The 57671-nt window shown below is 44.3% G+C and carries 43 protein-coding genes, 1 tRNA gene and 2 pseudogenes (2 of these 46 cut by a window edge); 20 read left to right on the forward strand and 26 right to left on the reverse strand.

Annotated elements, in window-relative coordinates:
• Window positions 1-172, forward strand: the 3' portion of a protein-coding gene (gene tmaR / locus NXS97_RS21160) for a PTS system regulator TmaR (RefSeq protein WP_013026330.1). The gene continues 155 nt to the left of window position 1, outside the view; only the last 172 of its 327 coding nucleotides appear in the window; its start codon lies off the left edge, out of view; its stop codon occupies window positions 170-172.
• A 98-nt stretch (window positions 173-270) separates the two neighbouring features.
• Here tmaR and NXS97_RS21165 read toward each other — a convergent pair whose 3' ends face one another.
• Entirely contained in the window at window positions 271-1329 is a 1059-nt protein-coding gene (locus NXS97_RS21165) for a LacI family DNA-binding transcriptional regulator (protein ID WP_014594044.1), read from the reverse strand.
• Window positions 1330-1421: 92 nt separating this feature from the next.
• Window positions 1422-2336, reverse strand: coding sequence for a ketopantoate reductase family protein (locus tag NXS97_RS21170; protein ID WP_072136934.1), 915 nt, complete (start codon window positions 2334-2336; stop codon window positions 1422-1424).
• Window positions 2337-2605: 269 nt separating this feature from the next.
• Here NXS97_RS21170 and NXS97_RS21175 point away from each other — a divergent pair, with 269 nt between their 5' ends.
• From NXS97_RS21175 to NXS97_RS21195, 5 genes are all read left to right on the forward strand, one after another.
• On the forward strand, window positions 2606-3628 hold the full coding sequence (locus NXS97_RS21175; protein WP_014594042.1) for an LLM class flavin-dependent oxidoreductase: 1023 nt from the start codon (window positions 2606-2608) through the stop codon (window positions 3626-3628).
• A gap of 480 nt (window positions 3629-4108) precedes the next feature.
• Window positions 4109-4591 (forward strand): type VI secretion system tube protein Hcp, encoded by a 483-nt coding sequence (locus NXS97_RS21180; RefSeq protein ID WP_013026326.1) that lies wholly within the window; start codon window positions 4109-4111, stop codon window positions 4589-4591.
• 30 nt (window positions 4592-4621) lie between these two features.
• Window positions 4622-5104, forward strand: a complete 483-nt coding sequence (locus tag NXS97_RS21185; RefSeq protein WP_013026325.1) for a type VI secretion system tube protein Hcp — start codon at window positions 4622-4624, stop codon at window positions 5102-5104.
• Window positions 5105-5139: 35 nt separating this feature from the next.
• Window positions 5140-5970 carry a hypothetical protein gene (locus tag NXS97_RS21190; RefSeq protein WP_013026324.1) on the forward strand — a complete coding sequence of 277 codons (831 nt, stop codon included), beginning with the start codon at window positions 5140-5142 and terminating at the stop codon, window positions 5968-5970.
• 302 nt (window positions 5971-6272) lie between these two features.
• Complete coding sequence (locus tag NXS97_RS21195) at window positions 6273-6494, forward strand: SymE family type I addiction module toxin (protein WP_116219918.1); 222 nt, start codon at window positions 6273-6275, stop codon at window positions 6492-6494.
• 220 nt (window positions 6495-6714) lie between these two features.
• Here NXS97_RS21195 and aldA read toward each other — a convergent pair whose 3' ends face one another.
• Window positions 6715-8148, reverse strand: a complete 1434-nt coding sequence (aldA, locus tag NXS97_RS21200; protein WP_014605480.1) for an aldehyde dehydrogenase — start codon at window positions 8146-8148, stop codon at window positions 6715-6717.
• A gap of 830 nt (window positions 8149-8978) precedes the next feature.
• Between aldA and rhaT the strand changes: the two genes are divergently transcribed.
• Entirely contained in the window at window positions 8979-10013 is a 1035-nt protein-coding gene (rhaT, locus tag NXS97_RS21205; RefSeq protein ID WP_116219920.1) for an L-rhamnose/proton symporter RhaT, read from the forward strand.
• Window positions 10014-10049: 36 nt separating this feature from the next.
• On the opposite strand, the gene rhaR is transcribed toward rhaT, so the two are convergent.
• Together rhaR and rhaS are read right to left on the reverse strand one after the other, a co-directional pair.
• On the reverse strand, window positions 10050-10916 hold the full coding sequence (gene rhaR / locus NXS97_RS21210; RefSeq protein ID WP_064374012.1) for an HTH-type transcriptional activator RhaR: 867 nt from the start codon (window positions 10914-10916) through the stop codon (window positions 10050-10052).
• Between the two features lie 14 nt (window positions 10917-10930).
• Window positions 10931-11752: an HTH-type transcriptional activator RhaS gene (gene rhaS / locus NXS97_RS21215; RefSeq protein ID WP_014594038.1), complete on the reverse strand. Its 822-nt coding sequence runs from the start codon at window positions 11750-11752 to the stop codon at window positions 10931-10933.
• 288 nt (window positions 11753-12040) lie between these two features.
• Here rhaS and rhaB point away from each other — a divergent pair, with 288 nt between their 5' ends.
• Genes rhaB through rhaM form a run of 4 tightly spaced genes read left to right on the forward strand, consistent with a single transcriptional unit; the run spans window position 12041 to window position 15919 of the window.
• On the forward strand, window positions 12041-13522 hold the full coding sequence (gene rhaB / locus NXS97_RS21220; RefSeq protein ID WP_014605483.1) for a rhamnulokinase: 1482 nt from the start codon (window positions 12041-12043) through the stop codon (window positions 13520-13522).
• Window positions 13506-14762 (forward strand): L-rhamnose isomerase, encoded by a 1257-nt coding sequence (locus NXS97_RS21225; protein WP_116219921.1) that lies wholly within the window; start codon window positions 13506-13508, stop codon window positions 14760-14762. Before rhaB ends, NXS97_RS21225 begins: the two co-directional genes overlap by 17 nt.
• A gap of 10 nt (window positions 14763-14772) precedes the next feature.
• Window positions 14773-15615, forward strand: coding sequence for a rhamnulose-1-phosphate aldolase (rhaD, locus tag NXS97_RS21230; RefSeq protein ID WP_014594035.1), 843 nt, complete (start codon window positions 14773-14775; stop codon window positions 15613-15615).
• Window positions 15605-15919, forward strand: coding sequence for an L-rhamnose mutarotase (gene rhaM, locus NXS97_RS21235; RefSeq protein ID WP_015699977.1), 315 nt, complete (start codon window positions 15605-15607; stop codon window positions 15917-15919). The genes rhaD and rhaM overlap by 11 nt, the downstream gene beginning before the upstream one ends.
• 393 nt (window positions 15920-16312) lie before the next feature.
• Here rhaM and NXS97_RS21240 read toward each other — a convergent pair whose 3' ends face one another.
• The 3 genes from NXS97_RS21240 to NXS97_RS21250 all read right to left on the reverse strand — a co-directional run bounded on the left by NXS97_RS21240 (window position 16313) and on the right by NXS97_RS21250 (window position 21940).
• Complete coding sequence (locus NXS97_RS21240; RefSeq protein ID WP_116219922.1) at window positions 16313-19645, reverse strand: AIDA repeat-containing protein; 3333 nt, start codon at window positions 19643-19645, stop codon at window positions 16313-16315.
• A 55-nt stretch (window positions 19646-19700) separates the two neighbouring features.
• Window positions 19701-20879, reverse strand: a complete 1179-nt coding sequence (locus NXS97_RS21245) for an autotransporter strand-loop-strand O-heptosyltransferase (RefSeq protein ID WP_105077014.1) — start codon at window positions 20877-20879, stop codon at window positions 19701-19703.
• Between the two features lie 985 nt (window positions 20880-21864).
• Window positions 21865-21940: transfer RNA gene (locus NXS97_RS21250), tRNA-Asn, on the reverse strand.
• 317 nt (window positions 21941-22257) lie between these two features.
• On the opposite strand from NXS97_RS21250, the gene NXS97_RS21255 reads away from it, so the two are divergent.
• Entirely contained in the window at window positions 22258-23379 is a 1122-nt protein-coding gene (locus tag NXS97_RS21255) for a Gfo/Idh/MocA family protein (protein WP_116219923.1), read from the forward strand.
• A gap of 72 nt (window positions 23380-23451) precedes the next feature.
• On the opposite strand, the gene NXS97_RS21260 is transcribed toward NXS97_RS21255, so the two are convergent.
• From NXS97_RS21260 to NXS97_RS21270, 3 genes are all read right to left on the reverse strand, one after another.
• Complete coding sequence (locus NXS97_RS21260) at window positions 23452-24282, reverse strand: glycosyltransferase family 8 protein (protein ID WP_112900170.1); 831 nt, start codon at window positions 24280-24282, stop codon at window positions 23452-23454.
• Window positions 24283-24299: 17 nt separating this feature from the next.
• Entirely contained in the window at window positions 24300-25682 is a 1383-nt protein-coding gene (locus NXS97_RS21265) for a D-arabinono-1,4-lactone oxidase (RefSeq protein ID WP_042676366.1), read from the reverse strand.
• A gap of 67 nt (window positions 25683-25749) precedes the next feature.
• Window positions 25750-26391 carry a TetR family transcriptional regulator gene (locus tag NXS97_RS21270; RefSeq protein ID WP_112900171.1) on the reverse strand — a complete coding sequence of 214 codons (642 nt, stop codon included), beginning with the start codon at window positions 26389-26391 and terminating at the stop codon, window positions 25750-25752.
• Window positions 26392-26819: 428 nt separating this feature from the next.
• Between NXS97_RS21270 and NXS97_RS21275 the strand changes: the two genes are divergently transcribed.
• Entirely contained in the window at window positions 26820-27191 is a 372-nt protein-coding gene (locus NXS97_RS21275; RefSeq protein WP_116219924.1) for a CesT family type III secretion system chaperone, read from the forward strand.
• Window positions 27192-27863: 672 nt separating this feature from the next.
• On the opposite strand, the gene NXS97_RS21280 is transcribed toward NXS97_RS21275, so the two are convergent.
• On the reverse strand, window positions 27864-28094 hold the full coding sequence (locus NXS97_RS21280; RefSeq protein ID WP_042676491.1) for a hypothetical protein: 231 nt from the start codon (window positions 28092-28094) through the stop codon (window positions 27864-27866).
• Between the two features lie 527 nt (window positions 28095-28621).
• On the opposite strand from NXS97_RS21280, the pseudogene NXS97_RS21285 reads away from it, so the two are divergent.
• A pseudogene (locus tag NXS97_RS21285) lies at window positions 28622-29595 on the forward strand (integrase core domain-containing protein).
• A 365-nt stretch (window positions 29596-29960) separates the two neighbouring features.
• Window positions 29961-31244 carry a cellulase family glycosylhydrolase gene (locus NXS97_RS21290; RefSeq protein WP_181134481.1) on the forward strand — a complete coding sequence of 428 codons (1284 nt, stop codon included), beginning with the start codon at window positions 29961-29963 and terminating at the stop codon, window positions 31242-31244.
• A gap of 282 nt (window positions 31245-31526) precedes the next feature.
• Here NXS97_RS21290 and NXS97_RS21295 read toward each other — a convergent pair whose 3' ends face one another.
• The 9 genes from NXS97_RS21295 to NXS97_RS21335 all read right to left on the reverse strand — a co-directional run bounded on the left by NXS97_RS21295 (window position 31527) and on the right by NXS97_RS21335 (window position 44275).
• Entirely contained in the window at window positions 31527-31913 is a 387-nt protein-coding gene (locus NXS97_RS21295; protein WP_042676492.1) for a hypothetical protein, read from the reverse strand.
• Window positions 31914-31931: 18 nt separating this feature from the next.
• Window positions 31932-34043, reverse strand: coding sequence for a hypothetical protein (locus NXS97_RS21300; RefSeq protein WP_116219925.1), 2112 nt, complete (start codon window positions 34041-34043; stop codon window positions 31932-31934).
• Between the two features lie 202 nt (window positions 34044-34245).
• Entirely contained in the window at window positions 34246-34764 is a 519-nt protein-coding gene (locus NXS97_RS21305) for a CDP-archaeol synthase (protein WP_042676495.1), read from the reverse strand.
• Between the two features lie 3 nt (window positions 34765-34767).
• Complete coding sequence (locus tag NXS97_RS21310; protein WP_042676496.1) at window positions 34768-35373, reverse strand: phosphatidylcholine/phosphatidylserine synthase; 606 nt, start codon at window positions 35371-35373, stop codon at window positions 34768-34770.
• Entirely contained in the window at window positions 35370-36947 is a 1578-nt protein-coding gene (locus NXS97_RS21315) for an AMP-binding protein (protein WP_181134482.1), read from the reverse strand. Before NXS97_RS21315 ends, NXS97_RS21310 begins: the two co-directional genes overlap by 4 nt.
• Window positions 36934-37989, reverse strand: a complete 1056-nt coding sequence (locus NXS97_RS21320; RefSeq protein ID WP_105076829.1) for a hypothetical protein — start codon at window positions 37987-37989, stop codon at window positions 36934-36936. The genes NXS97_RS21315 and NXS97_RS21320 overlap by 14 nt, the downstream gene beginning before the upstream one ends.
• On the reverse strand, window positions 37982-40687 hold the full coding sequence (locus NXS97_RS21325) for a phosphoenolpyruvate synthase (RefSeq protein ID WP_105076830.1): 2706 nt from the start codon (window positions 40685-40687) through the stop codon (window positions 37982-37984). The genes NXS97_RS21320 and NXS97_RS21325 overlap by 8 nt, the downstream gene beginning before the upstream one ends.
• Before the next feature lie 21 nt (window positions 40688-40708).
• Window positions 40709-43339 carry a phosphotransferase gene (locus NXS97_RS21330; protein ID WP_105076831.1) on the reverse strand — a complete coding sequence of 877 codons (2631 nt, stop codon included), beginning with the start codon at window positions 43337-43339 and terminating at the stop codon, window positions 40709-40711.
• An 18-nt stretch (window positions 43340-43357) separates the two neighbouring features.
• Window positions 43358-44275, reverse strand: a complete 918-nt coding sequence (locus tag NXS97_RS21335) for a UbiA family prenyltransferase (protein ID WP_042677595.1) — start codon at window positions 44273-44275, stop codon at window positions 43358-43360.
• Window positions 44276-44879: 604 nt separating this feature from the next.
• On the opposite strand from NXS97_RS21335, the pseudogene NXS97_RS21340 reads away from it, so the two are divergent.
• A pseudogene (locus tag NXS97_RS21340) lies at window positions 44880-46302 on the forward strand (IS3 family transposase).
• Window positions 46303-46383: 81 nt separating this feature from the next.
• On the opposite strand, the gene NXS97_RS23250 reads toward NXS97_RS21340, so the two are convergent.
• On the reverse strand, window positions 46384-47436 hold the full coding sequence (locus tag NXS97_RS23250) for an AvrPphF family type III effector (protein WP_308736890.1): 1053 nt from the start codon (window positions 47434-47436) through the stop codon (window positions 46384-46386).
• A 562-nt stretch (window positions 47437-47998) separates the two neighbouring features.
• Between NXS97_RS23250 and NXS97_RS21350 the strand changes: the two genes are divergently transcribed.
• Window positions 47999-49087, forward strand: a complete 1089-nt coding sequence (locus tag NXS97_RS21350) for a cellulase family glycosylhydrolase (RefSeq protein ID WP_181134483.1) — start codon at window positions 47999-48001, stop codon at window positions 49085-49087.
• 109 nt (window positions 49088-49196) lie between these two features.
• Here the strand turns inward: NXS97_RS21350 and NXS97_RS21355 are convergent, their stop codons facing one another.
• The 4 genes from NXS97_RS21355 to NXS97_RS21370 form a co-directional block, all read right to left on the reverse strand.
• The gene (locus tag NXS97_RS21355) at window positions 49197-50387 is read right to left on the reverse strand and encodes a hypothetical protein (RefSeq protein WP_146742115.1); all 1191 of its coding nucleotides are present in this window, start codon (window positions 50385-50387) and stop codon (window positions 49197-49199) included.
• 210 nt (window positions 50388-50597) lie between these two features.
• Entirely contained in the window at window positions 50598-51236 is a 639-nt protein-coding gene (locus NXS97_RS21360) for a response regulator transcription factor (RefSeq protein ID WP_042677713.1), read from the reverse strand.
• Between the two features lie 5 nt (window positions 51237-51241).
• Window positions 51242-52618, reverse strand: a complete 1377-nt coding sequence (locus tag NXS97_RS21365; RefSeq protein WP_181901426.1) for a PAS domain S-box protein — start codon at window positions 52616-52618, stop codon at window positions 51242-51244.
• 244 nt (window positions 52619-52862) lie between these two features.
• Window positions 52863-53426: an RNA polymerase sigma factor gene (locus tag NXS97_RS21370; RefSeq protein ID WP_234033858.1), complete on the reverse strand. Its 564-nt coding sequence runs from the start codon at window positions 53424-53426 to the stop codon at window positions 52863-52865.
• Window positions 53427-53697: 271 nt separating this feature from the next.
• On the opposite strand from NXS97_RS21370, the gene NXS97_RS21375 reads away from it, so the two are divergent.
• The 3 genes in view from NXS97_RS21375 to NXS97_RS21385 are tightly spaced (at most 52 nt apart) and all read left to right on the forward strand, a layout consistent with a single transcriptional unit that may run on beyond the window.
• The gene (locus NXS97_RS21375) at window positions 53698-55038 is read left to right on the forward strand and encodes an HrpJ domain-containing protein (protein ID WP_116219927.1); all 1341 of its coding nucleotides are present in this window, start codon (window positions 53698-53700) and stop codon (window positions 55036-55038) included.
• Window positions 55039-55090: 52 nt separating this feature from the next.
• Complete coding sequence (gene sctV, locus NXS97_RS21380) at window positions 55091-57199, forward strand: type III secretion system export apparatus subunit SctV (RefSeq protein WP_042677711.1); 2109 nt, start codon at window positions 55091-55093, stop codon at window positions 57197-57199.
• Window positions 57200-57209: 10 nt separating this feature from the next.
• Window positions 57210-57671 carry the beginning of an FHA domain-containing protein gene (locus NXS97_RS21385; RefSeq protein WP_112900181.1) on the forward strand. The gene runs 465 nt beyond the window's last position, so only the first 462 of its 927 coding nucleotides appear in the window; its start codon is at window positions 57210-57212; the stop codon falls past the right edge of the window.

Here is a 57671-nt window from a genome sequence, read left to right on the forward strand (position 1 = left end):
TAAACCCGGCATGAGCGTGGAAGCGATACAGGAAATCATCGCCAGCATGCGTGCGGACTATGAAGATCGCGTGGATGAATACATCATCAAAAACGCCGACCTCTCGAAAGAGCGCCGTGAGCTGTCTAAAAAGCTCAAGACCATGGGCGTGGGTGAAACCAAAGCGCCGTAAGGGTGCGCGAATAACGACCCTTCGCTGCTGATAACCGGCCCGCGCAACCTTCAGGTTGGGCGGGCTTTTTTTTATGGCTGAGAGACGTCGGTGAAGACTTAGCGGGTCAGCTTACGTGCAATCTGCTGGAGTTGACGCGCCAGATCCGATAAGTCCAGGTTTTGGCTGGCGGGTGCTGCGGTGGTTTCTCTGATCACCAGCATCGGCTCCAGGGTACGTGACGCCACCGCTTCACCCCGCAGTTCGGCCAGCACCTGATCCACGCTGTGGGTGCCGAGCTGCTGAAGATCCTGGCGAATGGTGGTCAGTGGCGGCTGGTACCAGGCGCTTTCTGCCGTGTCATCGTAGCCGACAAGAGAAATATCGCCCGGAATCGCCACGCCGTGCTGATGTAGCGCCCGCATCGCGCCCAGCGCCATCTCATCATTCGCCACTAAAAGCGCCTGGGGCAGGGCATTCGGGAGTTGCGCCAGCATCGCCTGATAGCCGGATTTGGCGCTCCAGTCGCCGCGCAGGACGCAGCAGGGAGATAACTGATGCTCTGCCAGCGCCTGACGCCAGACCGCTTCGCGCTGACGAGCCGACACTGAGCGCACCGGGCCATTCAGCAGGCCAATTTGCCGGTGCCCGAGCGCAATCAGATGTGCAACGGCGGCACGCGCCCCTTGTTCGTTTGAATACTGGCAATGAGATACGAGAGCATGGGGATCGGCATCCAGAAACAGTACCGGCTTTTTACCGCACATCACGCGGATTTTTTCCGCCTCGGCCGCCTCTAACGGCATATTGATCAGCACCGCATCCACGCGCTGGGCCATCAGTTCATTCACTGTCGCTTCCGCATTATCCTCACTGTCCATCGCGATCACCAGGTGATAACCGGCGCTGGCGGCGCGCTGCTGAATGGCCGAAGCAATCTGCGCCGGGGCCATCAGGGCCAGGTTACTGGTTGCAAGGCCTAAGGTTCGGGTCGCTTTTCCCGCCAGCTGCTGTGCGACCCGATTGGGCACATAGTTAAGCTGCTGCATCGCCGCTTCAACTTTTTCACGGGTGCGGGGGGAAACCTGCTCAGAGCGGTTAAGCACGCGAGAAACCGTTTGATAGGAAACGCCAGCCAGTTGGGCAACATCATCAAGGGTCACAGAGCGGGACGTCATTATTCCTCCAAAAGATGAGGCAGCGAGTGTAACAAAATTCCGTTACTCGCGCGCCCTGCGACGGCGCGGCTGCTTTCCCATCACATCCGTGTTTAACGGTTCTGTTGATAGATTTGCAGGTTAACATTTACCGCATTCAACAGTGGCACAGTCATACCATGACGACTGGCTCGTAGCAGCAGGTCGCCAATGATCGTATCGGCTTCAATAGCAAAACCCTGGGTCAAATCACGATACATGGAGGAGGTCATAGGCGTCGACGGGTCGTTCAGCAATTCATAAATTTTTGCGGTAACGGCAGGGCGGGGCTGATAGCCCTCCGCGCAGATAACCTGAAGCACCTCACTGTAAATGCCCTGAAGCAGCATCTCGCCACCGGCCTGGGTCAGTATCTGTTGCGTATTCCCCCGCGCCAGACAACACACCGCGCCGAGCGTGCTTAACAGCAGCCATTTTTCCCATAACTCACCGATAATATTGTCGGAAAAAAACGTTTCCACGGCACTACCACGTAGCGCGGCATCGACCTGCTGCAGTCGGTCATCGTTGTTGCCATCCAGTGCGCCGTAATAGATCTGGTGTAAGGGCGTCAACTGCACCACATGGCCTTTATCGTTCAACGTGGCGTTGATTTTGCACAAGCCACCGATCACCCGATCGGCACCGAAGTGGGTGAGCAAGGTGTCAATATGCCGCATGCCATTCAGAATCGGCATGATCAGGGTTTGTGGCCCAACAGCCGGCTGGATGTCGTGAATCGCCTGCGCCAGGCCGGTACTTTTAACCGTTAAGATGATTAAGTCGTAATGCGCGTCAAGCCTGGCGGCGGTGACCAACTGGGGTTCAAGCGTTTCCTGCCCTGAGCGGGTTTGCAACACCAGGCCGGTTTGTTGTAACTGATTAAAACGGCCTTCACGGACCAGGAAGGTCACATTCTGCCCGGCCTGTATCAGCCGTGCGCCAAAATAGCCGCCGGTTGCCCCCGCACCTACAATCAAAATACGCATCCCTTCTTCCTCCATTGAACGCATCTGCCCAGATGCAGGGCAGTGATTTACGTTATGCGTTAAAACCCAATCTGCCCGCAAGCATTATTACAATCTGCACCCACACAGAATAGTGCACTGACCGCAGTCAGGTCAGCGCAAGCTATGTCAAAATTCTTGAATGTAGCGCTTAAGGATATTCACTATCCGTCACGGCGCGGCTGGCGTAACCTTATTTCATTGAGGTTTATCACGCGAAAGCATTGTTCTTTCGTCAGGAGACGTAACAGATGAAAAAGATTGGTTTTCTCTCATTCGGCCACTGGACGCCATCATCGCAGTCCGCCACGCGTTCTGCTCAGGACGTGTTGCTGCAGTCTATAGATTTAGCGGTAGCGGCAGAAGAACTCGGGGCCGATGGTGCCTATTTCCGTGTGCATCACTTCGCCCGCCAACTTAGCTCGCCGTTTCCACTGCTGGCAGCGGTCGGCGCTCGCACCAAAAAAATTGAAATAGGTACTGGCGTTATCGATATGCGCTATGAAAATCCGCTCTATATGGTGGAGGATGCCAGCGCTGCCGATCTGATTTCCAACGGTCGCCTGCAGTTGGGCCTGAGCCGCGGCTCGCCAGAGCAGGTGATTGAGGGCTGGCGGTACTTTGGTTATGCGCCGCAGGAAGGCGAGACGGATGCGGACATGGGCCGTCGCCACACAGAAGTTTTCCTGGATGCGCTGCGTGGCGAAGGTTTTGCCAAACCGAATCCACAGCCGATGTTCCCGAATCCACCGGGCCTGCTGCGTCTTGAGCCGCTGTCTGAAGGCCTGCGCGATCGCATCTGGTGGGGTTCGGGCTCCAACGCCACGTCAGTATGGGCGGCGAAGATGGGCATGAACCTGCAAAGCTCGACGCTCAAAGATGATGAAACCGGCGAGCCGTTCCACATCCAGCAGGCAAAACAGATCCGCGCCTACCGTGAAGCATGGAAAGCGGCGGGGCACTCGCGTAAGCCACGGGTTTCCGTCAGTCGCAGTATTTTTGCGCTGGTGAACGATATGGATCGGGCTTACTTTGGCCGCAGTGGACAGGATCAGGATTCAGTCGGTTTTCTGGATGAGAAAACCCGCGCCATCTTTGGTCGCAGCTATGCCGCCGAGCCGGAAAAACTGATCAAACTGTTGGCAGAGGATGAGGCGATTGCTGAAGCGGATACACTGCTGCTCACTGTACCGAATCAGTTGGGCGTGGACTACAACGCACACGTCATTGAATCGATTCTGAAGTACGTGGCGCCGGAGCTGGGCTGGCGTTAAGCCTGCTTGATCTTGCCAGATTAATAACCCCACACAGTCCTCGCTGCGTGGGGTTTTTACTAAAATAATAATGCCTCTTCTACTGTAATATTTCTCACATTCCCCGCCGATAATATTGCTGGCCAGTGCAGCGAGATGTTTAGCGTTATTAACCTCTGAAACTATCAGCCGCTGAAAACATCAGCTTTCAGATTTATCTCAATAATACATTGTTAGTTGTAAATAAATTGACATGAAGTTGTGTTAATTTTATTAATGTATAAAGGCCTTCAAGGTTAACTGTATTCTGGTTACCTGACATATTCACATTTACTGAGAAAACTCTCAGGCGTTACTATTTCTGTTAGCACGATGCAACAGCATTGATATGCTGCTGCCTGTTTCTTAATGCAAATGGCTCTAAATTCTGTCTGAACCTGCCGAATATAACGGATTGCAACACCCGTTTCATCATTATCACAGCGTAATCGGAAAAAATTAATGGCGATTGATATTTATTTGAAAGTTGAAGGGACTACTGGAGAATCACAGGACAGCAATCATAAAGGATGGACCGACGTGCTCTCATTTAACTGGGGGGCTTCGCAACCCGGTAATATGGCGGTAGGTGGCGGTGGCGGCTCAGGAAAAGTGAATTTCAACGATCTGCGTGTTAAAGCGTTAATCGACAAATCCACTGCTGCCATTCTTAAATACTGCTCCAGCGGAAAGCATGTTTCAAAGGTAGAACTGTCGGTTTGCAAAGCCGGTGGCAACCAAATTGAGTACACGAAGATTGTGCTGGAAGATGTACTGGTTACGGCAACGGATTTTAACGGAGTAGGGCAAGGTGACACCATTGTGGTGGACTACGCCTTTCAGGCATCCAAAGTGTCTACCAGCTACTGGGAACAAAGTGCCAGCGGTACCAAAGGGGCGGAAAGCAAAGCCGGTTGGGATATTAAACAAAATAAAGAGAGCTGAGTTAATCCGCCCTTAAAATAAAGGTGAAAAATGGCTATTGATATCTTTTTGAAAATAGATGGAATTGAAGGTGAGTCGCAAAATGCAAACCATAAAAAATGGATAGATGTTCTGTCATTTAACTGGGGCGCGCAGCAACCAGGTAATATGTCCGTTGGCGGTGGTGGCGGTGCGGGAAAAGTGAATTATCGCGATTTAAGTGTTGAGGCATTGATCGATAAGGCCACACCGGCGTTAGTGAAATATTGTGCCAGTGGTAAACATCTGCCAAAAATTCAGCTGTCTGTTTGCAAGGCAGGCGGGCAGGAAGTGGAATATACTCGCATCACGCTTGAAGATGTGCTGGTTACGCAGACTGACTTTACCGGCATTGGTCACGCGTCCACGCTGGGTATGCAGTATTCCTTTCAAGCCAGCAAGGTTGCGCTGGAATACTGGGAACAGGCTTCTCAGGGAACGAAAGCCGCTTCTGTGCAGATGGGTTGGGATATCAAGCAAAATAAAGAAAGCTAATCAAAGGAACTGTTACATCTTAAAAAGAGGTTATTATGGCATTTCCAGGCATACATGTGATTGAGGGACTCACGACGAATCCCAGTTTAAATTCTGATACTTCAGGCAGCTTTTTACCCTCTGAAATTCTCAAAGAATCATTGATTCTGATGAGTTCGCTTGAGCCGATGGAAATTGCCAGTCTTTCTAAAAGGGAAACCAGTGTTATTGCCAGTGCGTTGAACGATTATAAAAATAACAGTAACAGTCGTTTTAAAAATCCTCCCACAGAGCAGGCTACTGGGCGGCGGCCGAATGGTGAGATAAAGCATATTAACAATCGCATACTCGGCATTCCTGTACAGCATTATAATACCACTTCAATGGGAGCCGTTGCGTTAAGTTCAGCCACCTTATTGGCAATCTTTTGGACCTCAACTGCAGGTTTATTTAGCATCGTTGGACGAAGTATCGTCCCTGCTGTGGCGAGTCTTGGCGGAATTGGTTTATCGTACCATTCAAATAACCGCACCCTGTCAATTAATCAATTAGCTGCGCATTTGAAAAATCTGGCAGACAATTTTAACAGCGCGCATGATGCGCTCGTTGCTTTTTCTCAGAAGGCAAAGTTGAAAAAACATAATTTTAAACCCTCCAAAGACACAGAGCCGACTTTTGCAGGGGAGGTCATATCTAAAAACCCTATTCCAGCAGCACACCGTGAAAGAATGTCGTATATTTTAAATCAATTTACTTTTACAGAGTATCAGCGCGTTGAGCTCATTGGTGATAGTGCGAATTTTGTGAAGCTGTTTTTTAATCAGAATGAGCAATTGACTTTAACAAAGATTGAATATGGCTACCTGACTGCGATGGACATTCCCTAATTCCGCGCCCGTCAATCTAAACCTCCAGATGGTGCATTTTAACGCTTCGGCAACCCGGATGAATGATCCTTGATAAAAGCGGCATAAGTCAAATTGTGCGAGCCGGGTTCCAGCACCTGGCTTGTTATCATCTACTTTAGGCGCTATGTTTTATCTGCTTTGTAAAAGCAGATAACGGGACGCTAAAAACGCTACTGGCCAGACAGCCAGCATAAATTTTTAACAGATATGCTTTTAATTTTTTACAGCCATGGCTGGCGCATTGTGTAAATACACCATCATCAAATAAGGGAGATTATTCAATGTCTGTTACCACGCTTAATCTTGTTCAGAAACCGTCTTCCGCGATTTCAAAAACTCAGCGCCGGTACAAAGTCGGCTACGTACCTAATTTTGGCGACACCAGCACGCCTGCGCTGAATATCAGCGGCAAATGGTTGCGTGAAGCCGGATTTGATACCGGCACGCGGGTCTCGGCAGAAATTAGCGAAGGATGCATTGTGCTGCGGGTCTATAAGTCATAAAACGGAAAGGTGTGATTGATTGCTCACTTCTCAAAGGCAGCGTTGCGGGTTGCCCCTTGAATTCAGGTCAGGTGAGCATAAAACCGCCTGGCCTACTTTATTGGCAGAACAAACAGATAACGCGGTTTCCTTCACCGCGTGAATTCAGTTGCCAATAAGGAAATGCCATCCGTTTTAACCTCCTCAGGGTGCGACCCGGCAGGGCCGCAAACCGCCGTCGTTAACACTGCAAATACACAACATGCGTTTGCAGATACTCCTCGAGCCCATGACGACCATCAGCACCGCCGATGCCGGATTTGCGCCAGCCGGCATGGAATCCCTGCATGGCTTCAAAATTCTCGCGGTTAACGTAGGTTTCACCAAACTTCAGCTGACGCAGGGCGGTCATCGTGGTGGTCAGGTTCTGAGTGTAGATTGAGGAAGTCAGGCCGTACTCACAGTCATTGGCCAGTGCGATAGCTTCTTCGAGCGTTTTAAAGGTCATCACAGGAAGCACCGGGCCAAAAATTTCCTCACGCATAATCTCCATCTCTTGGCGTACGCCGGTAATAATCGTGGGCTCGAAGTAAAAGCCCTCGCGCCCCGCCCGTTTACCGCCCAACACAACCCTGCCGCCTTCTTCTACTGCCCTGGCAACTTTTTGCTCAACCCGCGCCAGCGCGGCGGCGGTGATCAGTGGCCCCATATCGATATCGTTTTTTTCAGCCGGATTGCCAAACGTCACGTGTTGCATCGCCTCTGTCAGTGCGCTGATAAAGCGGTCATAAATCCCTTCCTGTACATAAACCCGCTCTGCGCAGTTGCAGACCTGACCTGTATTAATGACGCGAGAGCTGACAATGGCCTTTACTGCCAGATCGAGGTCGGCATCATCCATTACAATGGCCGGCGCTTTACCCCCCAGCTCCAGAGAGACTTTGGTAACGTTTTTTGCTGCCGCTTCCATGGCGGCAATCCCGGCATTAACGCTGCCCGTCAGGCTTACCAACCCCACTTTTTCGTTGCCAGCCAGCTCCTGACCGATCTCAGGTCCGTAGCCGTAAACAACATTGAACACACCTTTTGGCAGGCCGATATCCGCAACGATCTGTGCAAACAGGGCCGCGTTATTGGGCGTCAACTCACTCGGTTTTATCGCAATCGTATTGCCGGTAATCAGTGCCGGCGCCGCTTTACGCGCAATCAAAAAAAACGGGAAGTTCCACGGTAAGATGCCGGTAGTAACGCCAATCGCTTTTTTAAAGACGAAAATATTTTCATTAGGACGATCGCTGTTCACAATCTCACCTTCGTAGCGTCGCGCCCATTCGGACATGTAGTCCAGGTAATCAGCAGTAAAAAGCACTTCGGTTTTTGCCAGCCCCTGGGTTTTACCGCCTTCTGCCACGATAGTGGCGCTGAGTTCGGGTTCACGCTGACGAATGGCTGTGGCAATTTTACGCAGCCAGCTGCCGCGCTCCACGGCCGGTAAGGCTTCCCAGCCCGGCTGCGCGGCATCGGCAGCGGCGATAGCGTCTGCGGCGTCCTGACGCGTGCCTTGAGGAATGCGTGACAGTAGCGCTTCGGTAGCAGGATTAATCACTTCAATCCACTTATCGCTGTGATTAGGCACAAAAACACCATTAATGAAATGTTGATGATGTGTTGTCATATGCAGGGCTCCGCTTTTAACTCGTTAACGTTATGTGAAAACAGAGTGAAACAGATTACGACGATACACCTTTTTATCTTTGCCAAAGCCACACTGCAGATGGCAGGGAAGGGAAGAAAGACACGACGAAGCCAGCATTTCCACGGCGTGTTTTGTTATCTGAGCGGTCAGCGTCTTATAAAAAGGGTCGACGGGCTGAAACCCTGTATTCTCCAGCAAATGCCGGAACGCCTGGGATGGCGATAAGCCCGTGCCTGCCCGCGCAGTCAATGACGAAGCGGTAGGCTTTTGACGGGAGGCATCCCCGGCCAATTGTCCTTTCGGTTTGCCCTGCCACGCAAACGTCTCATTGCGTGACTGCAGTTAATAACATGCGCAGCGACTACTGCGCTGAATCGTAGAGTGCTTATCCAACATCATGCGATCTCCCGCTGATCACAGTATCCCCACTAGCCTTGAGTCATATCACAAACCTTTTCTGCCGACCGTTTTCCCTCTTCGTCCGCCAAACCATCTTTGCAGCGAACCCGCAGCTCAACTTTATGTCATTGCCACGTTAATAAGCGTGCTGGCAGTAAGATTAAAACTGTGCCGATCAACACAACAAACAACAAAAATATCTCGAATAATAAGCGGTTTAGGTAAAACGTACGGTTACTGTCCTTAAATGTGAATTTGTGATCTTTATGTTGAAAATTCACCGGATTTTGCCAGCGGCCTGTGTTTTCCGGCAGCCATTCAAAGGCTGAGTGAAAGCAGCTCCCTCTAGACTGCTGCTTATCAGGAAACGTCGGTTTCCTGTTTGGCCTCAACCTTGCGAAGGAATAACAATGAACAGTGCCATTATTGCCGGTATTTTCTGGCATCTGGTGGGTGCCGCCAGTGCCGCATGTTTTTATGCGCCGTTTAAACAGGTCAAAAAATGGTCATGGGAAACCATGTGGGCAGTAGGTGGCTTGATGTCGTGGCTGATTTTGCCATGGGCAGTCAGTGCCGTACTGCTGCCGAATTTCTGGGCGTACTACAGTAGTTTCAGTCTGTCACAGCTGCTACCTGTGTTTTTGTTTGGTGCAATGTGGGGCATCGGCAATATTAACTACGGCCTGACCATGCGCTATCTCGGCATGTCGTTAGGCATCGGTATTGCTATCGGCATTACGTTAGTCGTCGGGACACTCATGACGCCGTTGCTGCAGGGCCGTTTTGTCGCGCTCTTTAGCTCGGCTGGTGGCCGTATGACGCTGCTTGGCGTTCTGGTCGCGCTGATTGGCGTGGCAATTGTATCGCGTGCCGGTTTGCTGAAAGAGCGCGCGCTGGGCATTAACGCCGAAGAATTCAATCTGAAGAAAGGGCTTGTACTGGCGGTTATCTGCGGTATTTTCTCGGCCGGCATGTCCTTCGCTATGGATGCCGCAAAGCCGATGCATGTTGCGGCAGCTAATCTGGGTATTAATCCGCTGTACGTGGCGCTACCCAGCTATGTGGTGATTATGGGCGGTGGTGCGCTGATTAACCTGGCGTACTGCTTTATCCGCCTGGCGGTTAAGCCGGAGCTCTCCCTCCGCCGGGACTTCTCCGTGGCAAAACCGCTGTTAATTGCCAATATCGCTTTCGCTATTCTTGGCGGCACCATGTGGTATCTGCAGTTCTTTTTCTATGCATGGGGCCATGCCAAAATTCCACCGCAATATGACTTTGTCAGTTGGATGCTGCACATGAGTCTGTATGTGCTGTGTGGTGGTCTGGTCGGACTGATGCTGAAAGAGTGGAAATCTGTCGGGCGTCGTCCGGTTAGCGTCCTGTCGATTGGCTGCATAGTCATTATCATCGCTGCCAATATTGTCGGGCTTGGCATGGCTGCCTGACTCCGCAGAGATAAAAGCCTGATGCGTTAACGCGTATCAGGCTTTTGCGTTATCAGTTAGCGTGGCGCATTGCGGTACAAAACGTTGCCGCCAGGCACTGGGCGTCATGCCGGTTTCACGCGTAAACACCACCGAAAAATAGTTACTGTCATCAAAGCCGCAGCGTGAAGCAATCTCGCTGATTAAACTTTCCTGGGTGCGTAGTAAGTATTTTGCCTGACAGAGTTGAAGCTGACGCAAATAGTGGCCAATTGTCATGCCGGTTTGCTGGCGAAACAGCTGTTTAAGCGCTCGCTCGCTGAGTTGGTGCTGCTCGCAAAAGTGGGCGAGGTCAAACGGACGGCTGATATCGGCCAGCAGCGACGACATCAGCAGATCAAGCTGTTCGCCTTCCGGTAGCGCCCAGGAACGATCGGCCGCGTAACCGTGGCGGCGCAGAATCAGCGCCAGCTGTAAAAACAAGGCTTCAGAAAGCTGAATGGACAAGGGATCGTTTTTGCGGCTTTCCCGCTCCAGTTGGCTGATGACGCCACGTGCCAGCGCCATACCCTGGGTGGTTAATCGCCAACCGGACTGAGCATTCTCTTCCTGAGGCGGTATAAGCTGGCTCCAGTCAAGATCGAGCCGAAAGCGATCGCGGCAATAAAGAATGTTGTCGAGCGCCAGGTCATGGACGCTGTCATAGCTATGGCAGTCGCTGTCGCGAATATAAAACACATCGCCGCAGGTAATCAGCCAGGGGCGATCGTTGAGGATGTGCAGCCCGTTGCCGCGCCAGACAATCACAATCTCGCTAAACCTGTGTTGATGAGGCGGGAAAGAGGGTTGTGGCATACGTTCGGCCACTGCGATGGGCAGGTTTCTGGCTGGAAAGTAGTCTTCGCGCGACAGAATTAGCGACATATTAAAAGCTCCAGTTACCACATCTGTTGACGCTCCATGCGGGGCGCGTAGCCAAATTCACGCCGGAACAGCGTGGAGAAGTGGTTGCTGTCACCAAATCCACACTGATAGGCGATGTCCGTTATACGCATATCGCTGTGGCGTAGCAGATGACGCGCCTGCAATAAACGCAGCCGATTCAAATAACGCTGTGGCGTACTGCCTGTCTGCTGCTTCATCTGGCGGTGCAGCGTACGCAGCGACAGTGAAAAGCTGTCGGCCAGCGCCTCCCATACGATCTCTTCACTGTAATGCTCATTCAGCCAGTCAAGCAATCGGTGCAGTCTGGCTTCCTGGTCCTGCGCGTTGTCATTGCGAGCGGCCTCACGTAGCAACACCAGCATTTGCAGAAAGAGTTGCTCCTGATGTGCCTGACGTTCGAGTGACCACAGAGGTTGCTGCTTCATCTGTGTCACCAACTGCAAAGCGTGCCCCATCACTTTTTGATTAATGCGCCAGTGCGACGCGTACCGGCCGTCCTCTTCACGCGGCAATAGTGCCTGCAGCCCGGAAAGAAAGCGGAACGCCCCCGGGCTTCGGTACAGCACATTGGTCAGGCAAAGGTTGTCGGTTTTTTCATACAGATGGCGATCGTGGTCGCGTACAAAGCACACGCAACCGGCACTCAACGCCTGCGGCTGACCATTAAACACATGAATACCTGATCCCTGTTCAACCAGCACAATTTCATGGAAATCATGGTGATGCTCTGGAAAAGCCTGCTGTGGCACGCGTGGCTCGATGGCAATGGCGTAATTTCCGGCGGGAAAGAAATCCGCGCTATGCAGAACGGTCATGGCTTGCTCTCCGTTAACAATGTTGCAACTGAGTCTACGCAGGCGCTGCGGACATCACCTTGAATTTTGAACGGGGCGGCGCAAGAAAATGGCGAATTATTTAAGATCGCCTAAGTGATTGATAGAAATGCGGCAAAGCTCACAACTCTATCGTCACGCGGTTCTGTGAGCTATCTCACGAACACCTTTGCAAACCTGCCAGCGAAGATCCTCTGCTGGCACTGCGCCTAAGGTGGCAGGCCTGCAGGCTTTTTATTCTGTAGCCATGTCATTTCAGGAAAACATGCCATGAATATGCGTAACATCGTTGCCATTGATTTAGGCGCATCCAGCGGGCGCGTCATGCTTGCGCAGTGGACGTCGGACAGCCAGAAAATCGCCCTTCGTGAAGTCCGTCGTTTCGCGAATCAGCGGGTTCAGCGCGGCGGCTATGACTGCTGGGATCTGGATCGTCTGGAGCAGGACATTCGCGCCGGACTGCAGCAACTGGATGATGAAGGCATCGTGCCGGACAGCATGGGTATTGATACCTGGGGCGTTGATTTGGTACTGCTGGATGCAGACGGACATCGCGTTGGCGAAGCCGTGAGCTACCGTGACAAACGCACCGAGGGCCTGATGGCCCAGGCGATTGACGATCTCGGCCAGCAGGCGATATACCAGCGCACCGGCATTCAGTTTCTGCCATTTAACACCCTATATCAGCTGCGCGCGCTACATCTGCAGCAGCCGGACTGGCAGTCGCAGGTGAAACATGCGCTGATGATTCCGGACTATCTACACTATCGTCTCACCGGCGAAATGAACTGGGAATACACCAACGCCACCACCACGCAGTTACTGAATATTCAAAGTGGTGAGTGGGATCGTGACTTGCTGGACTGGGCTGGCGTCGACTCCGCCTGGTTCGGCACACCGCATGCACCGGGCAATAACGTGGGTTACTGGGCCAGCGCCAGCGGCAAGCGGATCCCGGTGATTGCCGTAGCCACGCACGATACGGCCAGCGCGGTGCTGGCCACGCCACTGATGCACGACGATGCAGCCTATCTCAGTTCAGGTACCTGGTCGTTAATGGGGATTGAAAGTCTCCAACCCTATGTGAATGCGACTGCTTTACAGGCCAACATAACCAATGAAGGCGGCGCGGAAGGTTACCGGGTGCTAAAAAACATTATGGGGCTGTGGCTTTTACAGCGCGTCTGTAGCGAACTGAACATCCGCGACTTGCCCCTGCTTATTGCGGATGCCGCAAAACAGCCAGCCTGCCGCTCGCTCATAGATCCTAACCACCCTCGCTTTATTAACCCAGACAACATGGTGCAGGCAATCCAACATGCCTGTGCTGAACAGGCGATGCCGATACCGCACACTGCGGCCGAACTGGCACGCACCCTCTTTGACAGTCTGGCGCTCTTATATCGTCAGACAATCCTGGAACTCGGCCAGCTACGCGGCACACCGCTACGGCAGCTGCATATCGTGGGCGGCGGTAGCCAGAATCCTTTACTCAACCAGCTGTGTGCCGATGCCTGTCAACTGCCGGTGATTGCCGGTCCGGTAGAAGCCTCCACGCTGGGAAATGTGGGTTGCCAGCTCATCGCGCTAGGTGAACTGCGTGACGTCGCGGATTTGCGCCGCTGCATCAGCCGTAATTTCCCGTCAGACATCTTTGAACCGCTCGACAACAGCGCGTTTGCGGCCCATCAGGCGCGCTTCACCGCGCTGCTCCAACCTGCTAAGGAACTTGCATATGACAAAGCTGATTGAACAGGCCTTTGACCTGGCGAAACAACGTTATGCTGAGAATGGCGTTGATGTGGACCTTGTGATGGCGCAACTGGATGAGATCCCGGTCTCGATGCACTGTTGGCAGGGTGATGACGTGCGCGGTTTTGAAAATCCCAACGGGCAACTCACCGGCGGTATTCAGGCCACCGGCAACTATCCGGGACGGGCACGCAACGCCGACGAATTGCGCGCCGACATTGAAAAAGCCATATCGCTGATTCCGGGCGCCTTACGTCTGAATCTGCACGCGATCTATCTTGAAAGCAGCCAAGCCGTTGAGCGCGATGCCATCGAGCCGAAACACTTCAGCAACTGGGTAGCGTGGGCAAAAAGCAACAGGCTGGGGCTGGATTTCAATCCAACCTGCTTTTCACATGCAAAGAGTGCCGATGGCTTTACGCTGTCGCACGCCGATTCAGGTATTCGCCAGTTTTGGATCGACCACTGTAAAGCCAGTCGCCATATTTCGGCTTACTTTGGTGAACAGCTCGGTACGCCTTCCGTGATGAACATTTGGGTGCCGGACGGCATGAAAGATCTCACCATCGACCGCTTTGCGCCGCGCCAGCGCCTTGCCAGCGCGCTTGACGCGATCATCAGTGAGCAACTCAACCCGCAACACCATATTGATGCTGTGGAAAGCAAACTATTCGGGATTGGTGCGGAAAGCTACACCGTGGGTTCCAACGAATTCTGCCTTGGCTACGCCAGCAGCCGGCAGATTGCGCTGACGCTGGACGCCGGGCATTTCCACCCGACTGAAGTCATCTCCGACAAAATCTCTACCGCGATGCTGTACGTGCCGCGCCTGCTGCTGCATGTGAGCCGTCCGGTACGTTGGGACAGCGATCATGTAGTGCTGCTCGATGATGAAACCCAGGCGATTGCCCATGAGATCGCCCGCCAGAAACTCTTCGATAAGGTGCATATCGGCCTCGACTTTTTTGATGCCTCAATCAACCGCATTGCCGCCTGGGTCATTGGTACGCGTAACGCCAAAAAAGCGTTGCTGCGGGCGCTGCTGGAGCCCAGCGATCGGCTGCGTAGGCTGGAGAGTGAAGGGGATTTCACCGCACGGTTGGCCCTGCTGGAAGAGCAAAAGTCGCTGCCGTGGCAGGCGGTGTGGGAAGCATGGTGCCTGCGCCATGACGTTCCTGCCGATGCCAGCTGGCTGAGCGACGTCCATCATTACGAACAACATACTTTGCGTCAACGCTAAGGGATAAACCATGCAAAACATTCTGACATCCTGGTTCGTACAGGGGATGGTAAAAGCCACCAGCGATATGTGGTTGAAAGGCTGGGATGAGCGTAACGGCGGTAACGTTAGCCTGCGCCTGCTTCCCGAAGAAGTGCAGGACTTCGCCAGCGACTTTTATGCCGAACCGCGCTGCATTGAACTGAGTAAACCGGCACCGGCGTTAGCTAACGACTGGTTTTTAGTGACCGGGTCTGGCAAGTTTTTTCGTAACGTGCAGCTCGACCCGGCAGACAGTCTGGTGCTGCTGCAGGTGGATGACCAGGGGTTGTCGTATAAAATTCACTGGGGATTAAGCAACGGTGGGCTGCCGACCTCTGAACTGGCGGCGCATTTCCAGTCGCACAGCGTACGCAAGCAGGTGACTCATGGAAGCGATCGGGTGATTATGCACTGCCATGCTACTCACTTTATGGCGCTGAGCTACGTTGTAAATCTGGATTCGGCACGCTTCACGCGCCTGCTTTGGGAAGGCAGCACAGAGTGTCTGGTGGTGTTCCCGGACGGGGTGGGCATTTTGCCATGGATGGTGCCGGGCACTGACGGTATCGGCCAGGCTACGGCTGATGAGATGGCGATCCACAGCCTGGTCATGTGGCCCTTCCACGGCATCTTTGGCGCGGGTCCTAATCTTGATGAGACCTTTGGCCTGATCGACACCGCTGAAAAATCATCGGAGGTTGTCGTAAAAGCCCTATCTATGGGCGGTATTCGTCAGAGCATCACCACCGCGCAGCTGATCGCGCTGGGTGAACGCTTTAACGTTAAACCTTGGCAGGCAGCACTGGATGCGGAGCGCAGCGATGTTACGTAAAGCTTTTGTCATGCAGGTGCATGCTCACTGCCACGATGAATACCTGCGTCGTCATTCACCCATCTGGCCGGAACTGGAACAGACGCTAAAAGCGCATGGTGCCCATCACTATGCTATCTGGCTGGATGCCGATCGTAACCTGCTGTTCGCCAGCGTTGAGATTGAATCAGAAGCCCGCTGGCTCGCGGTGGCGCAAACCGAGGTTTGCCAGCGCTGGTGGGCATCGATGAAAGATTTAATGCCGTCTAATGCGGATAACAGCCCGATAAGTGCAGAGCTTAAACCGATGTTTTTTCTGCCTTAGAGAGCTGATGAAGCAAAGGACAGAAGCCCTGATGTGGCGGGCCTGGTTTGTATTGTGTTGCAACCCTGCATCATGACTTGCAGGTGCGCCACACTCTTGCCGTACCTGCGATGGAACCGGCTGGACGATCCAGAACCGCGTAAAGTCGAACCCGCCAGCATGTAAGTGATCTTATCCCTGAAACTGTGACCTTCACCCCAAAAGTGCGTGAAACTAAAGCTGGTATACTTATATAAAGACTACTTGCTCAAGCATCTTTACTGGCGTGTGTTAAGAACAACATTAAATTAAACGTATTAACGTTCATTTTTTCTAAAATTTCTGACAGCGTCTAAAGTAGTAAGCATCTAAGATATAAAGAACACTGGAGAGTCGCGCCGGTGTTCTTTGCTGCTAATGGAATGAAATGACCAGATTTACAAGAGCATAATAGCCACTGGATTCTCCTCCATGAAGTGATTCAGACCATCCGCTTTGCAAGTTCAGCGTCAAATTATTTCGAATGTGAGCTGCAAGGCCGGTGTTAAGGTTAATGCTGCTACCTGTGAGTTTACTTCGAAAAGTTGTCTGTGAATCGTCTACTTCCGGTATTGAGGCTGTCATCTCACTCTGGCCTCCATAAGACTCTACCAACGAAGGTGTTAACCACCATTCAAACTTCGCTTCATTATCACGTACTGAGCCAATTTTTAATCCCGTACGCACTGATTGTCGATAAGGCTTATGCCAGTTGATGGAGGCAGCTTCGTCCTGCCCTTGATTGATGCTGAGCCCCTGTATCGTATACTGAACTTGCGGCTCAATAGCCAGTCTTGAGGTTATAGTAAATGCCTGCCCGATTTCAGCAGAGCTCAACCAACCAATCCCCGCAGTTGAGAGTCTGGTAGCGTCGTTTGAGGACGTCGACAAGCTGTGATAACTGGTTTGAAGTAGTCCGTCAATATGCAAGCCAGAATGCATTAGCCCTGAAATATATCCACCGCCAGCATATATAGTGTCACGCGCCGTGCCTGCTGCACGATTTCCGCTATCGCGCCAAACATCATTGCGCATAATGCCTGTTGCGCCGTAAATACCTGCACGCCAGTCTGTATTTTCACCATCGAGTTGCCATAAATCTCCACCGATTTGTACGAAGCTGTAAGCACTATTACTCTCAGGTTGGTTGCCCTTCATAAGATTGCCGCTATTAGGTTGACGAAGATATCCGGCAGCCAGTCGCCCCCATATTCTGCTGGAAGGTGCATAGTGAAACCGAGAGTCGGCTGTACCCGCCACGAGGCGGTCATAATCGAGTGTTAGTGCAGGCATTGCGGCATATACCCAAACAGCATCGCGATAGTTTGGGAATTGCGTCACTGCGCTAACAGGTTGAAAGGAGCTATCGGGGCTTCCCGACGTATTGCCATCGTTAACAGTGTTAATAGATCGCACTTGTTGCGAAGTTAAATACCAACTTTGATCTGCGTTACGGTAAACATTGTAGGAGTAAGCGCCTGCATTGAGAGGTTGCTTCATGCTGAATGCGTTTACATCCGTTGTTGCACCGTTAATTGCTTTTATAAGGGTGATGCCATTGCCTGTTGTTTGAGCACCGAGACCTCCGTGATTTACTATCAGGAGTTCAGTATTACCAGAGGCGCGTCCACCATCAATAATCACATGGTCAACTGGAGAATTCGTGTCACCTGCAACAGTGTTAAGCGTGAGGAAACCACCATTGCCAATGAGATTGGTTACTGTCAACGTGTGGGGTGTAAGACCTCCTGAAGTTGGTACAAAGACAACTTTACCTGCATTTGTCAAAGTGCTTACCAGAGAGTCACCCGTTATATTCCATGTGCTACTCTGGTCAATGTTAACATCTGTCGGATCTATAATGCCGTTCAGGATCGTGTTGTTTAATAGTGATAGCGATGTGCCGGATTGCGCAACAATTGTCGTCGTGGCCTCCAGCCCATCCATAACCAATGAACCTGCATTAAGATTAATCTGGGACTGGTTCAGGTTACCTCCTAAACGAAGGCCACCAATGCCATTTTTGGTAACTTGTCCACTGCCTGTCAAATTCCCATTCCAGACACTTGTGTTTTGAAGGACAAAATTCATATTTCCATTATTAATGATGCTATTACTTAATAAAATAGCTCCATCATTAAGGGTGGTTGTGCCACTCAGGACTCCACCACTCGAAACACTTAATGTTCCACCTGAATTCACCAACGTTTCTAAACCCAGAGCGCCGCCAGACAGGACCTCAAATCCACCTGAATTTATAAGTGTTGATGTGGCTGTACCACCTCTCAATACCGTTATGAGGCCGCCAGAATTCACTACAGAGGATGTAACTAAGCCGCCATTATTAACGTACTGGCTACCGGTAGAATTTACTATAGTCAATATTGCAGAACCGCCGCTGCTGACGTATTGACCTGCGTATGAATTCAATGTGGTAAATGTTGCGCTTCCCCCAGACTGAATCGTCTGCGTGCCTGTATTTATTGTGGTGCCAGTAGCTGATCCCCTGTCTCTCAGGGTCTGTGTTCCATTGTTCAATATCGTACCCGTCGCCACTCCACTGTTGAAAACAGTCTGGGAGCCGCCCGAGGTAACAATAGTCGATGTAACTGATCCTCCATCTTCAACCGTCTGCATGCCGCCACTGACTACTGTGCTCGTTGCCTGTCCGCCAGCTAAAACAGTCTGAAAACCGCCTGCGTTTAATTCCGTGGATATGGCTGAGCCACCGCTACTGATGTACTGAGAACCGCCGGAGTTGATCAGGGTAGATGTAGCTGAACCACCACTACTTATGTATTGCCCTCCACTGGCATTCACTGTGGTGGTTGTCACTCTGCCACCATTCTGAATGGTCTGCGTACCAGAATTAACAAGAATGTTGCTTGCTGAGCCGCCGTTCATGATGGTTTGTGTGCCGCCATTTACCAGTGTACTTGTTGCTAAAGCTCCGCTCATAACGGTCTGAAAACCGCCAGCGTTAACGGTAGCTGATGTAACTGTGGCACCATCTTGTATGAACTGTGTTCCGCCGTTGACGAGAACGTCCGTAACCATCCCCCCGCCAAGTACGTTTTGAATTCCCCCTGAATTCACGGTTGTGAACGCAGCTGAACCTCCGCTGCTAACATACTGTAAACCGCCTGAATTCAAAATAGTCGATGTTGCAGTACCGCCGCTGCTGATGTATTGCCCCCCACTTGAATTCACGGTAGTGGCTGTTACCTTCCCTCCGTCCTGAACAGTCTGCGTACCAGAATTTACAAGAATACTACTCGCCGAGCCCCCATTCCTGATGGTTTGTGTGCCGCCATTCACAATCGTATCTGTTGCCATTCCATTGCTTAAAATAGTTTGAAACCCGCCAGAGGTGATCAGAGATGATGTTGCAAAGCCTCCACTACTAACATACTGCACGCCGCCTAAATTTACGGTTGTGGACGTAGCTAGACCACCACTGCTGATGAACTGATTACCACCGTTGTTAATCGTTGATGCAGTTGCGATATCCCCGTTCAGGATATTTTGTGACTGTGTGTCTCCTATCGTTTCATTGCTATGGTTTACGGCAGCGGCATTCTCAGATACAAAAGACAGCATTAACGTTGCGGCCAATAGCGGAATACTGCCACCATAGCCCGCTTGTTCTGAAGTGACGATCCAAGCCTGGCGCGCAACACTCCAAATTACTCGGTAAACTTTGTTCATCTGCTCGCCTCTTTGGCATTTTTTTGCAAGCCGCTATTAGCACATTTATTTTTTTTCATACGCTATTTTCTCGCGTAAGTTGATCGCGCAGCCGCTCTATCACTCCGATTACTTGTTTTCCCGTAATCAATCGAGTGCATTCATACTGACGCTCGGTTCCTTTGTGTCTTGGGCACCAAAAGAAGTCTTGGTGATCAAAATTTTCATGAGGACTGTCCCAGCAACCATTGCAACCATGACTACTGAATACTCTCCATGGCGTGTAAAATTCAGCACCCGGCAGACTAAATCCGCTTATAAGCACCACTGGAATTTTTGCAGCCCAAGCCAGCCAGGATAATCCACTCGCCAGGCCGATAAAAAAGCTGGCGTGCCTGAGCAGGTCTACACGCGACTGCAGCGGCAGGTTGCCAGTAAAATCTTCGGCACCATAAGGAATATGATTCCAGACAAACCCACTGCCTGTTATTGACTCCCGATCAATGCAAAGTACCCTGTAACCTTGAGCTTTAAGATGCGCAACGACTTCGGCCCAACCCTGTCCGTTGTTCCAAAATTTAGCCTGGCAAGTTGACTGGACAGCGATACAAACATAAGGCTCAGTGATTGTGCGTGAGGCATTCAAGTTAAGACGCGGTGCTTCTTCTCTGTGATCTACCGCCAGAATGTGTCCAGCGATACGGTGAAAGCCGGTCTGGCGAAAGTCCAGAGGTTGGTGCGTATCGTTGCCCCCAAAGAACAATCCAACCCGGTAGGTGGCATATGGAGATAACTGCCTCATGGCGTCGGGCGTGGAAAAGTGAATATCAGGATACTGTGCTTCTAGTAACGTAATGATATTCTGAGACATATTACATTCAAGATGGCAATTATGTTGTTGACGGAAGCGTTCTGCGTAATGGAACCAGCCAATGAGGTCGCCAAGCGTGCCGGTTGGGAAAGATATGAGTACATGACGCCCCTTAAGATCCAAGGCTATATCAAGTAAAGGGTCGGCGTCGTCTTCACACCAGATTCGAATACGGAAACGGACAAAATATTTTTTAGATGAAGTAACCCAACCAGCACCGGATTCGCACTGAAAAAGAACATTCCCTGAGTCGTCATCAAGAAGAGTGACACGCCAACGCCCTTCAGGTAAGAGTATTCTGGCTCCATCGTTAAAATCGTAAAAGATGCCAGCAGGTCCTGACTCTGAAGGGATAGGCGGTGGCAATATGAAAGAAAACGCCATATTGTTAGACACCCTTTTTTGAGCACATATCATATTGCCTGATGTGGAGATCTGTTCTTTCACAAACTCCCCCTGCTGATAAAATTGATGTAATAACAAGATTTCTGGTTAAAAGGGCAGCCGGTTGCTTTTCTGGCGTCAGCTTGCCGCCGGAGATTTTATTGCGTTCTGGTCACTTTAAAGCGACATGATGAGTGCGTAGCTACCATCAACCATCTTTCCTGCGTTCATTAGTAAAGGGATACTCTTTTACTGCGCGTACTGTAAGCCACATTTAAATCTGCTTGTTAGAGCAACCGCGCAGAGTATAACCGTCATCTGAGCGGTAAAGCGCTGCAAAAAAGTAAGTGATAAAAACGGTTCAAGGACCATCTAAACCTCTCACTCTCAAAAAACTGCACGTAAGAAAATTTTGCTGTTATGGAAAATAATCTGAAATTAATATCGGCAGGAAGGTAAAAAATTTTAGAACTGTTGTAAAAAAAATGACATGATATTGAAATGTAATAACAATTTTCGGCGGGTGGTTTTTTTAAGTCTGGCTACGCTCATAGGCAGTATAAGCGCTTTTTTACACAAATATTAATGACCCATAAGGACAATCGAAGTAATCAAGAAAGAAGTTAAGCTGTAAAGAGAAGGAAATCATTTTTTTCAATGAGCTAGATGATAATTAGCGACTGTTCTACATCACTCTACTTATGTTAAATTTTTTTGAAATTGAGAATTAATATAAGCGTGTTTAATTAAGGTTACAATGTATTGTTAAGTACATATAAAAAAGTGCCCATGTAATCCTTACGTCTCTTACACCTATGAGAAGCTGGTAGCCATTGGATCGTTTTTAAGAGTTAATGTCGACGATGGTCAGGACAAGAAGAATTCTATGCTTCACGATAGCATAGCCGCTCAGAGCGATTTTTATTATGTTTAGCTTCGATGAAAAAAGCCCGCTCAGCGAAAGCTGGGCGGGCTTATCTAAATCTGGCTCCTCTGACTGGACTCGAACCAGTGACATACGGATTAACAGTCCGCCGTTCTACCGACTGAACTACAGAGGAATCGTTCGAACGGGGCGCATATTATCGACGTCGCGCAGGCTTGTCAAAGCTCTTTTTCACAAAAGTGTCTGATTGCTGAAATACTCACCAACTCTGTCCTCTGCGTCGTATCGCTTAGGTCAGCGACCACGTTTGCCATGTGTATGAGGCTTTTTAGTCTGTTCATTGACACCGCATGTCAGCTTAAAACATGGCATCGCGTTAAACGCCTACGATTGTTCTTTATGTTCGTCACATTTATTTCATTTTTAGTTTGAAATGCCTATAAATGGAATTTATATTTCATTTCAACTTTTCTCTGTCCGCCCGGAGTTGAAATGAATAAAGTCAGAATCGGCATGATAGGCAGTGGGTATATTGGCCGCTGCCACGCAATCGCCTATGCCCAGGCCCCTGCAGTGTTTGCGTTAAAAGGGGAGATCGTTCGTGAAATGCTGGCAGAGGTGAATCCCGAACTGGCGGCAAAGCAGGCTGCCACCTTTGGGTTTGCCCGCGCCACGGGCGACTGGCGCGAGCTGGTGCGCGATCCCAATATTGATGTGGTCGACATCTGTGCCCCCAATTTCCTTCACAAGGAAATGGCGCTGGCCGCAATCGCTAATGGTAAACATGTCTATTCTGAAAAACCGCTTTCACTGAACGTTGCGGATGCTAAGGAAATGGTTGAGGCTGCAACAAAAGCCGGGGTGAAAACGCTGGTGGGCTTTAACTACATGAAAAACCCCACCAGCCAACTGGCGAAAGAGATCATTGCGCGAGGCGAAATTGGCGATGTGGTGCATTTTTACGGCACGCACAACGAGGACTATCTGGCGAAACCTGACACGCCGCTCGACTGGCACTGCCAAAAAGCGTTGGCCGGACTGGGTGCTCTGGGCGATCTGGCTGCGCATATCGTTAATATGGCGCATTATCTGATTGGCAACATTGCGGAAGTCAGCGGTGATATGATGACGGTCATCCGGTCGCGTCCCGATCCGAACGATCTCAACCGCCAGTTGCCGGTCGAGAATGAAGATCAGGCCAGCGCACTTTTGCGTTTCCAGAACGGGGCGCACGGCGTTATTGAAACCTCGCGCATCGCCTGCGGGGCCAAAATGGGTCTGACCTATGTCGTGACGGGAACGAAAGGGACACTGCGTTATACGCAAGAGCGGATGGCAGAGCTTGAACTCTATCTCCACGATGAACCTGCAGAACGTCAGGGCTTCAAAACGATTCTGACCGGGCCCGCCCATCCGGACTATGCCAGTTTTTGTGTATCAGCAGGGCACGGTATTGGCTTCAACGATCAAAAGACAGTAGAAATTCGCGATCTGATCAATGGTATCGCCGCAGGCGACCGCATGTGGCCAGATTTTGCCGAAGGTCTGCAGGTACAAAAGGTACTGGAGGCGATCGCGCAGTCAGCAACGGAACGGTGCTGGAAGGAAGTCTAGGTCATTCGTTATAGCAGACTTAACGCCGATCAACCGGATGCGCGCCTGCTGAAGGCCAGGCGCGCCGCGTCATCAGCGGTCAGAAACTTTGTCCCACCACAGCTTATCCATCGCGTAGTAGCGGTCACGCTGACTTACCGGCTGTGACAAATCCCGCTGCCAGGGTTTAGCCAGAATATAGTGCAGGTTCTTCACCTCTTCACATTGCCACAAGGTCTCATGCTGAAAGCGCAGGGTTTTCAAGGCGTTGTAAATGTAAGACAGCGGTAGCCACTTATCTTTAAAGGCTTCGTTGAGTAAGTCCTGCTCTGAAAAGGTGTACGCGCGCAAATCATCGATGGCGGCAATACGCGATTCAAGGTCCTGAAAGAGGGCCTCATCCGGTTCCAGCACCAGGAACCCGGCATTCAGATAGTCATCAACGTGTTCCGGCGGTGCCTGCTCCCACTCCTGCCAGGTATAATGGCAGAACTTGGGCTCCCAACTGTCAGGATAGGACGCAATCTGATTAGGATTACAGCGACAGGCATGGCAGGCGGCAAGGGTGAACTCACCCAGATCCAGTGTAAACAGCTCATCCATATTTTTTAAGATGAGCATGTCAGCATCCAGAAACACCACGCGACGATAATCGGTCAACTGCCAGGCGCGCAGTTTTGTCCAGACCTCACCAAAGCGTTCAGAGGCGTAATGCTGGTTCAGATCGCTGTGCGGATAAAGCGGGTCAACCCGACGGATAAGGCAACCCTCATCCTTAAGGGTTTCACAGTCGTCATGGCTTATCGCATCGGTCACCATCACAAGCAAAGGCCAGCGCGTTTGGGTTTGTTGCAGTGAACGGTGCAGCGCTTTTACGCCCACCAGGTAGTCCGGTTGCGTCAGTAACGTTACCCAGGCAAACATAGCATTCCTTCTCTGAATTATTTAAACAGCGCAGCGGTATAGTCGTTGCTGAAGCGATTGCTGGGATCAAGCCGTTCACGCAGGGCGCGGAAGCGATCCCAGTGCGGATAAAGATCCCGCCAGTGGTAGAGTGAGGCATCGTAATATTTGCCCCAGTGCGGGCGGCCACCTTCTTCAGCCAGCAGTTTCTCAACTTCGCTCAGGAAGTGCAGGCCTGCCTCAGAAAGCGATCCATCATCAGCGTAATACACGACAAAACCAAAGAAGCAGGTCGGTTGGTCGAAAGCGGGGCTCAGCCAGGCGGAGGAGGCACCGGTGCAGCGCAGGATGATGGGATAGTGCATGTGTGGCCGGTTCTCGGCATACCAGCGTTTGATTTTGCTGATAATCGCCGGGGTACGTTCCAGGGGAACGCCGATCTCTACGTTGATCTGCGGTACGGCAATACCGCGACAGAACAGTTGATAGATATCCCCGGTAACGTCAGTAAAATCGCGGAAACGCGTGACGGTACTAAATTGTTTACCGCCTTTACCGTGAATCTGTGTATCGCGATGCATATGCTCCAGCGTCTGTTCAATCGTCTCGTTCAGGCTGTCATCACCTTCATCGGCATGCTCCACCACTTCGCGTCCCTGTTGCTCGTAACGCTGGATCTCGTCGTCGCTGGCCTGATGCGCATTCCAGACATGCATGATGTTGTCGTCGACAAACCACCAGACTTTACTGAGTGCGTAGTCTTCATTCCAGCGCAGCAGATCGCTTTCCAGAGTGTCTGCGGAGACCGCATTCTTGTGGCAGGTGAAGATGCGGAAAGGCTGGGTACGCAACGTCACTTCGGTCACAATACCCAGCGAGCCCAACGACACCAGCGCCGCGGCAAAATCGTCATCACCGCGCGACAGTTCCCGCACACATCCATCGCTCAGCACCAGTCGAATCTGCTCAGCTTCATCCGCGATGGAACTTTGCTGCAGGCCCTGACCGTGCGTACCGGTTGCCATCGCGCCTGCCAGCGTCTGCACGGCGATCACCCCCGGCGACGAGGCCAGCATCCGGTCCATGTCTGTCAGGGTGCGGTAGATGTGTTCAAGCGGCGTGGCGCCTGCAAAGGTGACACTGTGAGCATCGCTGCGGATCAGGCCCGTAAAGGCACTGAGATCCAGCAGCAGATCGTCGGGATGCACAGCCAGCATTTTGCCGGGCGAGTAGGTTTTACCCATCACGCGCACTTTGTTGCGGGCCTCGCGCAGCAACTGCTGCAGGGCAGCCTCATCGGTGGGGCGGTTTACCTGTTGTTGCGTACCTATTGGCGCATTCTGGGCCCAGTTCCAGAGTGTATTGTCGTGAGGATCACGTTGTGTCTGGCGAAGCGGATAAAGGCTGGTGTCTCTTCTCAAGCGGCTTTCCTTACTTAAGTTATATTATTAATACTTATTAAGCTTAGACTATCGCGTTGAGCGCTTCTCACGCCTGCTGTGAGCCAATGTAACGCAGGGTTGCCGTGACGGCGAGCTGACGATTACGACGGATGATGGCGTCTTCATTCTCATCCCGACTAAACAGCGTGTTAAAGGTGAAGCGGTTGGACACCTGATGGACACAGATACTGCTGATCAGGCGATGCACGTCCAGTGTCTCAATCTCTTTGATGAACAGCCCCTGTTGTTGTCCCCGACTCAGAATATCATCGAGTAAATCCAGTGCGCTGCGGTTCAGTTGACTCAGGCGGGCAGACTGCGAGATGTAGCGGCCGCGAGACAGATTTTCCATGCAGATGAGGCGCACGAAATCCGGGTGGGAAACATGGTAATCGAAGCTGGATTCAACCAGTTTGATAATGGCCTGCTCAGGGGCAAGGGAAGCCAGATTCAGGCCGGTTTCATGTTCCCTGATCTGCTGATAAACCTGTTCCAGTGCATCAATATAGAGCTGCTCTTTATTGCCAAAATGGTAAACAACCATCCGTTTGGTGGTCTGAGCGTTTTCAGCAATGTGCTCCAGACGGGCTCCTTGCATGCCAAACTCGGCGAAGGTGGTCAGTGCGCTCGCAAGAATGCGTTTTTTAAGCCCCTCAGGGTCGTTTTTGCGTTTCATAGTGTCCGACATAATGCTTAACAGGGCGCCCGATAACGATAAAGTGAGACGAGAACATTAACATAGCGTAAAAAAATGTTAGTTACACTTAAACAAAATGAAGATTAATAAGTCAGGTCTGGGACAACAAGATATATCATGTGCTGGACATATTAAGCTTCTGGACATATTAAAATTTCACATATTAGCTGTTATATTGAGGGGGGTGAATCACTGTGAAATTAGAAATGCAAGCTAGAGACTGAAATTAAACGAGCTGATTTACAAACTCAAGTCTGGCGCTATGATGCTAAAAATGACGCCCAGCTAATATGTCTGGGTTTATTTTATAAAAATATAAGTACTGGCTACTACCATGTGCGAAAAAAAAACACAAAAAAATGGAACCTTATCAAGAGAGAAGACACACAAAAAGTATACTTAAAGTTAAGTGAAAAAAAATGATTGATGAAGTACTGAGAGAGCTTGGTGTGGATGTAAACACTATTGAACCCTGTCAAGGCGAGGTGTATGCATTAACAATGAATGATGGAAATGAAATAAACTTACATATTGATGATAAAAATTGGTTACATGCAATGTCTGAGTTTTCATGTAGCGTTGACGAAAAAGGGAATATGTATAAACAGTTAGCATGGTTCAATGACTTCAATGTGTCACATCCACAACTTATCATGGGTGTGAACAGAGATAACGAAAAGATAGTTCTTCACAGCCGCTTTCACTGTGAAAATACGAACAGAGTTAAAGTCATTGAATTTTTCGAGGTATTCACTCTGAAGTTAAATGAGATTAAAAATTTCTTTAATTGATAATCTGTCTGAAATTATAATACTGTATTTATCTTGCATTATTAAGTGCAGTTTTTATAAAGTAAGTATTAAAATATGTTTAGATAAAGTGAAGTGTGATGATTTATCAGGAATGAAGAACATTGAGTGCATCCTGATTAGTTGTTACAAATGTATGTATATGCAAAAAAGATGAATTAACGAATGGGTACTGTTGACGATTTATCAAAAAAAATAGACTGTCTGATCGGTGGTATTGCTTGTGAGAGATTAAAAAAAGGGTTTGAAGTTAACCTTGCCGACGTTATTAGCGACCTCTATATACTAAGTCAGGCAACAGATAACTGGCGTGAACGGTCTAGGTGTAGATTGGCAATAAGAATTTTATTAAACAGACTGAATTAATATTCGTAACGAAAAAAATTGGATGCCAGAAAGGAGTGGCTGAATGCTTTTAGATAGAAATATGAATTTTAGTATGTAATAACTCGCATTTGATTGAAAAATTACATACGTCATTTTATAGCATAAACCTTAAGCCAGAGAAGTGGAATGAGGTTTATGCTAATTTTCAAAATATCTTTTTTAATTTTATAGAAAATAAAAGTCAGAAAGGAAATACGCTATCTTTGATAAGAAAATAAAGTGCGATTAGTGTCATTAAAGATAAGTTATTATATCTTCCGAGGTTTATTATCGTGAGTGAAGTTTGTAATATGGATGTTTATCAGCAAATAATAGAAGAAGCTCATATTCAGCCTGAGAAAGCAAACTTTTTGTTTCTTTAGCTTCTCTTAACTGCCATGAGCGAAGACTAAAACCAAATCTTTCAGAAGCCTGAGCTTGTGTTAAATTCGCAGCGATCCTCAACTCTTTAATGTTCGTTTGAACAGGAATAAATGACATATAAGCGTTTCTATTCATAATTCATCCTTTTAAATTATATCTTTTTTAAAGGGTAATCCCTGATGCTGGAAAATTTTAAAACTAAATAGGGTAAGTTCTTTTATAATGTTAGTCATTAATAATGCAATAGGTCAATATCTCAAAAGGTAAAGAATAATAGAGTGATTTTAATATGAAGAAAAAATGCAAGTAATTGCACATTGGAAATAATTAAAAAACAAGCATAAAAATTTAACATGCTGTTTTTAAAAGGTTAAATTTTAAAAAGAAGAAGATGGAACAGTGGTTGATTAAAAAAACTAATTATTCAGATAGAAAATTTTCAAGACGTAGACTAGTACATGAAAATCTTTATAAAATGATTTTTTCAAGAGAAAAACTTCAAAAAATTATGATGAATTTATATAAAAAGTATGAATCTCAGAGCAAAAATGCAGGTAATTAGCAGATTCTTAACGTTGATTAACGCACCGTCATGTTTGTCATGTCTTTGTCTGTCATATGAATAAACCACTGCGAAGAAGCGTGTTTCCGACGAACACAACGTGAGTATTTGCTATGAAGCGGAAACTGGAGTTCTTGTCCGTAAACTTTGCAGTAACCACATCATTTCAGTTACCCGGTTATACACACAGCGTAATCAGTATGGCGGTGCCTGATGCCTCCCGAGGGAGAGAACAGCAGACTTAGTATGCTGCTGCTCAAGCCATGCCGAACAAGGAGGCATCCTTTGAGAATGCAGTGCCGACAGAGCTGCACCAGAAGCCGTGGAAGTTGTGCGCGAGGTTAATGGGACGTTCCTACGTCGTATCTGCAGGCTGACTGGTTTTTCCCTTAAAGCCTATCGAAATTAGCTCAGCGTCCTGCTGCTGCGGTGCAACTGTCTCTACCATCAATGTATTGGCACCTGAATGCCACAGTTTTGCTTACCGGCGTTTCTGGCAGCTTCGTTAACCACAAGTAGGACTACCGCATTTCTCAACGTAATGGGCTGAAAAATACAGAGGATGTCTTGCAGAACTGGCAAAAGAAGGTATGCCGCAGCGCTGCGCGATGGTGCAAAGTCTGAGTGGGTCAATGAATTTTGTCATGGACGCACTGGCCATCGGTAACAGATGAGTGGATGACTTCACAAAAGAATGCCTGACGTTCAATGCTGCTTTCAGGATTTCAGGGAGGGAGAGCACGCGTATTCTGGACATCATTGCACTTTGTAGAAACTAACCGAATACGATAAGCACTGATCAAGAACCGGCGTATAAATCAGTAGAGTAAACAGTGTGCAAATCTGCATGGCGTAGACCTGTACTTGATTCAGCCAGTCAAGACAGCGCAGAACGAATTTATCAAGCGTTTTAACGGACGTTTTTGCGATCAACGCCTGAATAAGGACGGGTTAAGCATTGGTTTTCACAATAACAAAGTGATGAATAACGGGTGTCAGGATTATAACAAATGCCGCCCAAACTCGGCGCTAACTTACCAGACACGATATGAATATGAAGCGGACTGGGATTAGTAGGTGATCAAACCAATACTGCTAGCTTTTCGTTACATCCAAGCTTAGGTCAAGATTTATTATAATAAACGCAACCTAAACATCCAGAAAATGAAATAAATTTCGCTCTAGTATTAAAATTCAATAGGAAAAAATTTCACTTCCATCGGAACAAAAAAACATCACTTATCCACAAATACATAGATGTAAAGCTGTAAAAATGAAATGATCGGATTCAGTGATAACAGTCATTTAAAAAGGATTTTAATAGTTATAGTGTCGTCACTATCATTTAAAGATATTGTTAGTAAATGAGAAATGAATAAATTTATAGAAGAAGTGGTTTTATAAACTTACTTTAACTTAAAGTGATTTAGGAGAAAAATATGTGTGTTAATAATATCTATAGCTCATCTTTACCAGTAAATAGCATCGATGAAGGTAGAAGAGCTATTGGTGAAGGCAATCTAAAAATTGATTTGAAGATTGACAGTACTAATAACGCACCTTCAAATGTACAGTGGGGAGAAAGTATAAAGAGCTCGACGTCATTAAATGATAAGGTGGAAAATCAAAAAGGTGAAGTGGCAAGTGATAATTTGGGTAATGAAACGTTATTTAATGAACTTCGCTCACTGATAGATCAAGCACTTAAGATGTTATCACAAATTATGCAAGGTTCAAAAAATAACCAAGATGAAAATTTTATACAAGAGCAAGATGATGATCGGTTTAATAATGATGTTAGTCAGAGTACAGATGATATAACAGATGACGATATTAATCAGAATGTAAATTCATATGAAAAAGGCAACGTAGACTCTTTTGCTAAGAAAGATTCGAGTGGAATAAAAGGTGGGGCAAATACAGTACCAGACAGAATTTCATCTCCGCAAGCTGCAACACAAATGGTGCGTGATGTCAAAAGTGCTGGAGGGCAAACGTTACGCATTCAAATGACACATGACCAAATCAATTCACCGCAGCAAATGGATAAGCTAAAAGCATTAGTCAGTGAAGGTGACAAACAAGGAGTAAAGATTCAATTTACATTTAGGGATAATGCTAATGGCGGCGGAGGAAATATTCTCAAAGATGATAAATTGCAACAAGCCGCATCGGATATTAAAAATGTTGTAAAATCGCTGGGGCATCATCCCAGTTTTGTTCTAGATACTTTTAATGAAGGTGGACGTTCTGCAACTAAAGATTGGGCTGATATGCAGAGCACGCTAATCAAGTCTGCTAGAGACGCAGGTTATAAAGGTCAGATAGTAGTGGAGGACAGTAACTGGGGAGGCGGCCTAACTGAAGGTGGTGAAAGTGGACTCATGAAATATGCAGAACAACTAAAGCATGCGAATGGCAATAACCCAGATTTAATTGGTAGTATTCACGAGTATGGCGCTGGATCAGATGCGACAAGTAGGCTAACCAAAGAAATTACAGGTCTAAAAGAAGCAGGCTTTAAACCACAAATTGGGGAAGTTGGAAATGCTAACTGGGTTGGAGGAGATAAGTTTGAAGAAAGAGATGGAGCCATCAATGCAGTTAAAGGAAATATAGATCTCCTTAAAGAGGCCGGTGCCACTGTGCTTCCATGGATGGATCAATTTAGGAACGGGAAAATAGAACATAAGGTAGGTTTTTCAAAAGAAGATCAATTTTGAAATGAAATATTAAATAAAATTTATTTATGTGTCGATTATAAAACTAACCACATATAACTTATGTGGTTAGTTGTTGTAAACAAATTTGGTAAAACATACGCAAAGGAAATCTTATTCGTTCTGTCGAAAAAATTGATTTTATATTGTGGCACTATAAAACATTTTTAAATCACATTAAATCAGTTAAAAAAAGGACGTATGATGATGTTCTCTCTGGCACCTGCGTTTTCAAACAGTACTGCACAGAGGAAAGGCAATTATTATCAGTTATTCAAAGCAGTTTTAGTCCAACCGACTGGCGGTGTCGAAGATAGCTGAGGTAAATCGATTAGCAAGGAGGGATAACTCGTCGTCTGATAGTTTCATAAGAGAAAACTTGGTCCATAAGATAACATCCATTTCTACATTTAAACTATAAGTAATAACGGGATGCGTATTTTCGAAAGTATTTTTTTGCAAGAAATAAATCAACACATCTTCTCGTAAATATTTTTTTTTATTTTTTAAACGAGATGCCAGCATAGCATCTCCGTTATTGGACAGTGTCAAGTAAAAGAAAAAACCGTCTGTTTCTAGTTCATAGTTCAAGGCAGGAGTGATAGTTGTTATCGATATGTTCAGCGCCTCAAAAAAAGGCTTAAGTACTGACAGCATCATTTGTTCATTCATATTCTATCCTGTTAATTATTAATCTCCGAGGCTCAACCAAAAATCCGCACTTTGTAACTCATCTGGCAAAGAACCGTAAGGAGAAAGGCTCGAAAAAAAAGGTTCACTCTGAAGAGGAAGGGAGTGATTGAGTTTAGGTGTAATATAGTTTAAAAGTTGATCTACAGGAGTATTAATTAACTCTTCAAGTGTTAAAGAGTCGAAACTTACCCCATCTGGTATGCTATGAAATTTTGTAGGATCAGAGTGCTCTTCAGCACTTGAATAACCTCCGTGCTGCAATATACCTGATGTATATGAAGAGAATGTGCCGATATCATTGTTTGCTTGTTGGATTATATTCGAGTTTGTTATTGATGTTGAGGATGATAAAGGATATTCCGATTTGTCAATCAGCATCATTTTTCCTGATGTATTCGACGAAAGATTATCAAAATTTACGTCACTGCCATTATGTGATTTTATCATTTTTAAAAGATCACTGTCGATTGAGCTCAAACCAGAATTAAGCATTTTTTCGAAAGCTTCGGGTGTCATGTTAGCAATACTTTCTATTTGATCATGTAAGGCGCTATAAGGCTGACTGAATGCTTTATCATCATAAGGCGTTGAGGACAGATTCATATCATGCTTAGAATAGAAAGTCGATGTTTCATCAGGATTATGCAACAGTTCGGAGAACTTAACGATTTCATCATTACTAATGTTTTTCAACATATCATCGAGGAAAAGCGAAAATTCGGCGGATGACATTTTAGACAAAATATTTTCGAATTCAGATAAAGAAGTACTCGCTGAGGCATTATTAATCGAGGTGCTATCGAGAGAAGAAGTAAATTGATAAACGTTATTATTAACTGTATCCTGTTGAACATGTGCCGTATTATGCAAGTGGTCTATGAATGGTAATAAATTGAAATGTGTGCCATATAACCCATTTATTGATGTAATGGGATTAGGTAAGTTTGTGATGTTCTCTGTATTTAAATTATAATCGATTTGAGTTGGGGAAACCGTATTTTCCTCAAATTTACTTGAGTTGATATTAGAAGAAGAAATATTAACATCACTCGAAAAGTTTTGTGACATTTCGTCAGCTAATGTATTAGTAGTACTGTAATTACTATCATGTATATCCACAGGTTTAGCAATAAATTGTTTAGGGAATAATATTTGTGGTCTGAAGAGACCATTTATCACTGAGTTAAGATCGGACTTTTCTAATATATCTTTATTCATTTTCTCAGGAAGGTAGCGGCACCTTTCTATGATTGAAAAAGCGAGGCCCGGTAAAATATGATCCCCGTGAAAAAAAGAATTAAGCGTATTCAAGCCATTCACATGTTCATTTAGATGCTTCATTACAGTGTTTTGATCATTTTCATCAAGACACTCGAAACCTTTTAACCATTTAGGTGGATATGGAAATGCCTTTGTTATAGGATCAAAAAGATGCATTAGTGCATTTTTAGATGAAGAAACGTTTTCCAGTGGAAACGAAAACTTATAACGGCCAAAGCGACTGTGTACTTTACCTTTCTGTCCCGACTCTTCAATTGAAAAAAAAACATGATCATCTGTTGCCAACTGTTTAAGGTCAGCTTCTTGAGTGTTTGCCAAAGGAAACGCTATGCCTTTATTAAGTAATTTTTGGCGTGAAAACAATTTTGCATGACCACTTTCATCTAAAATATTTTGATTAGTTGTGTGAGTGAGTAAAAAGTTAGTTCCGAAAAATCTTTTTAAGAATACTATTTCATAGTGACTAAGCTTCCCGATTTTTTTATATAAATTACGCAGGTTATTGCCAGAAATAGACTTGACACATTTTATGCCAGTATGTGTTTTCCAATCTGTACCTGATGAAAGCATATTTTCTTGTACTTTAGCGGCGATTTTATTTCGGATGCTGAAGGTGAATTTTTTTGCAATGTTTTCTAATTTTTTATGAGTTAACTTTCCAGTTAGATGCCACTGATCGCACAACGAGTTAATGTCATGACAAGAGGGTGATGCAGAAAATATATGAGGAGGTTTATCCTCTGATTTCTCTTTTTCTTTACCTTTAGAATGTAATTGAGATTCAATGCATTGTAAATTTTTTTTATGATTTAGGTAAGGATGAAACATCTTGATCTCCTTTAAATAACACTCTCTTTTTGTGTAAAAAAAAAGGAGTTGGTTCACATGAAATATATTAATATATGCGGTTTTAGCAAAATGAGTTCCAAGTGAAATTTTTCAAATAGTGCAAACTGTGAGAAAATACATTCAAAAGAATAAACTAAATGGATAAATCTATAATTTATAATTCAATACAATTTGATGAGTCTCAAAATCGCGTCTTCTTCAAAGATAAAGCATATAAAAAATTTTTAACTAAAATAGCACTGATGATAAAAGAAATGAAAATAATAATTACTTGCAGAAAATTCAAATTGATCACGAGAGAACAGCCTGCCAGTACACCCAAGGCGGAATCTGCCTGATCGAAAAAAATGAATAATAGTCTATATCGCGTTGGTGTCACACCGGCAGGGACACCAATTTTTCTTTTGAAAAAAGAATTTGGAATTTCACCCAACATATAACCCCATCCGGTTGAAAATCCAAGAAGTAAAGATGTGTGGAGAGGTTCTTCAAGTAAATTTAAAATGACAGGGGCCACGAGTGTACTCAATAGAGGGACAACGATGAATCCTCTCAACGTTTTGTTTCTACCTAACAACTTTTCATCTATAGGTACTGCTAGAAACGAATAAAGGTTATAAGTAACAACAACCATATGCAAGCATCCTGCTATAATTACAGGAACAATAAGCAGCAAAATTGAGAAAGAAGATTCAGTCATTAGTTATCCAAAATGTAGAGCACCGAAAAAAAATGATCCAATAAGACATAACGTTATAATAATTTTAAGAGAGGAAAATTTAAAAAAAGGGCGATCAATTAGCATAGCAAGACTAAACCCTGTTAGAATTATACTAAGAATAATTGCGTTAATAAAATCGGGGAGTATAAAGCTTGTTAATTTCCAACCGCTGATTATAAAAATACTCCAGAAAACGGGCATTCCTTTGTATGCAATCCTCTTATTGTATTCAATATTACCTGTTGAGTTAAACAAAGACAGGCGTAAGCAACCACATACTATCATTAATATGATGAATAGTAACCATCCACCATTATAGTTGTTCTGGTACAAAAATAGCGACGGTGTAATTAAGTAAATAATAAGATCTGCAAAACCATCAAGATATCGTCCGAAAGGACGTTCATTAGCGTAATAACGTGCGACTTTACCATCAAGTGCATCCGCAAGCATGGATAAATACAACAAACAGAGTGTTAACCAGTAAAAATTATGCAAAGCAGCATAGCTTGCTAAAAGTGCTAAAACTATACCACATAAAGTTATACCGTCAGCAAGTGTAAGCGAGATGATAAGTCTAATTTTCATTTCAGCGTTTCTCTATAAAAAGGTTTGATTTTTTTATTGCGTAACATAATGCGAATACGCTTGCGATCAATTCGACTATGATGACGAGAGTCGACAGGTAATTTCTTAACTATGAAAAAATCAATATTCTCGTTAGGGACGAGATCTTTAAGAATTGCATATGCATACTGAATGCAATCGTGTTTTTGTAAAACGACACCAATATGATTATCATTACTTTGAATGACGGCACAGATTCGTATATGAGGAGACGCATTTAATTTTTTTTCTAATATGTAGGGAGCGATTACTTTACCACTCGTTGTCTGAATAATATCGTTAACTCTACCCGTGAGCCATATGCGTCCTTTATTATCGAGAAACCCCGTGTCACCAGTAGAATGCCAAAACCGTCCATCTGAATCAGTTATTTTATGAAGTCTTTCTGCTTCCGGATTTTCAAAATAATGTTTTAGTACTTGAGGCCCGCATACCAGAATTTCACCATGATCGCTGTGGCCAAGAACATCAAATAAGTCTGGATGAGGACGTATATACACCTTAAGCCCTTCAACTGGTTCGCCTGCCAGGTAACCAGGATGTTCACTCCACTCCTTAAGCAATGTATTCATGTCGATGTAGCTAATGGGTTCGGCCTCAGTCGAGCCATAATTAATACCGCATTCTGCGCGAGGGAAGTGTTTTAAACACCCTTCAATTAGGACTTGTGTCACAGGCGCTCCGCCAATGATAACGCGTTTGACAAATGGGAAATACAAATTATGCTGAGAAGCATAATTTGTTAATTGAGATATCCATGCAGGAGAGCCAGACAAACGAATCGGAGTTTTTGGCAAAAAATGTTTTATAATTAATTCTACGTTTATAGTGCCATCTGGTTCAGATTTGGGTAAAAGAAAGCTTGAACCGGATACATAATGACTAAACAGAGCGAGTACGGGGAAAGAACTAATGTCATGCTGGTTTTTTTCCGGAAAGTATTTTAGCAAAGCTTCGCTTTGTGCATTTAGGGAACCATGAGTGCGAACAGCACCTTTAGGAAGGCCTGTTGAACCTGAGGTAAAAGTAATTAAAGCAGTGTCATCGTCATTAGCAGGAGTAACATCAAAAGCGCTTATATGCTTATCTAGCATTGATTCACTAATATCGTCTAAAAATCCCATAAACAGACGTTTTTTTCCTATGCTTAAACGGCGAACTCTCCATAGCTCAGGTAATATGAACCATTTTTTTGCTAAATCAGGCATAACTAACATAGCATCCAGACGGGCATGGCTAAGGCACTCTCTGGTTTTTTTTAAACTTAGGCCACGTTCAATAATGACGGGTATAATCCCAGCACCTAACATGGCATAGAGTAAAATGTAAAAAGTTATACTGGTTGAAAGGATAAGAAGCGTTCGGTCACCTCTTTTTAAGCCAGCATTACTAAGTTTTTTCTGGGCAAGGCCAGAGAGTCGAAGGAGTTCAGAATATGTTAATGATACAACTCTCTTATCTGAATTCAAGTAAGTAAAAGCAGGATTATGCGGTGTGTTATTTTGATTAATGACCAGGTTTTCACAGTAATTCATTTCTAATATCCTTATTAAAAAGACCATAATAATGAAACCATTTTTTTGGGCTATGGCATGCTTTGAGTGCAGTGGCTGCAACAGGTCCTTTTAAGTTTACCAATGCTGTGCCGAGATAAGGAACATTCGGTCCACAGGAGTTAATAAACTGCTTTAAGAGAGCAGGGTAAAGAAGTGAACGGCGGAACTTAGGTGTGATCATAATTGTTTTCAGAATCCCTGCTTGATATGTATTGTCAATGAGATTAAAAAGCAGTCCAATAATTTGTTCACTAGAATCAAAAACAAGACACGATCCGGGTGCATGACAGAAAGAACGGATTGTCGTTTTATTAAAATTCCAGTCAAAAAAATCTTTTTTACATGACGTCCAACCTAAGTTTTTACTGAATGAATTAGTGATGACTTTATATAAATTTTCCTGGTGTTTATCCCATAAAAGTGGGCTCAGAGGTTTAAGTGTTATATTATGCTCAGCGATATAATCTTCTGTTTGTGAAGGAAGCGCTAAGGAGCGTACTGTCAGTGTCTGATCAAAAACCGAGAAATAACGTCCAATTTGGGAGAAGCCAAGCCGAGTCAATATGGTTTGATACCATGATGGATTGTATGGTTCACCGTAAAAAGGTGAGAATCTTGGATTGTCCAGTCTCAGACGATATTTGCCAAGCGTAGAGAAATTAATTGGACCAATAAGCATTGTTGCACCCTGACGGTGGGCCCAACGAGACAGGGCACTAAAAAGTCTTTTATTGGGAAAGAAAGTATTATTTGTTTCCCAAAAGCCAAAGCGCGCGATAACTTCACCTGATTCTGTAACTGAGCAAAAACCTGCAATGCGAGCCTCTTCACGAATATAGCCTATCCATACTTTCCCGGTCGCAAGCCAGGGATTGGATTTACTAAACTGATGCTTAATATTCATGCTGTCTTCACCAGGCCACAATGGATCATTATCATAAACATATTGAGGAATGTCTAAAAATTCCTGTTCAAGACTTTCGCCTTCTGACCATTCATACTGAATTAGTGGCTTAGTCATTGGCGATGTCCTGTGCAGAGACAATCTGGGTGACAATGCCCGTTGAACCGTTCATTCGTATTTTTTCACCATCACGCAAAAACTGTGTAATTGCTGGTACACCTACGATGGCAGGTATGCCCATTTCACGTGCAATAATCGCAGAGTGAGAAAGAACTGAACCACGCTCAACAATTAGTCCGCTCAAGCCAGGAAAAAGTGGAGCCCAACCAGGATCGGTTCGTACTGTACACAAAATATTTCCTGCAAGTTCTGATGCATCAGTAGGGTCAGAGATAATTCTGACTCTAGCTTCAACAACACCTGGATAACAGCCAGTTCCTTTAAAAACTGAATCGGGGCTGCGAGCAGTGTAAAATGCATTTTGGTAATCACAGTCCTGTTGTTGAAAAACCGTTTGTTGGATTTGAAAATGATGAGACGGTTCTTGACTATGTTTGTAGCCTTCATATTCCTGTCGACGTAAAAAGATGAGTGGTCGCAGGGTAGTTTGTACGACTGTACCTACTAAACTTTGATATATCTCTTCTCTGGTTAACCAAAAAATATCACGTGCATTATCTATCACGCCTTCAAGAGAAAATTGCTGGCCAAGTTGTAAATAAATGTCTCTGTAAAGTGAAAAGGTTTTCGTACGTATAAAACGTAAGAGCTCTCTATCATTAATAGCTTTTCGCAGTTTCTTTAAATTTTTCTTAAAAATGAATGACTTGAAAAGACCAGTTTTTTTAGACATCTCATTAGGTATATGAGATTCTGCGTCTGTTCTACTCATCTTTTGATCGGCTATTTTTTCTGTGTTCAAGTAATTTCTTAAAATTGTGAATAGAAAAGTTGAATCTTGACGTAATGTAATAGTTTCCAACTTTAACTCACCTATTGTTCGATCACCATAGCGTTCTATATATTCTACACATTTAAAGTAAAATTCTGGGTGTGAAAATTTCAAACGAGCAAGAAGATTATCTCCATTGTCCATTGTAATCATCTTCTCCAGATTAGGAACACAACGAATGTATTCACTCATATCGAGCAGCATTTTGGTGGGCGCTGTGCTGACAGGACTACTGTTTTCTGAAAGAAGATCACTGTAGATTTGATTAAAGCTTTCAGGCCATATAACTTTAAGCGTACGCATAACACGACCATTGAATCGAGCGACATAAAAGTCATTGATTATTGGTGCGGTCCACTGTGATAGTAAATGTTCATCTAAAAATTGAAGTAACTTAATGAGTTCATCGGGAGAGTGAGTATGTAATGTTTTTCTGTTGACGTACTTTTCAGCATACTCATACTGTCTTATGAAAGTTTCCTTCCTCTTGTTAAGAGTCAAAATCATGTATTGAATGTTTATGAACATTCTTATTAATGAGGGGAAGCTCTTAATTCTGTCTGTCAATGATAAGTTTTTATCCTTTATCATATCAATAGGCTTTTCGAGTCCCATCATGATTTCCATGTCTTCTTTGTTAATTCTAAATAGGGGTAATAACATTAAAAGGCGATACCAGTTCTGAATATTATAAAAAACCCTGCCTTTGACCATGACAAGCAAGTTATCAACTATTGGTTTTCTTAAATTTTGTTTTTTTGCGGAACATCCAACTAATCGTAATGTCTGCTCATAGACTTTTGCATAGGCTGCACACGCAAATGAAAAGGTCAAAGGCGTCGTAATTCCGCAATACGACTCCTGAATATTTGAATTATCACAAACTAAAGAAATACGTTCACTGGTGTTATCTTTAGGAAGATGCGTAATAGGGCGTGTTTGTAATATATAAATATCATCATCAATAATAGTCCATTCAATATCCTGTGGGCAAAATTTTTGTTCGGCAATTGTTGCACCTATATCACGAAGTGCAATCAGTTGACTCTTCGTCAGCGCAGGAGATGAAGCTTTTCGATTGTCAATTTTAACTTCAAATGTTCCATAGCCCTGATTTTGATCGAAAAAAATAGCGGTATCTTTATGATTGATGATCTGTGTACTCTCTGTTCCCTCCAAAGATATTGAATATTCGTCAGTGCTGCATCGTCCTGAAACAATACCTTCACCACAACCCCAAGTTGCAGAAACGAGCATTTTTTTCCTGGAACCTGTGCTCGGATGTGCCGTAAACATAACACCTGAAACTTGTCCTGGCATCATTTCCTGAATGATGACAGCAATGCCGATAGAGGTAAGAGGCAAACCCATGCGCAAACGGTAGAGGACTGCACGGGTGTTCCATGCAGAAGCCATAACCTTTAGTATTGCATCTGATAATTGCTGATGACCCTGCTGGAAAAGCAAAGTATCCATTTGTCCAGCAAATGAGTTTTTCTTGCCATCCTCATCTGTACAAGACGATCTTACAGCCCAGTATTTATCGGCAGATAAAATTGACAATTCGTCCGTAAAATCTTTTTTAAACTTCCATTGAAGAATACATTCTCGGATGTTGCCAGCAATTTGTTCAATCTCTTTTCTACGAGAGATGAAGTCATCTTTATAGCTATTTATTTTAGCCTGAAGTTCACAAGCGATCTCGTCCATTAAAAAAATATTATTCATAACATATGAAGGGATAATCCACCAAGATGGTACGGCATAGCCATGATGTGTCAGCCAACGCAGATTATCACCTTTGCCTCCTGTTTGCGCATGCGACAACTGTGTAGCCTCGATGGAAGAATAAATATTTTTCATTACTAAACCTTATGCCAGTAGTCATATGACGTTATGTGTTAGCTGAACCAGTCTTGTCCATGTTTTCAATACAGGTACAAACCAAGACTGGGGTGAAACATGATGAAGCAATAGATAAAAGGACAATCTTCGGATACCAAAGTCACGTAGTGCTAAACAGAAACCTCGATACCATAGACTTTTATCGATTGATGTTTTTGTAAATAATTCGAGCTGCATGCGATGAAAGTCGATATAAATCTGAAGGGTTTCATTGTCTACGTTTTCAGATAACGTATAACATAATAATTCAGCTAAATCTCTTTGCGGTATATGAACTGTTGCAAGTTCCCAATCCCAACAGCATAAATGCAGACTATCTTTCCTCAATGCTATATTTCGTGGGCTGAAGTCGTTATGAATTAATGTTCTTGGCATTGATTCCATTTCACTCCAGTCGTGCGAGCTCGATTCAGAAAAAGAATACCAATATTTATACATTTCATAAGTGAAAGTATCAGGATGTTCCTGGTGTGAGAAATCGGCAATATCTTTCCATAATTCACTCGTAAGTGAAACAGATGTCGCATCCTGATAAATAACGTATTTGAATTTTTCTTTTAATTCCTTTTCCTTACAAAGCCATAAGGCATGTATCTCAGCTATACCTGCAATTGCTGAGTAAAGATGTATTGGTGACCAGATTTTTTGTGAGGAAACGCTATTAAACAATATTTCATTTTCAAGTAACTCTTCAATTATGATTTGATGAGGCTCTCTTTCATACAGGCCATACAATATTGGAGTGTGTTTTGTAAAAGCAGGATCAGATTGTTGAATGATCTCTATTTCTCTTTCACGTACATTGTTGAATTCAAGGAGTGGTAGTAAAGTATAAATTTGATGTCCGAGTGTTTCAGAGCACGCTGTTGCAAGGTCCTTCATTAGTGTCGCAATAGAAAATGTGGATGGTTTGTTTTTTAAAATAACGTTAAATACATTTCCTTCTTCTCTTTGAACGGAAAAAGCAAACATACCCGTGGGGAGTTCAGACTTATTATTATTGCATTGTGCAGTTAGTATACTATCCTGGGCGCCCTCCCATGAAATAGATCTTATTGCAACAGTCTGTGACGTGTCCCCCCATGCCGGTTTAAAATTCGCATTGTTGAAACAGGGAAAGAAAGTTGCTACAAGTTTGTCCTTTACAATAGCTAATGAGCGCTTACGTCCAAGTAATTCATGTGATTTAGCAAACTCATCATTTGCCAGTGCGCTCAGTGTTGATAAGTCCAAAGCTAAGCAAAAGCTGGCGATAATCTCAGCAAGTTTATAACCGTTACCACTACCGTAGCAACCAATTAACGCGAGACACTCTGCCTGGTCGGGCAGGTTTGTACCGCCACCAACGGTACCAACGACCAATGAGGGCAGCGTTATGCTGCAATAAACGATATCATTTGGTTCAAGTCTGAGTCTTAGATGAGATAGGGATGACTCGTGAGTGCATGCAATATCCTGTCCGAAAGCAGTAAACATTGCCGCTATGACGTTTGCGGTATTGATATTCATCCCCAGCATTCCTGCGGCGACTGCTCCTTCAGATAACGCGTTAAATGCATCAACAAGTTGACGGGGAGCGACTTTCAGGATGCCTTTACATGTGTGAGGAGATAATCTTACTTCAGCAGTGACTTCTGTGCCTCTACCTTTAAAAAATGAAAATCCTGAGGCCTTCTTATCACTAGAAAGATTACTCTCAATAAGAAAATGACGTAGTTTTAGTGGCGAAGGTAGATTTTTCTGAAGCCATTGACATGCATGCCATGTGCAGGTGGTGGTCATGTTTTGACCGGCTGCATCACCTGTTTCGTAAATAAACGCCAGGTGAACCACGTTTCCGATTATTTTAGGTTCCAGGTTAATGAGCTGAGCGAAGCGGGAATGCGAGTGTACGATAGCTTGTAATTCCGTCAGGAAGGCGCTTGCCCATTCGCAAAATGATATACAGTCTAAAGCCGAGTCAAATTGAAAACGAGGTACACGCATCATGCGTTGCTTTAAGACACGAGTGGTCACGCCACCACTTTTGCTTATTGCATAGGCACCTCTTGATATTGAAGCCACTAATGCACCTTCAGTTGTAGCCATTGGCGCATAAAAAGTCCCTCGCGCATGCATGCCTTTGATAAGCAAAGGCCCTGCTATGCCTACGGGTATTTCAACAGAACCAAAGAAACCCTCGAGATTCTTTTCCAGTTCTTCTGCTCTGAATTTTGTTTTTACAACATTTTGCAAACGGCTCCCTGTATGATTTCGCAGAAAGTTAATTCGTTTATCTTTTTCATCTTCATTCCATAAATATAAGTGCCGTCTTGGTAGGTTATTAGGGGTTAATTTTATATCAGGTGTTTTTTGAAAAAATTTAAGAGCCCAATAGCATTTACTAAGTTGACTGGAATCCGGGCATGAAAATTTTACCATCCACAATTCAGCTGCTGTTTTCTTTGACTCCACTATATTGAGTTGTGGGAGTTTGATAACATCTCCATGAATTCTTATCGTCATTCCTGCGTTTGCCTGGTTTTTGTCAGGAATTCTTTCATGCTCGAATAAAAGGGTGAAATCCGAGGTGTTAAGAGAAGCCACAGTGCAATCAAATATTTCGTTCATGAACAATGCTCTCGATAGTTAATAGAGTTGAATTATTAAAGCGCAAAGTAAGTAGCCGGTTAGCATGTTCACACCAATAAAAATTTCATTCAGGTTTCTATTATGCTTGTCCGGTGTAATGAGAAAGCACACTAATTGTCCCAGGCAGGAAATGAAAAGAGTGATGTTAATGAAATAAAACCACTCAGGAACATACTGACACATGTTCTTTAAAAGTAAATATTGAGCGAAATACATTGTCAGAATCAAAGTCACTATTATAGCTATTGACAGGGGACGACCGAAGCTTTGTGAATAAGATTTTATGTATGGTGTGTCTTCATCATCTCCCTTGCATTTTCTTGTGATCTCAAACGTGAGTGCGGAGAAAAATGATAAGAACATCAGTAGCAAAAGTGGACGGTTTATTTCGATGTGCGTAGATGAGAATGATGTAAGCCAGATGATGATCAATGGCATGATTAGCGTATGCGACAATGCGTAGAAAAACAAATTTCTATTGAGCCATGCTTTAATAAAAAATTCCTTACTCATCAGTAACGTCCAGATGATAAGTACGGACCATGTTTTCATAATGAGTGTGATACTTGATGCATAAAGTAACATGATAGATAGCTGAATTAAAATACAACCCAAAGCGACTAATTTAAGTTGATTTAACGTAATTAAACCGCGTTGCAGAACGCGTTTCGGATAACGTTCACAGTCCTCATCGTAGTCTTTATGTTCATCAATAATTCTGATAAGTAAAAAGTAAGAGCAACTCATAATGCTTCCGGCTATAAACATAGTCAGTGGTAAGTCTTTATTTAAAGTACTAACCATTGCTGACAGTACATAGATGACAACAAAAAGAGGTAGGTTCTTTAAGGGGAACCTTTCATAGATCCAAAGTTTAAAACCAAGATCTGATGAGTAAGAAGAAAAATCAGTCATGACAGTCCTTTCTGTTATTAATCAAAATAATTCGTAAGTAGGATCAGTGCACCAAAAGTGGTGCTGGAACAAAAGAGTATCTAATGTTTGTTTTCTTCATGAAATACACTTAGCAATAAGAGGAGCGAACCTAATATAAACTGCTTTTTGATTTGTTATTTATCTTAATATTTTCTATTTCTCTCAATTCTGTAAATCCTTCGTTGTATGTGGTCAACTAACAAACATGGCTGTTTTTTATGACCGCACTGTTATTAAATTTCCATTGCTTGCATCATATATTCTTATCTTAATTTACATAATTAGTGTTAATCAGTCGTAAGTTGTTCCACGTTATGGGTAACTTTTGATTAAAGAGAGTAATGTTTCACTATGACGTTTTGCATATAAACATTAACAAAGAAAAAAATAGAGCAGGCAGTCAAAAAAACTAATTTAATTTTCTTTTTTGGGTTTTAAAACTTTTGGTATTTGTTATGAAAGTGATAGGCTCTGTAATTTTTTTGCTCACTGCTCACTGCTCACTGCTCACTGCTCACTGCTCACTGGACTGACCCGTCCCGGTAGAAGATCCTGTCCTATAGTTTGAGCATACTAGTGGCATATGGGCACACCACTCTTTACGTCTGAATTTAAGGAAGAAGCCGTACGTCAGATAACGGAACACGGTTATTCCGTTGCCGAATTATCCGGGGGTCTGGGTGTTTCTGCGCACAGCCTTTAAAAGTGGCTCCGGACTATCAAGCCTGATAACAGCAAAGAGCATGCTCAGGATTTACTGGAAGCCAAAAGCGAGATCCTGAAACTACTGTCAACTACGGGGGCAGCTAAAATTTACCGAAGAAGAACGAAATATCCTGAAATGGCCGAGGGGTACTTTGCAAGGGATCCTGACTGAAGTACTTTTTTATCAATAAATATCGCACTCTATAGGGTGTGATGGCGATGTGTCAGGTACTGAATGTAGTCCGTGCCGGATTCTGTGCGTGGCTACACAACCTGGTCCCGGCTCGTGATAGAGATAACCAGCGCCTGCTGATGCTTATCCGTAACTCCTGTTCACTGAGCGAAGACTAATACGGTTATCGGCGGGTTCATTGCGTTCTGAACGAAATCGGATAAAACTGCTGTTAATACCAGGTGTGCTACATTATGTAACTGAAGCGGATTAAAACTGTACGCGGCTATAAAAAGCCACGTCGTGTCGTCGGCAGTTCTTCGTGGGTGCACCTAATCGCGTGTAGCGGCAGTATACCGTTGTCCGGGCCATTCAGGTTTGGGTCACCGATATTACTTATATCCGCACCTGGTCGAAATGGCTGTATCTTGCGGTGGTTTTCGATCTCCTCGCCCGTAACGTGTTCGGCTGGTCAATGAAGCCCACTCTCTCACGCCAACTGCTACCCGACACACTGATGATGTCGGTCTGGCAGCGAAAACCGGACGGCGAGGTCATCTTGTACAGCCGTAGTAGTAACCGGCGCTGGTGCTAAGATGGATTTGAGTTCCGCTGCGACAACGGCGAAAAGCTGCGTGTAACCTTCGCGCAGGACTGCTGCGGCAGGGAGATCACAGACTGGGCGGCTGGGACAGATGGCTATGACAAAGAGACATTGCAGGATGTCATGTTGAGCGCAATCGAAAAAACGGTTCGAAAGCATCTGCCAACGGGCCGCTGGAATGGCTAACGGATAATGGTTCGGCTTACAGGGCGCACGAAACATGGGCATTCGCCCTAGTGCTGGGGCTTGAGCCTTGCACGACAAGCAGTATGCAGCCCGGAAAATAATGGCATAGCAGAAATCTTCGTGAAAACGATAAAAAGGGACTGTATCAGCATCATGCCAAAACCGGACAGCCAGACCGCAGTGATGAAACTGGCCGTGGCGTTTACCCATTATGATGAACATCACCCTCACAGTGCGCTGAGATATTGCTCACCACGGGAATATATATACGAAGGACGTTATCGCAACCGTAAGAAAGAAAAGGCGTCTGGACATGTAGGGGCAAATCCAGAGCAATAAGAGGCGAAACTAAATTTGACACCTAAAATTAGTTCCACCACTTATATTAAAAGCATAACAACAAAAAATAACTTAGACTTATTATCTTATAATCTCAACAGGAACTGTTTGATTTCGAGGCAACGTCACAATCAACGGTACGGTCCCAGATCCGTCACCTACAGCAGCCCCAGTATCAAGATAAACTTTTCCGCCACGCTGGAGAAAGTCACCTAACTTCATTTTGACAACCACATTGTCAGGATTTTTCTTACCATACGCCAGGGCAAGCTCCCGCGCGTGGGCTCCTATCATCACATTTAATGATGGCCCTAATTCATGCGCGTGAGCGGATGCGGGCAAATAGGCTTCAGCTGTTCCAAGCGGCGCATGAAAAACATGCCTACCTATCTGATTCGGAGAAAGTTTGTCGTGACGTGCAATTCTTGCCATGGACTCTGGGTTACCACTAATTTGGCCATCTCTGATATATCGACGTTCTGTACCTCTGTACAGACTAGTATTGGCATTAAGTCCTGGCATTGATCTAAGTGGATCGTGTTTGTTCAAAAAACGCTCTTGTTCTGTGGGGGGCAATTGCCTTACTTCAGTCAGTTCAGAACCAGACGCAAGATGCTGGCTTGCTGTATTTCCAGATCGTGATAGCGGGCGGGGAGGCATATTATAGAGATTAGAAGTCCGAGATGCCGACTGAGGAATATACATGCCACTACTAGCGTCACTGCTCACACTCGATGCAGAAACAGGAGATCGCGGATACATATTGGTAAGACGAGAAGGGGAATTCATCCACCCACTGTTAACACTACCTCCTGAACTCACAGGAGAGGGTGATGGAAAGCGGGACGCAACACCACTGCGTGAAGGCGGTCGTGAAGGGTTCATCAACGAAGCAGGGTTTGCATGACTTCTTGCACTGTAGGGTGATGTTAATGCTGCATTGCTGTTACCGACAAAATTGGTGTGTAACCTTGGCAATGCACTGTACATTTCACTTGTAGAGAATGCGCCTGAGCGCGACGGAGGTCGCTGCATACTGCCACACTGCGCATTACTTTGTCGTGAAGAAGGGCGCTCTGGATAAGCAGAATATTGATATGGGTTCGTGGAATTTCCTGGTATACGTCCTGACATTACAGATCTCCTATAGTATTAATCCTCTTATTCGTGTTGGCACAAGCCAAAATGTTCCATAAGTGGGGATTCAAAGTAGCATTCACACGCCACGCTATGTGATAAGACGTCATCAAAATTTTTAGCGGATTGGAGAGAGACTAACTTGAGAGTGAAGGTTCAGACATTACCAATTGAACATTTCATCTAATCTTGGTGAGGGGGCAAACCAATTATCAGTGAATGATATTTGCCATGAAAATCAGCAGTTAAAAATCACACCAAAGAATATAAATATTAATTCCTTTAAAGTAAAAGAGAGTGCCATATTTTGCGCGCGAGTGCAAACTTAACATAAATAATTAAATAGACGCTACATGGTGATGATTTTAAATGCTTTTATTCGGATGGAGTATTTAGCAAGCGTACACAGGAAGAGCAAAATTGAGGGTTAATTTGCTTTATGTCAGAAGTAAAAAATCGATATGTGTAAATTCTTTTTGCTTAAAAAACACTCAGAAATAAAATATAGTAATTTTGCAGCAAAAACTATCTTATCATTACCTCTATTGGATAAATTAACATGATTATATATAGTAAAGCGACAGCAACTAATGGCATCGAACGTCAGAAAAACACTGAAATAAAAAATCAAAATAAAGAAAAAATAAGCACAGATAGTGCACCTGAAGTAAAGACACAATCAGATAACCCACAAGACAAAGTAACATTGTCTGGAAAAACAGAAGATCCTACCTACTCAAAACTCGTTTCAACCCAGGTAAAGAGCAATAATATACAAACAATGACGAGTAATGTTACTCCCCAGGCAGCAGGACAAATAGTGAGTGGTGCCAATACAGCGCTAGACAGAATTAACACCGTTGCAGATGCGACAAAAATTGTTTCTGATGTGAAAAATGCAAAAGGAACTATTCTCAGGATACAGATCACACACGCTCAACTTAACGATAAAGCACAGACAGATAAAATCAATGCGATGCTAAATGCAGGTGACAAAAACAACGTGCATATACAAGTTGTCTTACGTGACGACTCGAATGGAGGGGGCGGGACTGTACTAACCGGTGATAAACTTAAGACAGCGAGTGATGATATCAAAAAAATCATTGGTAATTTTAGTGCGCATGCAAGTTTTTGGCTCGACACATTTAATGAGGGGGGCACAAGTGCTTCGCAAGATTGGGCTGATATGGAGTCTACGTTGATTAAAAGCGCAAGGGATGCAGGTTATAAAGGTTCAATTATTGTAGAAGACAGTAACTGGGGAGGCGGGCTGACAACAGGTCCAGAAAGCGGATTAGTGAAATTTAGCGCACAACTGAATAAGGCAAATGGGAATAACAGCCCAGCACTTATTGGAAGTATTCACGAGTACTCAAATGATAGCGACGCGTCAAAAAGACTGACTGATGAACTAAATGCATTAAAAAGCAAGGGATACAAACTTCAAATTGGTGAAGTTGGTAATGCAAATTGGTTGGGCGGGAGTAATTTTGAACACCGTAACACTGCAATAAAAGCAGTAAATGATAACTTAGGGATACTTCGAGCAGAGGGTGCATCTGTATTACCCTGGATGGATCAATTTCAAAGTGATGGCTCAATGCGACATGATGTAGGTTTGAAAGAGGGTGATCGATTCCAGTAGCGTCATACTTATGAAGTGCAGGCATAGAAACCTCATTTGAAAAAAGGTTTCTATGCCTTTATTATGTGAATAATATATTTAAAGCACAGAAGACAGGAATGAAAAAAATTTAAACATGTTTTGATTTAGTCTTACTTTCACTAATAATTTTCGCACTATCTGCAACAGCCTGCTCGCCGACGGCCTCCGCAAGTCCTGCGGCTCCACCAGTTGCAAAACCTTCTGCCATCTTAAGTTTTGTAAGCGTGGTATCTTTGACGCCCTTCATCGCGCCCTTGAGCACGCCGCCCAACCCATTACCTTCACCCATATTTGTAAATATGGGCGCTACCAGACTGCTGAAAAGCGGAATTTTAGAAAAGACTTCGCCAATTTTTTTCATACCCCATTGAAAATTATCATAGTTACTCCCATCGGCTTTGACGTGCCCATCTCCTTTAGGAAGGGCGTAGTTACCGTCTTCATTTTTAAGTTTCTCGAGTCCCTTCTCAGCAACGTCCTTAAGAATACCAGCTTCAGTGCCATGACGAGCATCGCCGTCATGTGTGATACCTTGAATGTCGCCATCAGCCTGCCGTGGTGTACCATCGTTTTGAGGCATATTGTCAATGAAATGAAGAACCTTGGCCATTCTGAATGCGGCATCTGCACGTGATTGCGCGTCAGGATTGTTGGATGTCCAGTCTCCGAACCGCTGTTTTAACTCATCCTTTTTGATATCCTTCTGATCGCCAAGATTTTTAAGTGCAGGACAATCATTGATAATCTCCTCTGCACTACGTTTATCGTCAGCCGGTCGACCCGCTTTTAAATTTTCTTCAGTGGGTATTTGTGTATTATCTTTTTCATCAGTAATCGTATCAGGACTACTCAGTTCATTACTGGGTGCGGCAGGGGAAGAAAATGCCTCAGATGATAAAACTTGATTGTCAGATTGACTATCATATAAAGAATTTGATGGTTCTGGGTTCACATTCTGAGAAGAATTTGTCTGAGCCGAGGTCAGCTTAAAAAGATTCTCCATTCCTGATAGTTCGATCAGTTTACTCTTAAAACTGCTTTGTGCTTCCTGCTCCGATGTGCTGGCAGTATTAGCAATACTGTCCAAATTTGGAACAGGTTTATCCGAGGCATAGTTAATTTTATTAGAAGACGATGTAACAGATTGATTATTAGCAGAATCATAGGAAGTATGACTATCTGCCGTTTGATATTGATTTCCACCAAAATCAGGTGAAGTTGGTGCCTGATTCAATGCGGGCGTGCTATTAGATGCACTATTAGCTATAGATAAAGACATTATATATCCTCTGCATAATTAAAAAAGCAAGGCTGAATAAGACTTGCGCATATATTATGTTGCTTGAGGATGACATTGGTTCCATTTACACTCAGTTTAGTACTTGTAACCCCTAAAAAAATTTAATTCACGTGCTTATCACTTATCTACAAAGAGGTGAAGTGGACATGATGTCACTTAATGATGCGTAAATGTTGCCAAAGAAAAATTTTATTGAACGAGTTTATAATTTAGACTGTATTTGACTATTTCAGCATTAGTTGAAAACTGCATTTTTTCCATCATTCGTGACTTGTATGTGCTTACTGTTTTGTTGCTAATAGACAGGGTATTAGCAATCGCGTTAATTGTTTCACCATGCGCTAACATGATCATAATTTGTCGTTCACGCATAGTCAGTTTTTCATGCGGAGCTTGGTTACCATGATAATATTCAGCGAAAATAATATCTTGAGCAAGTTCGTGGTCTATAAATCTAATTCCTTTTGCGACATTGTTAATAGCTTTTAGTAAAATTTCCGGACTTCGATCTTTAGTTATATAACCAAGCGCTCCGCTGTTGAGAATACGACGCGCTATTTGTGGTTCATTAAACATACTTACCACTAAAATGGGAAGTTTTGAGTGGTGACAATGTATCCTGCGAATAAGATCTTCACCACTTATTCCTGGCATTGAAATATCTAAAAGAAGAATATCTGGTGTTACCTCTCTAAGGATTTCTATAACCTCTGAACCGTTACAAGCCTCACCAACGACTTTTATATTGCTATTAGAGAAAGCAAAAATCTGCTTCAATCCTTCCCTCATGAGTTCATGATCGTCTGCTATAACTATTTCTATAGTCATAATGATCAATCCTCTCTGTCATTTAAGGGTATGGTTAACTCAATAGTTGTCCCCTTGTCAACTTCACTTTTAATATCCAGCCTCCCTTCGAGCATCGTTAATCTTTCCTTCATGCCTAGTATTCCAAACGAGTTTGGCCGGTTTCGTGTAGACTTAAATCCCCGTCCATTGTCTCTAACTTTAACGATGAGGTTTTTGCTGTTTTTTTCCATTATGATGTAAACGCGCGTCGCTTCTGCGTGCCTTATGACATTAGTTAATGATTCCTGAACAACACGAAAAACAGTTGTGGTTATAGTATCACTGATCCGAAAAGATGATTCTTTTGGAATGATTAATATACAGGCACAGCTATTATTTTTAATGAAGTCGTCGCGAAGCCATTCGAGTGTGGGAATGAGCCCCATGTTCAGAGGATTAGGCCGTAGGCGTGTAGAAATGTCTCTCAATACCTTCAATGTCGTGTCCACCAATTCCGTCATTTTGAGAACTTGTCTGTCGACCAAGGCTGGACTTTGCGCCTGCATACTTATTAATGACAACCCATTACGTAGCGTTGACAAATATTGGCCTAATTCATCATGTATATCTCTGGCAATATTTTTACGTAGCGATTCACTTCTCTTTTCTTGCTCGTGTGCAAGTTGTTGTATTTGTTTATGTGCTTCTCTAAGTTCTTTTTCTGCTTCTCTCATACGTGTAATATCACGGCCGACAATCAAGACAGAATCTATCTGATGATTGATGCGCGATTCGGGGACGCAATGAATATGTAATAAACGAATGTTTCCATTCATAGTAAACTTAATTTCAGATTCGTTTTTCTCCCCCGTAGCTAATGCCATTGATACAGATGAAAAAAAATTAGCACCCACAGAATTATAAGAGACAATATCTGTGAGTTTCCAGTTTCCTGCCTTGAAAAACGAAGACTGCATGACTTTTAAACCTAATGAATTACAATAAATACAGCTAAAATCCTTGTCAAAGCGAATGATTAAGTCTGGGGAGTTTTCAACTAATGTCCTAAATTTCCGTTCCTCTTGAACGAGATGTTGCGTGAGTTTGGTTAATTTTCGCTGATCTCGGACAATACAAAAGACAACAGTATCTGTATTGAGCTGATAGCGACTTGAATTCACCTCAACAGGTATGAGTTCATCTTTTTTTGTACAATGTTGAGAGGTGAATTTAATTCCTTCCTGACGAATACTTAACTTCCACCATAAAGATAAAACATCGCTATCATTAAGTTCTTTATCGACTACACTGAAATGTAAATTTGTAATTTCTTCACGGGTGTAACCTATCATAGAACAGGCTTTGGGATTTAAATAAATAATTTTTCCATATTTATCTATGATATAGATGGCATCGTTCATCGTATCAAATTTAAAATCGTGCCCTGAATAGCACTGATTTTCTACGAAGTTCCGCCTGGTCTCAGTTTTAGAGACCGAAAATGCGATAGGGGAGACGGCTACACTAGAATTAAGCCTGATCTGTACCTGGTTAAAAAAAAATCTGCATAATCTGTTCATAAGACATCTCATCTCTTATTTTTAACAATAATACAACAATTTTAAGCCGATGATATATAAAAATATATGCAGGTAAATTTGTTTTCTAACAGGCAATTCTGCTCTTTAACGTTTCTCTCAGGCGTGAAAGTCTGGACTTTACTGTTCCCACAGGAATGTTAAGGGTATTTGCAACGTCATGATAACTTCCATTTTGATCAATAATCATAATCAGCATCTCTTGCGTATCAGAGCTTAACTTATCTATTGAATTGACTATAATAGTTAGTAACTGATTGTTTACTATGATGTTGGATGGATCACCATCGACGATAAGTTCATTAGTAAGCTCCTCATTCAAAACCTCATAACTCTGTCGGTTATAGTTCGTTTTGTAATAGTTGCGTACTAAATTTGCTGCAATACCAAAAACCCATGTTTCAGGTTTTGATGTACCCAAAAATTTGTGGCTGTTGCGCAACACCTCCAGACAAGTAGTTTGAACAATATCCTCAACATCCTCATGGCTTGCAATCCGCTTGCGTATGAAGTTATAGAGTCGTCTGTTTTGTTCACAAAGAATTTTTTCCCAGTCGATGTTAGAGGCACCATTGATATAAGATATTTCTGTATTATTTGTATGGCCTGTATTTTCAGAATTAGTCATCATTTCAGTCTTTCCTTATTTAATTTTTCATATCTCATATGGCAATATATATGCCAATTTTTTGTTTTTTTATTTGTATGTTATATAAGCTTTTTTTTGTATGGTGAGATTAATCTGAGACAATTAATGCCGAAATTGGCATAGCAGGTGTGACATTTTTTACACACAGACTGAAGGTTATTAATGTTGCTTTTGATATATAAGTTACGTGGGCGGAACTTAGGGTAGGTTTACACCACAAACAGAGATAATTTTAATAAGATGAGCGTAGGCTATGTCGACTTTAAAGGTTCAATCTGCTAGATTTTTTCATCAAAATATGCACAAAGCCATCATTCGGTCAGAAAAGATGGCAGTAAAGAATAACAATGCTTATCTTCACAACAGTGCATCAGAAGCGTTCGGCCTAGAAGCCAATGAAGTTGACAGTAAACTAAAAAAAATTTCGGCGCATCCCAGTGAACAGCTCACTGCTGAATCGCTTGCTGATACTTTTGAAAAGGTAGCAAATCTACATGTCATTCGAGGCCACCGCACAATTAGACGTCGGGTTGTACGCCTGACAAAAAATATCTACTCCGAAAACACATCGCATCTCGTCGAATCGCGTATGAGCATCAGTCGTATAGGAAACGTTATGGAACTCTATATGTTGATGGAAGATTACAATCAACAGCGTTTAGAGGAAATGTTAACCCGACTGCAGCGCCATCTTTCAACGAGAGAAAAAGACGTTAACCTCGAAGAAGTTATTTCAGTGACTGGTGGAGATCCCGCCAGAGCACATGTATTACTTGGCATCATTCAGCGAAATAGTGATATTGCAGGCAACCATGCTACGGCTAGACATATTTCTGAGGTCATGGATCATCTTGAAAATGAAAAAGGCATCGAAGTTAGATTTGGTCATAATAGCGCTAAAGCTCTGGCTGACATATCAACTAATGCCAATGAGAAACAGCGTTTTCGACGCGTATTTTATGACATTTTAAGAAGTGTTTCGAAAAGCACAGATTTAGAAACAACCAAAAACATACTTAGTAAAAAGTTAGTTAAAGAAATATTGGAACTTTTTGGACGTGATCGCTTTGTCGCAGGATTACGTATTGGTATACGCGCACTTGGTGATGACATTGCAGCATTGAGCCCTTCGATATCGTTAAAGTCACTTCATATTCTTCATGCCGCACTTTCTCAACTAAGTAGGTTGACCTCACTCCAAAATGACAGCGAAAGCACTTTGCTGGCTATACAGAGAAAATGGAAACTAAAAACGAATGCAATACCGGACTTTAGCGAAAAGTATACATCGCCTGATTTTAACCTTGACGGGATAGATTTAATGTTTACCTTAGTGGCTATGATTGACGGAGGTGCCTATTCACGTGACGTTATCAAGGCTGTTAATGATTACTCAGGAAACTATCCTTCTTTTCAGCTTGATTTCTCAAATCGCTTATTGAGTTTAATTCACAATGTGCCATTGGTTCTGTGGGGAGACCAAAAGAAACGTTATGACACTTTTAATTTGATACGTGAATTTATAGGGCAGTTATCTGATATTGAAAGGGAGCAAAACTACAGTTTTTCCACACCAAAGGGATTAGTAAAATAAATTTATTATTTAATAATTAAATCTAATGCTAAGTTAAAATTTCGGGGGCGAGATGAATAGCGCAGTTCAAATCCTTAATCGTATAGCAGTTACAGCAATGAAACGGTCAGAAGTTGTGGGTGCAATGTTCGCACTCGCGCTTGTTTTTATGCTGATTATTCCTCTCCCTCTGGAGCTCATTGATACTTTAATCGCACTGAATATCTGCCTTTCATCGTTACTGGTTATGTTAGCAATGTATTTGCCTAAACCACTTTCATTTTCAAGCTTTCCCGCGGTTTTGCTCTTAACCACCATGTTTAGGCTGGCGCTATCAATATCGACGACAAGACAGATACTCATTCAACAAGATGCAGGGCATATTGTTGCTGCCTTTGGTAATTTCGTTGTTGGTGGTAACTTGGCTGTTGGTATGGTCATGTTTCTAATATTAACCGTTGTAAACTTTCTTGTCATCACTAAAGGCTCCGAACGTGTCGCAGAGGTTGCTGCGCGCTTTACATTGGATGCCATGCCAGGAAAGCAAATGTCGATTGACAGTGATTTGCGCGCAGGCCTGATAGATGTAAAAACCGCTAAGAATCGCCGTGTTGAACTTGCAAAAGAAAGCCAATTATTCGGCGCTATGGATGGAGCCATGAAATTTGTTAAGGGTGATGCGATAGCCAGTCTTGTCATCCTGTTCATTAATCTTATCGGTGGCTTCAGTATCGGCGTGATGCAGTTGAATATGCAAGCAGGCGATGCTATGCATGTTTATTCTATTTTAACTATCGGTGATGGTTTAATTGCGCAGATTCCTGCAATACTCATTTCAATGACGGCAGGTATGATAATTACACGAGTATCATCAGACAGTGATCCTGAGGATAACAGTATTGGTCGAGAAATTGCGGAACAGATTACGAGCCAGCCTAAAGCATGGATGCTTGCAGCTATTGGTATGTTTGGTTTTGGATTACTTCCGGGGATGCCGACAAGTATATTTTTCGTGCTGGGTATTCTAACTTTAGCCATCGGGGGCTTTCAGGTCTGGACAACGAAATTTGAAAGCCGTTCACATCAGAAAATGGAAAATGAAGTCATTCCACCGGAACTCAATGGCAAAGAAGATCTGAGAGAGTTCAATCCAACGCGCCCCTATTTACTGCAATTCTCTGAAAGTGTTAGAGGTGCTAATTCAACTATCGAATTGGTGCAGGCCATTCGTCGTCTTCGTAATAGCATTGTTTATAATTTTGGATTTACCTTGCCTGCTTTTGAGATTGAATTTGTGGCAACACAACCGGCTGATGAGTTTCGGTTCTCGGTTTATGAGATTCCACGAGTGATAGCATCTTTTAATACAGACAAACTCGCTGTTTCACTTGATGCTTTAAATCATATTGACGATGCTGTGAGAGATGAATTTACTGGATCAGAGAGCCGCGATGAAAGTGAATTTTTATGGTTGCCTCCAGAACATGAACTCCTTCTCGCTGAGAACGTTAAGCGTGAAAATGTGCATGAAAGAATAATGTCTCGTATGGAGAATGCTATTCATTTCAGTGCTGCAAATTTTATCGGTTTGCAGGAGACGCGCGCATTAATGGGGTGGCTCGAAATGGAACAGCCTGAGCTGTCACAAGAACTACAGCGAGTCATGCCAATATCACGTTTCTCGAGCGTTTTACAAAATCTCGTATCAGAGAGAATCCCTCTACGTTCAGTGAGAGCCATTGCTGAAGCACTGATTGAACACGGACAACATGAAAGAGATGTAAGCCAGTTAACCGATTTAGTTAGGATTTCTCTTAAAGAGCACATTTGCTATCAGAATAAAGAATCTGACGCACTGAATGTATGGCTTCTTTCGCCTGAAACAGAAGAGCAACTGCGCGAATCCCTGCGTCAAACACAGACCGAGATATTTTTTGCGCTCAGTCAGGAACATGCTCTTGCATTTATCCACTTAGTAAAAGATGCTTGGCAAAAAAATACTACTAACAAAGCTGTATTGCTTGTTGCACAAGATCTACGCAGTCCTGTGCGAGGATTGATACAAAGCGATTTGCATCATATTGGAGTGATGTCATTTTCAGAACTCTTACCAAACTTATCTATTAACGTATTAGGCCGTCTCGATATTAACGAATCGTTAGACAGCGAAAGCACGGAGTGAGGTTTCAACTATGTATGAACTGCGTGTTTTGAGTGGGCAGCATCAAGGCGCGGCCTTACCACTTTGTGGTGATAAATGGTGTATTGGCCATGATAATAATGCTGATCTTTTTTTGCAAGATGATGGGGTGGGTGAAAAACACGCTGAATTGTTATTAAAGGATAATTGTTGGGCATTACATTTAGCAGAAACCACTGGCTGTGATTTCTATGAGCAGGGGATAATGGAGTATGTACTAAATGAAAATACACCATTTAGCGTAGGCGGTGTTTGGTTATGCATTACATCGTCTGAAACGAGTTGGGGAGGAATAAAACGACCTGATGCGGGGGAGGTAATACAAAAAGAGGCAGAGAAAAAAGAGGGTATTCATTCAGAGCATAGTGTTAAAATAGCAAGTAAACAAACTAATGAAAATTACCGATATGCAAAAGTAATGCGTTTGGTATCTTTTACTATTATGCTTTTATTG

Source organism: Pantoea sp. B623 (assembly GCF_024814475.1).
Classification (GTDB): domain Bacteria; phylum Pseudomonadota; class Gammaproteobacteria; order Enterobacterales; family Enterobacteriaceae; genus Pantoea; species Pantoea ananatis.

Coding starts and splice junctions, on each gene's coding strand:
- NXS97_RS21325 (WP_105076830.1), bottom strand. CDS start 40,687: ATGAAAAATATTTATTCTTCCATCGAGGCTACACAGTTGTCGCATGCG.
- NXS97_RS21195 (WP_116219918.1), top strand. CDS start 6,273: ATGTCTGTTACCACGCTTAATCTTGTTCAGAAACCGTCTTCCGCGATT.
- NXS97_RS21255 (WP_116219923.1), top strand. CDS start 22,258: ATGAATAAAGTCAGAATCGGCATGATAGGCAGTGGGTATATTGGCCGC.
- NXS97_RS21180 (WP_013026326.1), top strand. CDS start 4,109: ATGGCGATTGATATTTATTTGAAAGTTGAAGGGACTACTGGAGAATCA.
- rhaR (WP_064374012.1), bottom strand. CDS start 10,916: ATGTCGCTAATTCTGTCGCGCGAAGACTACTTTCCAGCCAGAAACCTG.
- NXS97_RS21165 (WP_014594044.1), bottom strand. CDS start 1,329: ATGACGTCCCGCTCTGTGACCCTTGATGATGTTGCCCAACTGGCTGGC.
- rhaS (WP_014594038.1), bottom strand. CDS start 11,752: ATGACCGTTCTGCATAGCGCGGATTTCTTTCCCGCCGGAAATTACGCC.
- NXS97_RS21185 (WP_013026325.1), top strand. CDS start 4,622: ATGGCTATTGATATCTTTTTGAAAATAGATGGAATTGAAGGTGAGTCG.
- NXS97_RS21190 (WP_013026324.1), top strand. CDS start 5,140: ATGGCATTTCCAGGCATACATGTGATTGAGGGACTCACGACGAATCCC.
- NXS97_RS21300 (WP_116219925.1), bottom strand. CDS start 34,043: ATGTTTCATCCTTACCTAAATCATAAAAAAAATTTACAATGCATTGAA.
- NXS97_RS21305 (WP_042676495.1), bottom strand. CDS start 34,764: ATGACTGAATCTTCTTTCTCAATTTTGCTGCTTATTGTTCCTGTAATT.
- NXS97_RS21355 (WP_146742115.1), bottom strand. CDS start 50,387: ATGTCTTTATCTATAGCTAATAGTGCATCTAATAGCACGCCCGCATTG.
- NXS97_RS21170 (WP_072136934.1), bottom strand. CDS start 2,336: ATGCGTATTTTGATTGTAGGTGCGGGGGCAACCGGCGGCTATTTTGGC.
- NXS97_RS21260 (WP_112900170.1), bottom strand. CDS start 24,282: ATGTTTGCCTGGGTAACGTTACTGACGCAACCGGACTACCTGGTGGGC.
- NXS97_RS21360 (WP_042677713.1), bottom strand. CDS start 51,236: ATGACTATAGAAATAGTTATAGCAGACGATCATGAACTCATGAGGGAA.
- rhaB (WP_014605483.1), top strand. CDS start 12,041: ATGAATATGCGTAACATCGTTGCCATTGATTTAGGCGCATCCAGCGGG.
- NXS97_RS21290 (WP_181134481.1), top strand. CDS start 29,961: ATGTGTGTTAATAATATCTATAGCTCATCTTTACCAGTAAATAGCATC.
- NXS97_RS21330 (WP_105076831.1), bottom strand. CDS start 43,339: ATGAACGAAATATTTGATTGCACTGTGGCTTCTCTTAACACCTCGGAT.
- NXS97_RS21335 (WP_042677595.1), bottom strand. CDS start 44,275: ATGACTGATTTTTCTTCTTACTCATCAGATCTTGGTTTTAAACTTTGG.
- NXS97_RS21245 (WP_105077014.1), bottom strand. CDS start 20,879: ATGGCGTTTTCTTTCATATTGCCACCGCCTATCCCTTCAGAGTCAGGA.
- NXS97_RS21280 (WP_042676491.1), bottom strand. CDS start 28,094: ATGAATAGAAACGCTTATATGTCATTTATTCCTGTTCAAACGAACATT.
- NXS97_RS21310 (WP_042676496.1), bottom strand. CDS start 35,373: ATGAAAATTAGACTTATCATCTCGCTTACACTTGCTGACGGTATAACT.
- NXS97_RS23250 (WP_308736890.1), bottom strand. CDS start 47,436: ATGTCAGGACGTATACCAGGAAATTCCACGAACCCATATCAATATTCT.
- NXS97_RS21365 (WP_181901426.1), bottom strand. CDS start 52,618: ATGAACGATGCCATCTATATCATAGATAAATATGGAAAAATTATTTAT.
- NXS97_RS21320 (WP_105076829.1), bottom strand. CDS start 37,989: ATGACTAAGCCACTAATTCAGTATGAATGGTCAGAAGGCGAAAGTCTT.
- NXS97_RS21225 (WP_116219921.1), top strand. CDS start 13,506: ATGACAAAGCTGATTGAACAGGCCTTTGACCTGGCGAAACAACGTTAT.
- rhaM (WP_015699977.1), top strand. CDS start 15,605: ATGTTACGTAAAGCTTTTGTCATGCAGGTGCATGCTCACTGCCACGAT.
- NXS97_RS21175 (WP_014594042.1), top strand. CDS start 2,606: ATGAAAAAGATTGGTTTTCTCTCATTCGGCCACTGGACGCCATCATCG.
- NXS97_RS21370 (WP_234033858.1), bottom strand. CDS start 53,426: ATGATGACTAATTCTGAAAATACAGGCCATACAAATAATACAGAAATA.
- NXS97_RS21315 (WP_181134482.1), bottom strand. CDS start 36,947: ATGAATTACTGTGAAAACCTGGTCATTAATCAAAATAACACACCGCAT.
- NXS97_RS21350 (WP_181134483.1), top strand. CDS start 47,999: ATGATTATATATAGTAAAGCGACAGCAACTAATGGCATCGAACGTCAG.
- NXS97_RS21240 (WP_116219922.1), bottom strand. CDS start 19,645: ATGAACAAAGTTTACCGAGTAATTTGGAGTGTTGCGCGCCAGGCTTGG.
- rhaD (WP_014594035.1), top strand. CDS start 14,773: ATGCAAAACATTCTGACATCCTGGTTCGTACAGGGGATGGTAAAAGCC.
- NXS97_RS21375 (WP_116219927.1), top strand. CDS start 53,698: ATGTCGACTTTAAAGGTTCAATCTGCTAGATTTTTTCATCAAAATATG.
- aldA (WP_014605480.1), bottom strand. CDS start 8,148: ATGACAACACATCATCAACATTTCATTAATGGTGTTTTTGTGCCTAAT.
- NXS97_RS21270 (WP_112900171.1), bottom strand. CDS start 26,391: ATGTCGGACACTATGAAACGCAAAAACGACCCTGAGGGGCTTAAAAAA.
- rhaT (WP_116219920.1), top strand. CDS start 8,979: ATGAACAGTGCCATTATTGCCGGTATTTTCTGGCATCTGGTGGGTGCC.
- NXS97_RS21295 (WP_042676492.1), bottom strand. CDS start 31,913: ATGAATGAACAAATGATGCTGTCAGTACTTAAGCCTTTTTTTGAGGCG.
- NXS97_RS21275 (WP_116219924.1), top strand. CDS start 26,820: ATGATTGATGAAGTACTGAGAGAGCTTGGTGTGGATGTAAACACTATT.
- sctV (WP_042677711.1), top strand. CDS start 55,091: ATGAATAGCGCAGTTCAAATCCTTAATCGTATAGCAGTTACAGCAATG.